Raw genomic sequence first — 57,530 nt, forward strand, 5'->3', positions numbered from 1 at the left:
AGAGATCTAAGAACCAACCCAACCGACGACAGAACAACTGGATATGAAAGGAAATTTTCGCAGGGGGGATCCCCCCTGACCCTTGAAAACCATTCCTATCCATTGTCCCAATGGATATCCTACAACCCTTAAAGATAATTACACAAACTTCTTGACGCTACCGAGCGGGCCTCCATTAGGTGTACAAAATCCCACTAAAGCCCGTTAAAGCCAGAATTCCAGCCCATTAGTGTTACTTTTTACACTTCGCTTCAGGCCCCTATGAATCTCTTCCTTGCTTTTCATCAGCTTGTTCAGGCTCTCCGGTTCCATTCATCCTGAATTCCGAAAGTGAATGGAACCAATGTAGAGCTTTTTAGATGATTTGTGGATACTTACTTTCGAAATTCAGGTTTATATGTTTTACGCTATCAATTATCCTTCTATTTTTGGAGAAACGAGTGCCGCCTCTTTCAGAGGACGGCGTAGCCGTTTCTGCTTGGTGTTGACAGCACTGTTCAACTGTATTAATAATAGTAGTACAGTTAATACACTTGGCTGCCGTCTGAATACAGCTCAGGAAAGGAGGACTGTCATGTTCGAATTGGATGTCCGCAGCCGCAAGCCGATTTACGAGCAGCTGACCGGTAAGGTCAAGGAGCTGATCATGCACGGAATTCTGCGCGCGGATGAACAGCTTCCATCGGTAAGAGCCTTATCCTCCCAGCTTACAGTGAACCCCAATACGATTCAGAAGGCCTACCGGGAGCTGGAACGGGAAGGCTACATCTATTCCTTGCAGGGCAAGGGGAGCTTTGTTGCATCTGTGCAGCAGGGGCAGAACGAGAGCAAAAAAGCCGAACTTCGGGATGAACTGCTGCGCTTGATGGCGGAAGCCGTATATCTTGGATTTACTGAAAGCGAGATAGGGGCGCTGTACCGCGAGGTGCTGGAGCATAAAGAGAGAGGGGAGAAATCATGATTGAGATTCGCGGAGTCAGCAAGAGCTTTCAAGGTGAAAAGGCTGTGGATAGCCTGTCGCTGACTGTACATAAAGGAGCCATTTATGGCCTGCTGGGCTCCAACGGTGCGGGGAAAACCACACTGATGAAGACACTCGCCGGCATTTACCGGCCGGAGGCGGGGACGGTCAGGATCGGCGGCCAGCCTGTATATGAGAGCCCGCAGGTGAAGCAGCGCGTTATCTTTATGCCGGACAGCCCATACTTCTTCCCGCAGGCATCGCTCAAAAGCATGGCAGCCTACTACCGTTCGATCTATCCGGGCTGGAGCGACAAGCGCTATACGGAGCTGGGCTCGGCGTTTCGCCTGGCTGCGGGCCGGAAGCTCAGCCGCTTCTCGAAGGGGATGCAGCGCCAGGCGGCATTTTGGCTTGCGCTCAGCTGTACGCCGGATGTGCTTATTATGGATGAGCCGATTGACGGGCTGGACCCGGTGATGCGCCGCCAGATCAAAAACCTGCTGTTCCAGGAGGTGGCGGAGCGGGAGCTGACCGTGCTGATTTCCTCGCATAATCTGCGGGAGATTGAGGATCTGTGCGATCATGTGGGCATTATGCACGCCGGCCGGATGCTGGTGGAGAAGGACCTGGATGATCTCAAGGCGGACACGCACAAGGTTCAGGTCGCTTTCCGGGATGAGCGTCATGCGTCGGCACTGGCGGCCAAGCTGCAGATTCTCCATCAGGAGCGGCGGGGCAGCGTGGATCTGTATATCGTAAAAGGCGACCGGGAGCGGATTAAGCAAGCTTTTCATGTCTATGAGCCGTATGTGTTCGATCTGCTTCCCTTGACGCTGGAGGAAATCTTTATTTATGAAATGGGGGATGCCGGTTATGACGCGCAGCCGATACTTCTTTAACCGCAGTGTTATCCGCCAGAATGTGCGCCAGCACGGGTGGATCGGAATCATCTATACACTGGGCTTGCTGTTCTCGCTTCCGCTGCAGCTGTTCATGAGCAATTATCCGGATGCCGAGCCGCAGAAGATTGATTCGCTGTTCCGTGTCGGCGGAAATATGCAGATGCTGTTCATCCTCTCGCTGCCGGTAGCTGCCGGGCTGTTCCTGTTCCGCTATCTGCAGTCCAAAATGGCCTCCGATTTGTGGCACAGCCTCCCGCTGCGCCGGGAGCATCTGCTTGCCGCCCATCTGGCGAGCGGACTCGGTCTGCTGATGCTTCCGGTCTGGGTGACGGCTGCGGTTACCGCGCTGGTCACTCCCTTACAAGGCAATATGTACATTTATCAGGGAGCGGATATCTGGAATTGGTGCCTGATTGTCAGCATTGTCACGCTGTTCCTTTTTATCTTCAGCGTGTTTGTCGGCATATGCACGGGACAAACGGTGCTCCAGGGAATTATCATTTATATTCTGCTGATTCTTCCCGCGGCGCTGATACAGTTTATCAATCACCATTTAAGCAACTATCTCTATGGTTATCCGGAATGGTTTGGCCTCAGCAGCGACAGCTTGATCTGGTCGCCCTTTATGCATCTTATTGTTCTGGAGCAAGAGCCCTTCAGCACGGGTGAGCTATGGGTTTACGGCGGTTTGTCAATCCTGTTCACGGTGTTTTCCTTTGTGCTGTACCGCAAGCGCAGTGTGGAAAAAGCCGGACAGGCCATTGCCTTTACCTACTTCAATCCGCTGTTCAAAGCGGGCGTCATGCTCTGCGCCATGCTGCTCTCGGGAACCTACTTTGCCGCAATTAAGCCTAATCAGCCGGGCTTGGTGATCTGCAGCCATATTGCCGGGGCATTGCTGGGCTATATCGCAGCAGAGATGGTAATCCGCAAAACCTGGCAGATTATGACCCGCAAAGTGCCGCTTGAATTTGCGGTGTATGGTATATTGCTGGGTCTGCTGCTCTATATTCCGGTCTCGGGCTTCACCGGGTATGAGAACCGGGTTCCGCCCGGGGAACGTATTGCCGGAGTATATGCGGGAAGCAATTACGAGGTATATGCCAATTCCTATCCGCAAGTCAACAGCTTTAGTTCTAATGCGGATCTTTCCTCTGCGGAACAGGCTGCGCCCCCGGCCCAGCCGGATATCTATACGGCCGATAAGCAGTACGCCGAAGCCGTCCGCAGATTACACCAAGCCCTGATTACCGTGCGGCCGGAGAGTTCGGACCCGGCGCTGAGATATGCAGATGGAGCCAGAAGGTTTACTTTTGCCTATCAACTGGACAACGGGCGCAAGCTGGTACGGGAATATTGGATACCGGGTGAGGGATTTGAGCCTGAAATGAAGGCTGTAATGGAAAGCCGGGGCTTCAAACAGAATGAATTTATGCTTTACCGGCTGGACGAAGAAACGGAGAGCATATGGCTCAGCAGCTTTAATAAGAATGTCAGTATCTACGACCCGCAGGAGATTAAGGAATTTTCAGACCTTTTGCGGCAGGAGATTCTGAATATGGGCTATGAAGACCAGATGGGCGACCAGAAATCCATTGCTGCTATACAGATGAACAGCAAACCCGGAAAATATGGCTTCAATTATGCCTACAACTGGAAACCATCCTTTCATGAACTGGAGCGCTGGCTCGTTCAAAAGGGATATGCAGATAGGGTCCGGCCTGCCGCACAAGATGTCATTTCCGCCGAGCTGATCCAAGATGATTATGCCGGCAAGCTTCCCGCCTCATCGAGGTTCAATGTTGAGCAGCATATGCAGCTGGCCCGCAACGAGAACCGCGCGGCCATCGTCAAGGATGCGGAGCTGATTAGCGCCATTCTAAGCCGCCAGCGCAGCTTTACAGCCAGGAATGGCGATTACCTGGTGAAGCTGACCTATAAAGGCGGAGCGACAGATTATGCTGCGCTGCATGAAGAAGACATAACACCGGGTCTTAAGGCGCTGCTCCCATAGCAGGCTCCGGAAGGCTCGGAAAACGGTTTTCTCAGCGCCCCGGCTTCCGGCAGCAAATTAATTTCCGGCGGGGCGTTTTTTGTACTTACTCATTTAACTTTTGGCTGATGCTGCAAAAAGCGGGCTTTGCTTCACATAAACTTTTAGGAGGTCAGGACAGATGGACCCAATTGAAAACAATTCGTACTTCCAGCATATCCTTTTGCTTTCCACTCATCTGTCCGCCTCGTTCGGCAGGCCAGCTTAGCAGCGGCTGAATTATTTCCGGCTTCAGCAAGCGATCTTGTCCGCAGGCAATAATATGCCTGACTTTGCATAAAGCTGCAGCCTGGCTATGGACGATGGAGTCCATGGCCTTTTTTTATTTTCTAGGGTCCGGAAGGGAGATTTGCATAATGTCAGAAATTCATGAATCCGTTACCCGCCAGCTCCGTGCCATTGAATCGGAGGAAAACGTCCGCATTCTCTATGCCTGTGAATCCGGCAGCAGAGCCTGGGGGTTCCCCTCCAAAGACAGAGTCAATCGGCTGCTGGTCCGCAAAATGTCTGGCGATGAGCTGAATCTGGAGCCGCGTTTGGAGGTAATTAACAAGTATCTGGAGTCGCAAATCAGCCATTACGAAGAGATTGCGGTCCAGTTTGGGCACGGGAACGGGGTTGCTGACACCGTGCTGGATGAATTATTCCGCTCCGCACTGCCTGAGGTGTGGGGCGGGAAAAGCCGCTGGGCCCCGTAGAGTAGAGAGAAAATTAAGCGACGCCGAAGGAGATGGACTCTATGCATTTAATCATTAGAGTGACTGGAGCGGGTGCGGGCATGCTCTCCCGCCTGCTGGCCAAGAATCCCGATAACCTGTACGACCGGATGGAAAAAGAAGCCCGCGTGCGCATCGCCTTCACCGCTTCCTCAGAACAAGAGGCCGAAGCGGTCATTTATGTCACACCGGACCCGGTTGAGCTGGTAAAAGGCGCATCTTCCGCGCACAATGATATTACGCAGTATATCAATGACCGTGAATTTGTGGTGAGCAGCCTGTTCTGCACTTATATCCGTTCCGCGCTGGGTACTGCACTGAACGGCAAAACGAAGGAGGCGTATTTGCCCTGGGTGAACCGGAAGCTGGCCCTGGAGCTGACCTTTGGGCCTGTAGCATCCAATTTGCCGGACCATGCGCTTGAAGACCTGTTCATCCCTCTAGGCTATGAGGTGGTGCTGGAACGGGGCGATGCCGCATATGCCTTTGAGCTGAAGAGCCGCAGCTCTGTGCGGTATATCAAGCTGAAGGGCATACAGACGCTGCAGACCGCGCTTCGGCAGCTGTTCGTGCTGATTCCTGCGCTCGACGACTACAAGCATTACTATATCAGCGACGATGAGGTGGACAAGATCAGGCGCTATGGCGATGGCTGGCTGGAGAATCATCCGCAGCGGGCCCTGATCCTGAAGCGCACCTTGCGTTTTGCCGGTGCGATCAAGCACTATGAGGATCAGATGGCCGGAGACGGCCAACAGGCGGAGAATGGCGCCTCGGGCGAAGCGCCGGGCATTGCGGAGCCGTTTGCGGCTCCGGCAGAAGCCTCCGCCGGAACCGGAGCGGCTGAAGCGCCCAAGGCAAGGCTGAATGATCTGCGCTATGCCGCTATTGCAGACACTGTGGAGAGGCTTGCGGCCCGGCGCAGCATCGTCGATTTTGGCTCCGGCGGGGGGAAGCTGTCAGCCAGGCTGAGCAGTGTGCCGGGGGTGCAGGAGATCAAGGCGGTGGAGCCTTCTGCGGCGGCACAGCTGCGGGCTATGGACCGCTTTGCCAAACTGGAGGGAAGGCCGGGCGCTATCGTGCCTGAGCCGGTCACGGGATCGCTGTTCTATTATGATGAAGCGTTGCGGGGCAAGGATGTGATGATTCTTTGCGAGGTCATCGAGCATATCGATGAGCGCCGGCTTAATCGGGTGATGGAGACAATTTTTCACGAATATGCCCCAGGCACGCTGATTATCACTACGCCGAACAAGGAATACAATGCGCTGTATCAAATGGAGCACGAGAAATTGCGCCATCGGGATCACCGTTTTGAATGGGACCGGGAGGCTTTTGGAGCATGGTGTTCCTGCTGGACTTCGGCCTATAATTATTCTGTCCGGCTGAGTGGTATCGGCGAGTTCGCGCAGGAATATGGATACCCGACGCAGATGGCTATTTTTACGAAGGAGGATTCGTTGTAATGACTGACAGACAAGAAGGGCAGCGGGTAATTCCTTTTCCGCATGGAGGCATTGTTGTGCTCGTCGGGCCCTCTAACAGCGGCAAAACCGCTCTGCTCCGCAGACTCGTGCAGGAAGGCATACTTCTGCAGACGGAGATCGTTTCTTCGGATGATTACCGGACGCTGGTGGGTGATACGGAATACCCCGACTGGAAGGGACGCCCGCGGGAAGAAGCGGACATTCTGTACAGCGATTACCAGCTAATGTCCAAATTGGCTTTTGAGGCGATGAATACCGTAGTGTCCATGCGGTGCCGGCTGGGCAGGCTGACCGTGGTGGATGCCACGCATCTGCAGCCGGAGCACCGCAGAAAATATATCGAGCTGGCCGCCAGGAATGATCTCCCCTGCGCCGCCTGGATTCTGGATCTGCCGGAGCAGACACTGCTTGAGCGGGACAAAAGCCGGGACCAGCCGCGCGGCAGGCAGCGGGTGAAACAGCAGTTTGTCCAGTTCAAGCGCTCGCTGCGCGGACTTCGTGATGAAGGCTTCGACTTCACTTATATGCTCAAAGAAACGGAAACCGTTCAGTTTGAACGTAAAAAAAATCCCCTGCTGGCCGAAATCGGCAACGGGGTGGATGTGATCGGAGATATTCACGGCTGCTATGACGAAATGCTGGAGCTGCTGGGACGGCTGGGTTACGCACCGGATGAAGCCGGGCTGTACAGGCATCCCGAAGGCAGGGTTCTGATCTCCGTAGGCGATGTGATGAGCCGTGGCCCGAAATCGCTCGAGACCTTGGGCTTCTGGAAAAAGCACTGCGGCGCCGGGATTGCCCGCATGATCGACAGCAACCACGGCTGGAAGATTGCCCGCTACCTCAGCGGCCGCAACATAAGCCTGAGCCATGGCGATGAGAATATCGCTGCAGAGCTTGCCGAATATGCCCGGGAAGCGGGTGAAGAGGCGGCGGCACAACTTAAGGAGGAGCTGAAGCAATTTCTGCTGTCTGCGCCCAGCCATCTGGTCCTGTGCCGCGGGGGGGTGCGGCATGTGGTTGTTGCCCATGCCGGAATCAGGGATGAATACATCGGCAAGCAGTCCGGACGGGTGCAGGATTTCTGCCGTTATGGAGATACGGACGGCGCGGATGCTGCAGGAGCCCCAATCCGCAAGGAATGGTATGTAGAGCATGAATCGGGGGAGCTTATCGTCTGGGGGCATGATCCCAGACCTTACCCGACCGTGGTGAAAAATACGGTCAATATTGATCAGGGTGCGGTATTTGGCGGCTCCTTGACGGCCTACCGCTACCCTGAACGGCAGTTTGTCAGCGTCAAGGCGTATAAGGATTATGCCCGGGACCCGGACAGCCCGCTGATCCGCTGGGAGCGCAGGAGATTCTCTCCGCCTAATCTGCGCAAGCTTGTGGACGGGTACTCCGTCATGACTGGCGTTTACGGTGAAATCTCTGTGCGCGGCGAATTTGTAAAAGCGGCGATAGACACGGTATCGCATTTCACGGTCCCTATGGAGGAGCTTGTCTATATTCCGCCGACTATGAGTCCGGCACCGGGGGTGTCCGCCGATGAGGCCTATCTGGAGCACCCCCGTGAAGCGATTGCCTACTACCGTTCGCAGGGTGTGAAGAGCATGGTCGCTGAGAAAAAACACATGGGCAGCCGTGCAGTTCTGCTGTTGTTCCGTGATGAGGCCGCCGCTGTGCCTTACGTGGGCCGCAAGGCGCTCGGCACGATCTACACCCGGACCGGCCGGGCCTTCTTTGACAAGGAGGGCGGGTCGGCTGTGCTCTCCCGGCTGAACGAGGATTTGCACAAAGCGGAATATTGGGCACGCCATGATACGGATGTGCTGCTGCTCGACGCCGAAATCCTCCCTTGGAACCTGAAGGCGCGCGAGCTGATTGCGGCCCAGTATACCCATGTCGCGGAAGCCGCTGTGCTGGACCGTGAGCATCTCCTGGTGAAGCTGCGCGAAGCCGAAAATGCCGGCCGGGATGTGGCGGGCTGGGTACAGGAGATGGAGGGCAGGCTGCGGAGCGCACGTATATTCCGTGAAGCCTTTCAGCAGTACTGCTGGGACACAAGCGGACTTGACGGCGTGCGGATTGCTCCGTTTCATGTTTTGGCGCACAGCGGGCAGACCTTCTTCGACCGCTCCCGCCTCTGGCATATGGAGCATGGGCGGGAGCTGGCCGGGCTGTCACCGCTCTTTATGGAGACGGAATACCGGACGATCACCAGTGAAGCCGACGAAGCGGAAGTGATCCGCTGGTGGGAGGAGCTGACTGAGGATGGACATGAAGGCATCGTGATCAAACCGGAAGCCTTCATTGTCCGCAGCGGTAAAGGTCTGGTACAGCCTGCAATCAAGGTCAGGGGACGCAAGTACCTGCATATTATTTATGGCATTGATTATCTGCAGCCGGATAATCTGGAACGGCTCAAGCAGCGCAAAACCGGCAAAAAAGAGCGCCATGCCCTGATGGAATACGCACTTAGCGTAGAGTCTGTGGAACGCTTCATCCGCAAGGAGCCGCTGGAGCGGGTGCATGAATGCGTGCTTGCCGCCTTGTCGCTGGAATCCGATCCGGCGGACCCGCGGCTGTAGCAGAGAGCCGGGTGACCTGTAACTGAACTTGCCTGAACTTGAGATTGAAGGGATAAATGAAGTGTAAGAAAGACTGAAATGAAGTGTAAAAATACGGAAGGGAACATAAATGAGGTGTGAGCAATGTTGAATCAGGCGGCTGAGGCCTCGCTCAGCAAATTCATGACCAAGCTGCTCCGGCATACTCCGGCAGAGTATGGGCTGCCCCTTGATCCTGAGGACGGCTCCTGTCTGCTGAAGGATCTGCTGAGTATCGTCACCGCAGACCCGAAGTGGACAGGGATTACCCAAGCTGACATCCGCCAGGTCGTCGGGAACAGCGGGAAGCAGCGCTTTGCCATCCAGGAAGAACGCATTAGAGCCCGCTATGGCCATAGCCATGCGAAGCTTACATACGAGCCGGGAACACCGCCGCCTGTGCTGTATCATGGCACTCATCAAGCAGCTTTGCCGGCGATTCTGAAGGAAGGGCTGCAGCCGACGGGACGGCAGTATGTACATTTATCTGCAGGGCTTCATTTTGCCGGCCTGGCGGGCAGCCGCAGAGGGAAGCTGGTTCTGCTGACCGTGGATACGGTTAAGGCGGCTCAAATGGGCGTAACCTGCTATTATGCGGGTAATGAAGTGTGGCTGGCGGAGCCGCTTCCGCCTGCTTGTATTGCCTTGCGGGAGGAACAGTAGCTTGTCAGCGCCAGCTATAGGAGGGATGCATCATGGATGAAGTGCCGGATCACCTCGACCACGGCTTGCAGATTATCTTCATCGGCTTCAACCCGAGTCTCCGCTCCGGAGAGCTTGGACATCACTATGCGAATCCGCGCAACAATTTCTGGCGCATTCTCGAACGCTCAGGCCTGACGCCGCGCCTCTACGATGCCTCGGAGGATGGCGACCTGCTCCGGCTCGGCCTGGGCTTCACCAATATCGTCGCCCGCCCCACACGTGGGGCAGAGGATATTACCCGTGACGAATATGCCGAGGGCCGGCAGATTCTCCGGGACAAGCTTGCCTGCTACCGGCCGGAGATCGCCTGCTTTGTAGGCAAGGGCGTTTATACCGAATTCAGCCGCCGGACGAAGGCGGACTGGGGCTTTCAGGATGAACAGCCTCCCATCGTGGACGGCGTGCGGGAGTTCGTTGCCCCCTCGTCCAGCGGCCTGGTCCGAATGCCGATGCCGGAGATCGTGAATATCTACCGCAGGCTGTATGAGTATATTCAGGAGAACTCCTGAGGTGAAAATACCCCTGAATCCGGCAGGAGGGGGCCAGGGGATGGAATGAGAGGTAAAAATACCTCTGATTGGAAAATTTGTCCTTATACACGGTCAGTGTAACACTTCCACTAGTCTTGCGGACATGCGGAGCAAACAAACAATTGTAGTTCACTGCATTTAAATGAGTGCCATTTGCCGTGTTTTTAGCGATAAATTGTATTGCTGCAATTAAAAATGGCGGAAGGGCTATTACTACTGAAATGACAACTGTATAAGTGTTCGGAGTGCAAATTAACGCCGTTTTACCTCCTGATGCTTCTTTTTACTTGTATAAAATACAGTTGCGGTTTGGATGCGGAAGCTGGATCAGACTCGGCAGGTTTTGAATTCAAGCGCAGGGAAACACCCTTGAGTCCAAAACTCAAGGGTGTTTCCCTGCTGTCGCTTCCGGCAGCCAGGCCCGCGTCAGGTCTGGATCAGCAGCAGAATTATGGAGGACAGCGACAGGCAGACGCTGACCAGATAGAGAACAGCCACGACCTGCTTCTGGTTCAGACCGGCCTTGAGCAGGCGGTAATGGACCTGGGTGGCATCGGCCTGATATATCGACTTGCCCTGCACGAACCGTTTGATGACAACAAACAGATTATCGAAGATCGGCACGCCGAGTGCGAGAATCGGGATGAACAGCGACAGCACTGTCGCCTGCTTGAACGCACCGTCCAGCGCGATCACGGCAAGGATGTAGCCGAGAAAGGTGGCGCCTGCATCGCCCATGAAAATTTTGGCCGGAGCCTTGTTGTAGCGCAGGTAGGCGATGGTGACACCCACCAGTATCATAGCCATCATAGCCGAGGCGGACTGGCCCTTGGCCAAAGCGACTACGAACAGCGTCACTGCTGAGATGGCTGTCAGCCCTCCAGCCAGGCCGTCCATGCCATCCGAGAAATTAATCACGGTTGTCACGCCGAAGATCCAGAGAATGGTAAGCACAAATTGCAGGATCAGCGGCAGCGAGATATAATCGCCGGAGAAGGGATTGAAGAACCCGGTGAACGCATTGCCGGATGCAAAGACGAGAATGGCGGCCGCGATCTGTACAATGAACTTCGGCAGCGCCGGGAAGTCCTTGCCTTTGGTTTTGTACCAGTCATCGACTGTACCTATAGTCAACAGAAGCACACCGCCAATGAACAGGGCCAGGGTCTCCAGCGAGAAATCACGGGTGAACAGCAGGTATGTAATGAAAAACCCAATGAATATGGCATAGCTGGCTGTCAGCGGGATGGGCTCCCTATGTATTTTGCGCTCCACATCCTGCCTTGGCTTGTCCACAAAATCGAGCCGGAAGGCGAGTCTGCCAAGCGGGGGAATCAGCAGGTAGACGATGCAGAAGGACATCAGAAACGCTAGAACGTAAAAAATGAGAATCACCGCCGTTAAATTTTTTGAAAGCGCCTGTCTGAATTATATCGCAAATGGACAGTGCTTGTCGACGGGACGCGAAATTGGAGGGAATATGGGAACATGAAGTACGAGGTCATTTTATTTGATGCCGATGATACCCTGTTTGATTACGGATTGGCGGAGAGCAGAGCGCTGTACAATGCCTTTGCCCATTTTGGGCTGCCGGCAGGTGCGGAGGATTATGCGGACAGCTATCAGGAAATTAACCGCGCATTGTGGGAGGATCTGGAGCAAGGGCGGGTCACCTCTGCCGTGCTGCGGGTCGAGCGGTTCAACCGGCTGTTTGCCGAGCACAAGCTGGAGCTGAGTCCGGAGGCGTTCAGTGAAGCTTATTTAAGATTTTTGGGTGAAGGGACGTTTCTTATTCAAGGGGCGGCGGAGCTGTGCCGGGAGCTGTCCGGCTGCAGACTTGCGGTTATCACCAATGGAATTAAGGATGTGCAGCTGTCCCGCATCCAGGGGTCGCCGCTGTGTGACGCCTTTGAGCAGATCATTATTTCCGAGGAGACGGGCTATCGGAAGCCGGAGACGGGGATTTTTGAATATGCCTTTGACAAGCTGGGGATCTCTGACCGAAGCCGGGTGCTGATCGTCGGCGATTCGCTGACCTCCGATATTCAGGGCGGAATCAGCTATGGCATCGACACCTGCTGGTTCAACCCGCTGGGCCGAGCAAGCCATCCGGGCATCCGCCCAACCTATGAGATCCGCGAGCTGTCCGAGCTGCTGGAAATTACCCGGTAGTCCGGATTTCATAACCTTTTAGGTTGAAAACTCCCCCCTGTGTTAAATATATTAGAACACCCTGTTCATTCTACTATTAATCTAAAGGGAGAGGATCAAAATGAACAAAAAGTGGATGATTGCCGCCATTGCGGCCGGCATGACGATAACCGGTTCGGCAGGCGTCTATGCGGGAGCCAAACTGGAGCAGATCAAAGCCTACCTGAATCACAGCATCGGTGTCGTAGTGGATGGCACCCCTTATTGGCTGAAGGACGGCAACGGTAAAACCTTAACGCCCATCACCTACGAAGGCTTGACGTATTTGCCGATCCGTTCGATTGCCGGTGCGCTGAAAGTGCCGATTACCTATGATGCCGCGAGCTATAAAGTGAGAATCGGCAGCGGCGCCGAAACCGGAGGAGCCCCGGGGACGGGCGGCGGTTCAGCCGCCACACCAGTGGAGAGCACGGTACGCCCGGTAAATCTGCCGCAGGATTTTCCGATTCCGGAGGACGCTGTAATTGCCACTACCTTGGATACGGCTGCGGACGGGGTGAAAAAGGCGGCTTTTACCTACTCCACACAGGAATCCCTTGAAACGATGGGCTTCGTGTACAGTGAATATGTGCGGATCAAACGGCTCGACAACGCTTCCCAGACGGTAAGCGCCACTACGGTCAAGATCACCGGCAGACTTGGAGGGACAAGCCCGGTGTCCATCACCGGCAAAGCTTCAACGGCACGTCCAGGCTTCAATATTTTCACTATCACCTTCTCGGAGAGCTGAGATTTGGCGCCGTATTTTGACAAGGCTTGAAATCTGCTTCAACTAAGTCCTTATAGGATCGGTCAAAAAAACAAGCTGCGTACCTTAAGGAACGCAGCTGTTTCAGGCAGAACTCTTGGTTAGCCGCTCTTCTGAACCGCAGCTAAATGCCGGCTGTTGTTGGAAGCTGCGCAAGCTCCTGCTTCTGCACCAGACCATACGGATTGCTGAATTAGACCTGCTGCCGTGTATCCAGCGGCTTCAGATGCGCTTCAATCTGCGCGCGCTTTTCTTCGAGGAACGGCGGCAGGGCCAGCGATTCGCCCAGATGCCCGATAGGCTCGTCGGTGGCGAAGCCCGGGCCGTCCGTTGCCAGCTCGAACAGAATTCCGTTCGGCTCGCGGAAATACAGGGAGCGGAAGTAGAAGCGGTCCACGAATCCCGAGTTCGGCAGCTGATAGCTGCCGATTCGCTCAATCCACTGCTTCAGCTCTTCCTCGTTGTCTACGCGGAAGGCGGCATGATGCACACCGCCGCGTCCGAGCCGTTCCTGCGGCAGGTCCTTGCGTTCCTCCAGGTGGATCTCCGAGCCGGAGCCTCCTTCGCCGGTTTCGAACACAATGACATCCGGCTGTCCGGCAGCCGGGGATGGATAGCTGCCTTTGCGGCGGAAGCCGAGCAGCTCCACGAGAACCTGCCCGGTAGGCGCTGCGTTCCCGACGGTCAAATGAACCGGTCCAAGGCCGAGAATGCCGTAAGCCCCCGGAACCGGACTTTTGTCCCAAGGCTTGCCGCCGGCCACACCCTGATTATGCTCATCCGATACGAGAATCAGGCGCTGGCCTTCATGATCGCGGAAGGCCAGCGTCTTGCGGCCGCCGCGGTCCGTAATTCCGTCATGCTCCACCTGGAATTCTGTCAGCCGCTTCTCCCAGTACTCCAGCGCATTGTCATCCGGGACGCGGAGCGACAGCGCAGATATACTGTTATTGCCGTCACGGTTGCGGCCTGCGTTCGGAATCTCAAAGAATGTGACCTCGGTGCCGGGATTTCCGGCCTCGTCACCGTAGAACAGGTGATAGACGGAGACATCATCCTGGTTCACTGTCTTTTTAATCAGGCGAAGACCCAGTACACCGGTATAGAATTTGAAATTTTCCGGGGCTTTTGCCGTGAGGGAAGATACATGGTGGAGTCCTTTTAATGTTAAACTCATAGTAATTCCTCCTGAATGTTTTATTGGTTTATATAAAGTATATATTTATTATTAAGTTACTTACATTTTAATAGTAAAACATGCAATTGGCAAGCATGAATTTTCATTGTCTGCAAAGGAGATTGATATGATACATACTCAAGCCAGCCTGCTGGGGCAGCTTAAGGACATGGACATTGATCCGCAGGGAGCACTGCTCGTCCATTCGTCGCTCAAGAGTATCGGTGAAGTGCAGGGAGGGGGAGATACGGTGCTGGATGCTCTGTCCGGGTACATGGAACATGGGCTGTTGGTCTTGCCCACCCATACCTGGTCCTACATCAACGCGGACAATCCGCGGTTCTCTGTTCTGGAATCGCCATCCTGTGTAGGCATCCTGCCGGAGCTCTTCCGGAAGCGGCCGGGCGTTGTCCGCTCGTGGCATCCCACCCATTCGGTTGCCGCGCTGGGCAAGGATGCGGCTGAATTTGCCGGAGGGGACCAGCGCTGGGACACGCCTTGTGCGCGGGGTTCAGTCTACGGCAAATTGCTGGACCGCCAGGCGGACATTATGCTGCTTGGGGTGGATTTGCGGCGGAACACATTTATCCACGGGATTGAGGAATGGCTCGATATTCCCGGCCGGATGACGGACAGCCCTGAACTGCTGTACACGGTGGCACCCGGCGGGGAAGAACTTCCGGTTCCTTCACGCAGGCATTGCGGACTCTCATGGTCACAGCATTTCTGGAAGGTGGAGAGGGTGCTTGAGGAAGGCGGAGCCCTGCGCAGAGGACGCTTCGGAGATGCGGAGGTGATGCTCTGCGGGACTGCCCGGACAACGGATATCCTGAGCCGGATGCTGAGGGCTGATCCTGAGTTGTTTTCGAATAATGAACCGCTGGACGGCTCAGAGTTGCCCAAGCCGCTGCCCAAGATGAAGCGGGAAATTTCGGAGCGGATTCCAGAATAAGGATTGGCATCCGCTGGAAAGCCGTGATAAGCTGACAGCAAATTCACGGGCCGCAAGGCGATGGAGGTGCAGGAGCAATGATGACTCCGCCGGAATGCCCGCGGCCAGCCTGGGACGCTGGGAAGCGGCAACCACTTCTGCGAAATTCAGTATCTGGAGATTGCGGAAGAGAGGCAAGAGCTGGCAGCCCGCTGGGGATTGTCCGATGGCGGCTATCACAGGAATTAAGCTTTACAAGCGCGGACTTCAGATGATCCCGCACTCATTCTGAAGAATGTGCTGTGCTAGCCCCGGAAAGATAAGATAGCTCTGTCTTGCTTCCTCCGGGGCTATTTGGCGCGTCCCCGGCTTCTTGCCTGGCGCTACAGGCGCACTTCCCTTCCGGATGCAGCCGATTCGTACAAAGCGGACAAAATCCGGATCATGTCCACTCCTTGTTCAGGAGTGTTGATTGGCTTTGCCCGATGCTGCAGGCAGTCAATGAAATGGTACAGATGCTTGCCGTGATTGCTCAAAAGACCGGTTTCCTTCAATACAGGTGTCAAATCCGCCAGCTGCCCAGCTGTTTCTGTGGAAATCTGCAATTCCCCATTCCTGATGCTGGCTCCGGCCTTGGTGCCCCGCAGTTCCACAAAATTCAGCTCCTCGTTAATGTTGGAGGCCCAACTGAATTCCAGTTGAAGGGATGCGCCGTTGTCGAAGCGAATAAAGCCCGCAGCCAGGTCTTCCACGTCAAAGATGCCCTTTTCCTGCTTCTCGCCAAAGTCGGAATGAATCGAATCAGACAGCGCATTGTCCGCAAACTTCGTGTACGTAGCTCCCGTCACCGCAACCGGCTTGGGATTGCCCATGAGCCAAAGGGACAAATCAATGAAATGTACGCCCAAATCAATCAGTGGACCACCGCCCGATAATTCCTTGGTAGTAAACCAGCCACCCTTGCCCGGAATTCCCCGGCGGCGGAGCCAACCGCAGCGGCCGGTATACAGTTCTCCGGCGTGGCCTTCTTCAATATAGCGTTTTAGGTATTGGGAGGCGGCGGCAAATCGATTATTGCGCATCACCATCAGCAATTTCCCTGCTTGTGCGGCCGCAGCGGCCATTTGCTGCGCCTCCGTGTGGCTCACCGCATCCGGCTTCTCGCAGAAAACATGGAAGCCTGCTTCCAGGGCGGCAATAGAAATCGGCGAATGCAGATAATTGGGCGTGCAAATATCAATGGCATCCAGCCCAGGATGGTTTTTAAGCATTTCTTCATAATCTCTGTAGACATGCTTAATACCATGGGCAACGGCAATATTCTCTGCCTTCGACAGGTTAATGTCGCATATGGCTGTAATCTCCACTTCTTCATGCCTGAGTAAAGGCTCCAGATGCGCTTTTGCGAATATGTTTCCCGTTCCGATGATGCCGAATTTCAGCTTCTTATCCACAAATGGCTCCTCCCGTCTCCGCAACCATTCCGTACAAATTAGTGATGCTGGTCTGTATGCAATCCAAGGGGGAGCGGCTGCAGCGGTCCTGCTCCACTACGTACCATTCGATGCCATTGCTTTCGCCCCACTTCAGGATGGGTATGAAATCGAGCCTGCCTTCGCCAATTTCAGCAAAGGTTTCCTCTTCGTCCTTGGTCATATCCTTTAGGTGAATGATCGGTATGCGTCCGCTATAGCGGGAGATAAAGGATGCGGGATCATAGCCGGCCTTCTTGATCCAATATACATCAGGCTCTGTGAGAAAAAGGTTGTCAGTTCCGGGAGAAAGCAGGAGCTCCGCCCCGGAACGGCCGTTTGCCATAGCCTCAAACTCAAAGGCATGGTTGTGGTAGCTCAGGCGTATGCCAACCTCCGCCAGCCGGCCGGCTGACGTATTCAGACCTTTTCTAACCTGAAGGTATCCCTCCGGATTGCGCAGGTCCGGAGGGGTGGAGGAGCAGATCAGATCCCGGGTGCGGAACAAGCGTGCTTCTTCGATCAATTGCTCCAGGTCTTCTTCAATCCTCTGGTAGGTTACATGCAGTCCCGCTGTTTGCAGCCCGGTTTCCTCCATAATGCCGGCAAGCTCCGCCGGATCATAGCCATGGAATCCGGCGAATTGCACGCCGCTCCACCCCATATGTTTTAATTGCCGCAGGAGGGCTGGAAAGTCCGCCTGGCATTCCTCTCGAAGTGTATAGAGCTGAACCGCAAATTTTTGCTTCATTAACTTAGCTGCCTCCTTCTATATGGGATTCCTGCCTGCCGATACGGTCGGCGCTCAGAATCGCTTGCTCGATCTGCGCTGCTGCTACAGGGAAGGGAAGCAGCTCGGCTACAGCCCTGCCGATATTGACGTTCCGGGCAATCTCCCTTGCGAACGGGCCGGGGGCGCCGCCTGTCAGACCCAGCTGCTCCAAGGTGAGAGGCTGCTCCAGTTCGTGGAGCAGCTCAACCAGAGGGCGGATTTCGGCCTCGCTTTTACCCTCCAGGAACAACTGTGTGACAAGTCCGAAGGCAACCTTCTCTCCATGGAGGCAGCCGTGGGTCTGTTCCCAACGGGTCAGGCTGTTGTGAATGGCATGGGAAATGTTGGCCTTCACCACATCGCCTACAATGCTGCCGGCTTGGCCGGCGAGAAATATCACCGCATCTGCAGTCTCCTTGAACGCAGGTGAAGCAATGCCCTGTCCGGCGATCCGGTATGCCTCGCGGGCATGCATCTCCAGAATCTCCAGAGCCAGCCTGGCAGTGGCCAGATTGGCCCGGTAATGGAGCTGCTGTTGCCCTATTGTGATCAGCGGGGCGATTTCATACCATTTGACCAAAGTGTCCGAAATGCCTGAAGCCAGGTAACGGCGGGGGGCTGCGGCCAGAATATCCGTATCCGCCAGCACCAGAACCGGAGCCTCCGGAAGCTCAAGACCCCTTGTGAAGACACCCTGTTCATCATAGAGAACGGTAAGTGCAGACCAGGCCGCACAGGTGGCGGCAACGGTGGGAACCGTCACAACCTGAAGAGCCAGCTTGTCCCCTACTGCCTTGGTCAGATCGAGGACCCGGCCTCCCCCCACGCCAAGGATCAGTGTCGGAGCCTCTGAAGGCCTCCTTTCAATGGCATCGGCCGTCTCCTGAATCGCCCGGGCCGTCACATAACCGTCGAACTCATGTATGCTGTAGCCAATTCCGGCTTGCTCCAGGCTGGCAAACAGCTCCGGCCCGGCTGCCGCCAGTGCTTTCTTGCCGCCTATGATGGCAGCATGCTTACCGATGGAAGCAATCAGCTCCCCGCTTCGCCGGATTACGCCCGGCCCGCTTACATATTGTTTCGGTGCTTTTACTGTAAACATGGATGAGTCTCTCCTTTTTAAATTAACCGGTTCTCATTTAACCGCTCCTACAACGAGGCCTTTCACGATCTTTTCCTGTGCTGCAATGTAAATCAGGAGCATAGGCAAACTGGACAGGGTCAAAGCGGCCATCAGCGCGGGCACATTCACCGTAAAATCGCCAAAAAATTTCTGCATCCCGAGTGGCAGGGTCATATGCTCGGGGCTGGTGATCAGTACAAGGGAAAAGATGAACTCGTTCCAGATGTGAACAAAATTGTAGATCACAATGGTCGACAGCGCAGGCAATATCAACGGGAAGGTGATCCTGAAGAAGATCGCGGCATGGGAGCAGCCGTCGATTTCCGCAGCTTCGTCCAGCTCACGTGGCAGCTCGGACATGAAGCCCGTCAGAATGAAGATGGACACCGGCAGGCTGAAGGCTACATAAGGACCGAGCAAGCCCCATAGTGAATCATAGAGTCCCATGTCCCTGGTCAGCCTGAAGACCGGGATCAGCGTAGAATGGATGGGCAGCATCATTCCGGAAACGAAGAGCAGGAGCAAAAGCCTGCCGTAACGGAGCCTCATCCGGCTGAGCGGGTAGCTGGCAAGAGCGGACAGCAGCACGATGACCACCAGAGACGCGGAGGTAATCAGCAGCGTGTTCAGGAAATAGCGGCCGATGCCTGTACGGAGAGCCAGTCCGTAATTGTCCAGACGCATATCGGATAGAAGAGAGAAGGGGGAGGCAAAAAACTGCTGCTGGGTCTTAAGCGACGTTGCCGCCATAAAAACGAAAGGATAGCCGCTGAATACCAGCAGCGCTGCGGCCAAAAGATAGCCGGCCCATTCGGGTAACCGGATTGTCATCGCTCATCCCCCTCCCGTTTTCTGCGCCGGTGCTCCATGTATTGAACGATGGCCGCGGCTGTAAAGCACAGGACGAACATCACGAACGCCACGGCGCTGCCATACCCCATCCTGAAGGTGACAAAGGCGTTGCGGTACATATACGACCCCATTAAATCCATCTCCTGGTTAAGCCCTCCGCCGGACATGATATAGAAAAGGTCAAAGGCTTTCAGAGAGCCGACGATCGCCAGGATGGAGGAGATGGTGACCGTCGGAAGGATCAGCGGCAGCGTAATGCTGCGGAACCGGTTCAAAGCGCCCGCGCCGTCGATGGCTGCCGCTTCGTAGAGCTCATCCGGGATGCCGACGATGGCGGCCTTCAGCAGCACCATATAGAAAGGGACATGCTGCCATACTACAACCAGCAGCACCGCAGGCAGCGCTGTCCTGGGATCGCTCAGCCACGCGACGGTTTCCATTCCGAACAGCTGCAATATTCGATTCACTGGACCGTTAAGCGGATCGAATATATAGGAGAAAAGCAGGCCGACGGCTACAGTGGGCATCAGGTAAGGCAAAAAGAAAACGGTCTGCATCAGACGTCTTCCTTTAAGGCGGGAAAGCAGCAGCAGGGCCATGGCCAGTCCGAGCGGAATCTGGATAAACACCGAGACAAGCAGCACCTTGCCATTGTTTTGCAAGGCGTTCCAGAATATGGGGTCGGACAGAAGCCCGGCATAATTGCGCAAGCCGACAAAAATTTTGTCCGGACCGCCTTTCCAGTCATAAAAGCTGTATTCCAATGTCCCCCAGACGGGGTAGACGATATAGATCAGATAGACCAGCAGAGCCGGAGCAAGGAACATGGCGGCGGTGAGCCGTTTTTTTCTGATTCTGCCTGTGCGGGTTGCCGTATGAGTCACCTCAACTGTTCCTCCCTCATCTTTCGCTGTGTATAATGCGGCTGTTATTTGCCGAACACTTCCTTGGCCTTCGCTTCAACCTTTGCCGCGGCTTCCTCCGGCGTTTCTGTCTTGGAAAACAGCGCCTGAGTTGTGTCCTTGTGAACTTCCGCCAGCTCAGGCGGCAATACCTGGTCGTAAGGCCAGTGGATGGACTTGGCCTTGCTCACGTATTCGGCCAGGCGCTTAGCGATAGGATCGTTGTAATCGACTCCCTTCACGCCCACCAGTCCGCTGATCCGGTCCGAATAAGCTTGTGCGGTCTCCGTGCTGGAAAGCTCCTTCAGCAGCTCCACAGCCAAATCCGGATGCTCGGAGGTTGCCGACACGGACCAGACGGGAGAGGCTGCCGCATTCAGATTGGAGGCGTCGCCTGCGCCGCCGTCGACTGTAGGGAACGGGAAGAAATCCAGCTTGTCCAGAAAGTCCGGCGACTCATTCTTAACATAATCTACGAAGTTGGTGTTATACAGCATCATGCCTGCCTGGCCGCTGTAGAGCAGCTGGCGGCCTTGACCGGAGGTGGTGTTGATGCTGTTAAAGCCTTTATTGAAGGCGTCATGGTCGACCAGCTCCTGAATCAGCTGCCCTGCTTTTACATAAGCGGGATCATCAAAGCCTTGGCCGGTACGTTTGGACGCGCTTTGGAACAGCTCAGGACCGGCGATCCGGTCGGCCAGATACATAAGGTAATAGGCGCCCGGCCATTTGGCTTGATTCTCCAGAGCAATCGGGATGATCTTGTTTTTTCTCAGCACGTCAACCGTATTCAGGAATTCTTCCCAGGTGGCCGGAGCTGTCAGGCCGTATTGGTTGAACAGGTCTTTGTTATAGAAGAACAGGGTGATCGTCAGGCCAAGCGGTACCCCATATGTCTTATCGCTGATTACAGTATTATTAAGGACGGTGGGCTCGTACGCGTTTGTATCGATTTTGGCGCTCAGGTCCAAAACCTTGCCTTGATTGACGAATTCCTCCAGCCAGCCGCCTCCCCAGGATTGGAACACATCCGGCGGATTGCCGGCGGACATGGCTACAGCGAACTTCTGTTTGTAAGCATCATTAGCCGCCTGTACAGCCTTGACCTCCACGTCCGTATGCTTTTGCTCAAAGCGTGCTATAGCCTCGTTGAAAATTTTCTCCTTCTCTCCCGTATAGGTATGCCAGAATTCCAGCGTTTTCTTCTCTTCCGGCTTCGCGGTTACCTCAGGACTTGCTGCCGGGGCTTGAGAGGTGGTGGAGGAAGCCTCTGTTGGCTTGGAATTGCTGCAGGCACTCAGCAAGAGAAGTGCTCCAATTAAGATTAACGATAATGACTTTCTCATAATTTATACCCATTCCTTTCGTTGTACAGTTGGCTATTCTCCGGAGAGTGCCTTCAGCTGCTGTCGATTTCAGACTTATTCTTTTGCCGGCTTTGGCGTCTTGCCTTGGATCATCCTCTCTTTGCATCCGAACTAATCTATTTAATTCCTAGTGGAATAGTTGTAGAATTAAGTATAAGCTGCCGATTCCGGAAAAGAAATTACTGATCTGGCCTTTCTTGTATCCAATATAGCTATTTGGGAGGACCCAACTATGAAAATCGAAACCGTACAGTATGGGCTGCCGCTAATGTCGATGAGGGTTTTTCAGCGCAGGCGTTATGATGACCGGATAACCGATTGGCATTATCATAAGGAGCTGGAATTTATTTATCTGCTGGACGGGGTGCTGGAATCCTACATTCAAGACGAGTTCACGGTCATGAAGCCGGGCGATGTCATTGTTATTGGCGCCAACCAGCTGCACCGCGATCGTATATACAGCGACCCGGGGATGGAATACATAGTGCTGCAATTCGATATCCGGCAATACTTTGAGAGCAGCGTGATGCCGTATTACCGGATTTTTGCCAATCCCATGTTTCCGCTGAGCAGCCTGAACTACATCTTCGCAGAGAATCCGGAGACTCGGCGGATCGTAGGGGAGTGCATCCGGGAGATATATGCCGAATCCGTTACGCGCAGCGATGGATACGAATTGGCTATCAGCCTGTTGATTAAGAAGATGTTCCTGGCTATCTTGCGCAGCGATGTTAGACAGATCATCAATTTCCAGCGCAATGTGGAGATGATCCGCATGCAGCCGGTCTTGGAATACATCGAGAGCAACCTATTCGGTAAAATTCTGCTGGAGGAAGCCAGCCGCATAGCCAACCTCAGCTATTATTATTTCGTCAAATATTTCCGCAAGGTATTTGGCATGTCCTTTCTTGCGTATGTCAATCTCCAGCGGATTCGGCATGCGGAGCGAATGCTATTGACGAGCGAGGCCAGCATTCTTCAGATAGCCGCAGAGGTAGGAATTCCTAATATGGCCCATTTTTACAGGATGTTCCGCAGGTATAATCATTGCTCTCCCAGTGAATTCCGCAAGAAGCGGCTGGAGTGGGGGACGGGGGCCATGACCAAGCAGCCTAAGGCCTAAGCCTGGACAAGAGATTCCTTTATTATCAAGCGGTTAATGAAATACAGGTTCTTGCAGCCAATTCTAGCGGGTTCCTATCAATCTATGGTATATTATTCTCACAAAAAACAAAGTAAGGAGATTGGAAATGGAAAAAACTTTGATCTTTGGACACAAAAATCCGGACACGGATACCATCTGCTCGGCCATCGCTTATGCAGCGCTTAAGAAGGAACTGGGCTGGGATGCCGAGCCGGTTCGTCTGGGTGAAGTCAGCGGCGAAACACAGTATGCGCTCGATCATTTCGGGGTGCAGGCGCCGCGCCTGGTGGAGAACGTGGCTGGTGAAGCCGGGCAGGTGATTCTGGTTGACCATAATGAACGCCAGCAAAGCGCGAATGATATCGGTCAGGTTCGTGTTGTCGAGGTTATTGACCACCACCGGATCGCCAATTTTGAAACAGCCCATCCACTCTACTACCGTGCCGAACCGGTAGGCTGCACAGCGACTATCCTCAACAAGCTGTACAAAGAAAACGGAATAGCCATTCCGAAGGAAATCGCCGGTCTGATGCTGTCTGCAATCATTTCCGACTCCCTGCTGTTCAAATCGCCTACCTGCACCGAGCAGGATGTGGCGGCTGCACGCGAGCTGGCTGAAATCGCCGGTGTGGACGCTGAGAGCTACGGTCTTGCCATGCTCAAGGCGGGCGCCGATCTTAGCGACAAGAGTATCGCCCAGCTGATTACCCTGGATGCCAAGGAATTCAAAATGGGTGAATACAAGGTTGAGATTGCCCAGGTTAACGCTGTGGATGTTAACGATGTGCTCTCCAAGCAAGCCGAGCTGGAAACAGCCCTTACGGCCGTCATTGATGACAAAGGCCTGGATCTCTTCCTGTTCGTCGTTACGGATATCCTGAACAATGATTCTGTGGGCTTGGCCCTGGGCCGCGTGGCAGGTGCGGTTGAGCAGGCCTACAATGTGAAGCTGGACGACAACAAAGCGCTTCTGAAGGGTGTCGTTTCCCGCAAATCGCAAATTGTGCCTGTGCTGACCGAAACGATTGCCAAGCTGTAACAGCAGCCGCGGCAGCGGCAGCCATTATGTTCCAGGTTGAATAGGTATGACGCAACCGGCTGTGCGCCTCCCGTTAAGGGCGGCGCACAGCCGGTTGCGGTATTTATGGGAGCACTAGAACCCTTTTGCCAAAAGAGGGCGGACACTCTATACTTAAAATTACATACATGCTGCAGAAGGAGCGGGAGAACATGACTAAAACACGAAACAGCGGTGCGCTTCAATATAAATCGTTCGGTCTGGTTTTGCAAGCGCTTGTAATTATTGCCCGCAAAGAGGGCATCACCTGTTCCAGCTGTGAAATTGCCGGTTACTTGTCTTCAGAGCCGACAGTTCTGAGAAAAGCACTGGCCAAGCTGACCAAAGAAGGCATTTTGGCGACCCGTGAAGGGCGGGATGGCGGCTTCATGCTGAACCGCTCTCCGGAAGAGCTGACGCTGGCGGAAATATACCACGCCATGGAGGTTGGCGGGCTGCGCAGCAATGGGGTGAAGGAGACGATGTGTGAGAATGTTTTTGGGCAGCAGATGAAGAATGCATGCGGAGACATTTTGGAAGAAATGGACCAAAGTGCGGTAGGTGTTCTGCGGAAGTATACCCTGGCTGAACTTGTGCGCCGGACGGAATGTTGACAGGGTGCTTTTTGATGGAATATACTGTGCTTATTATAACACAGTTAACTATATCAGCTGCAAAATAATGGACAGGGAAGAGGAGGAATAAGTTATGGCGTCAGAATTAAAGGTAGAACAGGAATTCAGCAAGGTGATCCGGGAACGGCGGTCGGTGCGGAAATATGATTCATCCTGGAAAATATCCGACGAGGAAATCAAGGAGCTTCTTGTAGAAGCGACCCTGGCACCTTCGTCCTCCAATCTACAGCCCTGGCGGTTCATTGTCATTACGGATCAGGAGATTAAGGCGAAGCTGCTCCCAATCGCATACAATCAGGCGCAAATTACTGAGTCCTCCGCGGTGATAGCTGTGCTTGGAGATACCGAAGCCTACAGCAATGCAGAGACCATCTACGGACATGCCGGCGCTACGGGGCTGATGCCGGAGGATGTCGCCGCAGCTATGGCGAAACGCAGCCGCGAAGGCTATTCCAGCATGCCTGTGGAAAGATTGAAGGATATTGCCCTGATTGACGGCGGACTGGTGTCCATGCAGCTGATGCTTGCAGCCAAAGCCAGAGGCTATGACACAGTCCCGATGGGCGGATTTGATCCTGCGGGTCTCAAAGAGCTGTTCCAAATCTCCCCGCGTTATGTGCCGGTTATGCTGATTGCGCTCGGCAAAGCAGCAGTGGAAGGACGGCCAACCGGCCGCTTGCCGCTGGAAGCAGTTGCCCACTGGAACGGATTTCGGGCTTAAGCCGGACTCGCTCTCTTATTCATATCTGCTGTACAAAGGCCGACCCGGCTCCGCTGCTCCGAAGAGAACGGCGAAGCCGGGTTTTCTGTGAAACAGGTACCAGCCTTGATTAGGGCTGGGGCCTGTTTCTGCTGGCCGGGAGCTGGCGGCCTGTGCTGCATATTTCTGGTTTCCGGCGCTTTCTGCTAAACTAAGTTCAAAGCGTTGACCCAAGAAGGCGCACAGGAGGGATCACATGATACAAGTATACCCGGCGGAATCCGCCCATCACTTTGACCATGGCTGGCTGAGAGGAACGCACAGTTTTTCGTTCGGTGATTATTATGATCCCGCCAATACGGCTTTTGGACCGATGCGTGTCTGCAATGACGATATCATCGCTCCGGGAAGAGGCTTCGGTGCCCATCCGCATAGCGATATGGAGATTGTTTCCATTGTGCTCCGCGGCAGACTCAGGCATGAAGACAACCTGGGCAATGTGGCGGAAACCGCTTTTGGCGGGATTCAGCGGATGTCGGCAGGCACGGGGGCCATTCATACGGAGCATAATCCCTCAGACTCGGAGCCGGTGCGGCTGCTGCAGCTATGGTTCATGCCGCGTACCCGCGGCACGGCGCCCTCTTACGGCACAAGCCGTTTTGATCCGGCGAAGCTTTACGGGAGGCTGCTGCCCGTAGTATCGGCTGAAGGGTCGGCAGAGATTGTTGATATTGCTCAGGATATGACGATATATCTCGGCAGGGTAAAAGCGGGAGAGCAGCTGGACTATCAGCAGCAGCCCGGCCGGCGGATGTATATCTACTTGATAGAGGGGCAGCTTGCGCTGAATGGAACCGAGCCGCTGCACCCCGGCGATTCCGCACGGATCGAAGAGGTCAGCAGGCTGAAGCTTGCCGCCGGCGAAGATGCTTTTGTAATGCTGATTGATCTGCCCTAGAATCCGCTGATTGGCACAAGGAGGGAGAAGATACATGGCACACGAGAGAGTTCTGGTTAAGCATTCCGTAACAGGCCGCATGCTCGTCAGCAGCACGGAAGGGGTGTCCTACACCTTTGACCGGCAAGGCGGTCTGACCCTGATCACCCTATGCGGTGTACCTGCGGTCAAAGGGCAGGCGGTAGTGGAGCTGAAGTCCGAGCTGAATGTTTTCCGTTTCGAGGAACCGCAGGATGGTCCCGCTATCAAGCATTGGTATTATGTCGGCGACAATCCCGTGAGCTATGACAGCTCTTCCGGATGCCTGAAGATAGCGGTGCAGTCGGAAATTGAATACCGGCCGGATCAGTACTGGGAATAAAGCTTAAAATATATTGACAATATTCCCTGAAAGTACTAGCTTTGTTATGAAACATAACACGAAGAAAAGTGGAGACAGGAGAAATGAGACCAATGGAATTGTTTGCGGCAATGGAGCGGGACGATTATGAAGAACTGTTGTTTTGTCAGGATAAGGCTTCGGGGCTGAAAGCCATCATCGCCATTCATGACACAACACTGGGCCCCGCACTGGGTGGGACAAGAATGTGGACCTATGCTTCGGAGGAAGACGCAATTGTAGATGCGCTCCGGCTGTCCAAAGGCATGACCTACAAAAATGCTGTAGCCGGGCTCAACCTGGGCGGAGGCAAAACAGTGATCATCGGTGATCCCCATAAAGACAAGAACGAGGCGATGTTCCGGGCCTTCGGCAGATACATACAAGGTTTGAACGGCCGCTACATTACAGCCGAGGATGTGGGCACTACGGAGGCGGACATGGATATCATTCATCAGGAAACGGATTATGTGACCGGAATCTCGGCCACTTACGGCTCTTCGGGCAATCCGTCGCCGGCCACAGCCTTTGGAGTATACCAAGGCATGAAAGCGGCGGCCAAGGCGGCCTTTGGCAGCGACTCGCTGGAAGGCAAGACCGTTGCCGTTCAAGGGGTCGGCAATGTCTCCTTCACCCTGTGCCAGTATCTTCATGAGGAAGGTGCGCGGCTGATCGTAACCGATATCAGCAAGGAAGCGGTGCACCGGGCGGTAGAGGCTTACGGGGCCGCAGCGGTTGATCCGGCGGACATTATCTCTGTGAAAAGTGATATTTATGCCCCCTGCGCGCTCGGAGCAACGATCAATGATGCTTCGCTGCCGCTCCTTAAGGCGAAGGTTGTCGCCGGTGCAGCCAACAACCAGCTGAAAGAACCGCGCCATGGCGATGCCCTGCATGAAATGGGCATTGTGTATGCTCCGGATTATGTGATCAATGCCGGCGGCGTTATCAACATTGCCGATGAATTGAACGGTTACAACAAGGATCGCGCCTATAAGCAGATTGCCAAAATCTATGACAGCATCACCCGCATATTGGAAATTTCCCGCACAAGCGGAATTCCTGCCTACGCGGCGGCGGATCATCTGGCACAGGAACGCATTTCCCTGCTGAAGAACAGCCGCAGCACCTTTCTGCGTGACGGACACCATGTCCTCAGCAGAAGATAGCATCAGGAGCGGAAGGCCGGGCTGGACGCGGTTTCAATAATCAGTGAAGCAGTAAGAAGCTGCGGATGCAGCAAAAAGCCTCTTTCCCGGTAACGGCCAAGAGGCTTTTTGCATGTGCTGCTGCGGATTGAGCGCCGCTGCAGCTTAGAAACGTCTATTGTGCCTTCTCCGGTTCCGGGTAAGCAACTCCCAGAGTATCCACGGTAACCTTCTCCATCACCGGCGGCTGTTCGGGCCGGTCTGAACTGTCGCGGGGAAGACTGACGATGCTGTCCACCACATCCTGACCTTCGGTAACCTTGCCGAAAGCGGCATATTGGCCGTCCAGGCTTGGATAAGCATCGGCCATTATGAAGAACTGCGAGCCGCCGGAGTTCATATCCTGGCTTCTCGCCATGGACAATACGCCCTGCGTATGCTGCAGGTTGTTGGTGAAGCCGTTCCCGGTGAATTCACCGGCGATGCTGTAGCCCGGTCCGCCCATGCCTGTGCCATCGGGATCTCCGCCCTGGATCATGAAGCCGGGAATGACGCGGTGGAAGATTGTTCCGTCATAGAAGCCTTTTTGGATTAATGAAATGAAATTATTGACGGTATTGGGAGCAACCTCAGGGTACAGTTCGGCTTTAATGACGCCGCCGCCGGCTATCTCTATGGTCACAACAGGATGGCTGGCCGTTGCCGAAGGCACGCCTTCAGTGGCTGCCGCTGCGCTCTCCTGTGGAGCCGGACTCGCCGCATTGCTGCTGCTTCCATTATCTCCCGCATTGTTATTGTTCGCGGGTTTGTTGCCGCAGCCTGCCGGTATTACAAGCAGGAGGGCCATCATCATCATCAGGATGAAGGTTTTTTTTCCTGTACGCTTCACGTTCTCAATCGCTCCTTTGATCTGGGAATATCGGTGGTGCATCCCCCCTATCATACCTCCTTTGTCCTGCTCCTTGCAAAATACGGAAGACTGCCGGGGATTGGCACAGTTCGGAAAGAGGGGTAGAATGGAGGGATGATGCTTCCAGGAATACACAGAAGGGACGTGTGCAGCATGCGTTTTTCATGGAAGCGGAACCTGATCGTGCTTTGGGTAGGAGTGTTTTTTTGCAGTACGGCATATTCGATCTCGATTCCGTTCCTCTCGATTTTTTTGAGCGACCAGCTTGGTGTTACGAATCATTTGGAAATCTGGTCGGGCGTCAGCTTTGGCATTACCTTTCTCGCCAGTGCGCTGATTTCGCCTTACTGGGGGTCGCTCGCCGACAAATATGGGCGCAAGCCGATGCTGATCCGGTCGGGCTTCAGCCTGGCGGCGCTGTACTTGATTAACTTTTTCGTGCATGATCCCTATGTTTTCATTATTGTGCGTATTTTTCAGGGCCTTCTGGCGGGCTTTGTTCCGGCAGCCATTGCCATGGTCGCCACCAACACGCCTGAGGACAAGACCGGTTATGCGCTCAGCATCATGTCTACCGCCGGGGCCACCGGGAGCATCATCGGCCCGCTGATCGGCGGGGTGGTCAGCTATTATTCCAGCAACCGCAGCGCGTTTTTGTTCTCGGCGGTGATTGTGCTGATATCGGCTCTGATCGCCACCTTTTTTGCCAAGGAAGAGAATTATGACCGGTCGGCGCCAAGATCGCGCGTGCGCGACGATATCCGGGAAGCGAGGGCGAACCCTGCATTTATGACGCTGCTGCTGCTGGCGGGGCTGGCTGCCTTTTCCGTGATGATATTGGAGCCGCTGCTGCCGATTTACCTGCTCGACATGGGGATATCGAAGAACAGCGCTTCGCTAAGCTCAGGCATTGTCTTCTCCGCTGTAGGCATCGCCACGGTAATTATGGCTCCGCAGTGGGGCAGAATCGGCAGCCGCAAGGGCTTTGGCTTCATTCTGTTCATCGGCCTGGTCGGCGGGGGGATCGGTAATATTCTGCAGTATTTTGTATCGGGTTATGTAGAATTTGCTATCCTGCGTTTTGCTTACGGCTTGTTCTATGCCGGTGTGCTGCCTTCGGTGAATGCCATGATTGTTCAGGTCATTGACCCGGGCTTCCGGGGGCGTGCCTTCGGCCTGAATCAGGCGGCAACCCAGCTGGCAACCATGGCCGGACCGATTATCGGCGGATTGCTGGGGGCTTTCCTTCCGATCCGCTGGGTGTTCGTCATTAACGGCGTGATACTCCTTATGGCCGCAGTGCTTGTAAAAGTCCGCAAGCTGGAGGCAAAGGTCGAAGCGACCCACGCCTCGGGACAAACGGCAGTACTGGACAACTAACGAATACAAGCTATGGAAGACTGTCCTGCCGAATGCAATTTTCAGCGGACAGTCTTTGTTTTGGTTTCTGCTTTGCGCAGCTCATTGACGGTGGACAGTCTGGCGCCTTCGGGAATGGCGATCCACTCACTTTTGGAGATGCCGATCTGCTGGGAAGTATAGATGCCCGAATGCCCGGAGAACAGGAAGCTCACGAGGCAAGCGATGAACATGTAGACCGCCCCGCCGGAGCCGAACAGTTCAATGCCCATAAGAAAACAGGCAATCGGCGTATTGGTCGCTCCGCAGAAGACCGCGATGAAGCCCAGTGAAGCCAGGAAAGGCGCATATAGATGAAGAATCCCGGCCAGACTGTTCCCGAGAGTGGCCCCAATGGCAAAGAGCGGTGTCACTTCGCCCCCTTGAAATCCGGTTCCCAGAGTGAATGAGGTGAAAATCAGCTTCCATAAGAAAGCGAAGGGAGCAACATCGGTCTGAAAGGAATCCCTAATCAAGGGGAGGCCCAGGCCCAGATAGTCTCTGGAGCCGGCGATATAGACCAGGGCGATGATAATGAAGCCGCCGAGCGCGCTTTTGAGCACCGGATTCTTCACCAGCAGGGTGAAGGATCTTTTCAAATAATGGGTAAGCTCACTGAACAGGATGCTCGCAAGCCCGAACAGGATGGAAGCCAGGATGACCTTCAGCAGAACGATAATCGTCAGCGCAGGGAACATATCCACCTGATAGTGAATGTGCTGGACTTTCCACAGGCGGGTAGCCGCTATATCGCCCACGAAGCTGGCTGTGAAGCAGGGCAGCAGCGCCTTGTGGCTGATCAGCCCGATGGCGACAACCTCCAGACCGAATAAAGTTCCGGCCAAAGGGGTTCCGAAGATCGAACCGAAGCCGCCGCTGATCCCGCACATAAGCAGAATTTGCCGGTCGCGGGAATTGATCCGCAGCAGCCTGCCGAGCCCTTCCGCGAGGCTCCCGCCCATTTGCACAGCGGTTCCTTCCCGCCCTGCGGAGCCGCCGAATAAATGGGTAACCAATGTTCCGAACAGCACCAGCGGAGCCATGCGCAGCGGAATCGTCTCATTTCCCTGCTGGATCTGCTCAAGAATCAGATTATTCCCTTTGGCGCTGTTCTTGCCGTAACGCATATACAGGCAGCTTATCAAGGCTCCGCCCAGCGGCAGCAGATACAGCATCCAGGCATGATTCATGCGGATCCCAGTTACAGCATCCAGGCTTTTCAAAAAAACGGCCGAGGCCGTGCCGGCCAGAAGACCGACTATACCGCCCAGCAGGATCCATTTGATAAAGGTGCTCCAAAGCGCCAGATGATTGCTCCTTTCCGTAAGTTTCAGCCAATGTGCGTACACTTCTTTCATCTTATTAGCCCCCGTTAGAATAATGATGTTCCCACTTCATGATGTCCAGAAATCAAACAGACTCCTACCAGCGAAGTGACCACTGGTAGGAGTCATTAGTCTCTAGAGACGGTTAATGGCGAACTCCATCGCCGTATTGAATTACAACCAATAGTAAGGACATCGTGCGGAAAAGTCAATGAGGAAAATAAAAATGTCTAATCTCCCTCTGTTATTCTTCGTCACCGCGCGAGCCGTTCAGCACATCCGTACCCGGCATGGCATCGATGGGCGGGGCGGCCGGATCTATGGCAGTTCCGGGTTCAAGCTCGTCGGCATCGGGAATATCCTCCAGCGGAAGCTCCTCTTCATCCTCCACAAGCGCTTCATCCCCGGCATAATCAATCGCACTGCCGGCCAGTCCGGCAGCTTCAGCGGCAAACATCGCATCGGATTCCAGCACTTCATCCCGCTCTGCCGGAGGAGGGGCTGTCAGGCCCGCGGCTCTGTCTGCCCTGCGTCCAAGTGCAGGTTCAGGTGCGTTAAGATCGATATCGGCAGCCAGAATAGAGTCGCCGACCAAGGCCGGATCGGCACCGTCGTCTACAACGCCGTCCCAATCGACAGGCTTTGCGTGGGCCGGATCATGGCTGGCAAGTGCGGATTCCAGCGCACGCTCCGGCGTTCCGGAGCTTTTCCCGCTCCGGCTCTGCCCGGTAATGGTTCCAAGCGGCCGCAGCTCCTCCAGCGGAATATCCTGTTCGGGGGATATACCACCCATTTTGGTATAACGCTCATATGCAAAATCGGCTTCAGTTTTGTTGAATTCATTACCCATAGCCGTTCAGCTCCTTTTGGCATGATTACTTATGGCTTCATTAACCGCAGCTTCCTGATCCTCTTCAGGCAGTGCGCCCGGATAGGTTCCTTCCTGAAACAGGCCGGATTCATCATCAATGTCCCGCTCGGTCACCAAATTCTCATCAGCGGGCGATTTGCCGGCGGAGGTTTTTTTCTTGTCGTCCATGGCGGCTCCTCCTCCTTATAGTAATTCTATACCCCATTCTCCGGCGGCGAATCTGTATGTCTCAAGGCAGCCTATGCTTAATATAAGCATTCGGCAGGGGGATTAACCATAAGTTGCATTGTAAGGTCTGATTTCGAGGTTTTTTTGCAGGAATATGCAGGGATGGTGCGAAGGTTGTCGAAAATAAGAATCGTATGTACTATATAAATCCAACTAAAGATTTACTGAGGTGCCACAATGAAGTTGCCATCAACAAAGGCAGCGGCAGCCATCCTCATGCTGCTTCTGCTGATTGCCGTAGTGTCTATCGGGATCGCCGCACAGTGGACCGGCGGGGCAGGGCGTTCTTTACCGGAGTGGGAACTGAAATGGGAAGCTTCAGACGTATGCGATCCCGCTGCAGCGGCGGAAGCCCCTGACAGCAATTGGGTTACAACTGCCGCGCAGTCAGCCAGGCCCCTGACTCCGGCAGGCACTGCTGCCGCCTGGCTGCGTTTTTCGCTCCCGGAGACAGGGGATTACTCGGCCCTCTTGATCGATAAGGTGTATGGGCATAACTTCAAGGCCTACATGGATAATAAGCTCATCTACGATTCACAGGATTTATTTAATCATAATGGCAGCAAGGTGTTGATTCCTTTGCCGGGTGCCGAAAGGCCTTCGCAGCTGTATCTGTGGAGCAGCGGAGGCGCCGATGGCTTCGGGGTAGAAGGAAGAATTACAGCAGGGAGCTACGGCAGGCTGCTGGAATTCTATGTGAAAAAGGATTTGGCGGATATTTTAATTGGCGCAGCATTTCTATTTATGGGTGCGGCACTGATGGTTTGTTTGATATTCCTCAAGCTGGATTTTTTCAAAGGAGGCTTCTTCCTCTGTCTGGTGATTGCTTCCTTTGGCGTTCTGCTCATCACCTATTCGCCGTTTCTCCCGCTCATTGTGCGCTCCCGGGGGCACTGGATTGAAATCAGCTTCGATCTGGCTTTATTTACACTGCTGCCGTCGTTTACGTTTTATTTTGAGCAGATTTTCGGTTCGGGCAAGCATGGGCTGATCACGCGGCTGCGTAAATTTCAGTTGGCCTATTCGTTGTTTTGCTTAGTGTTTCTGATTGCAAACGCTCTGCTGTCCTTCCGTCTGGACGGACTTTACCGAATCGCCACCGTCGATATCCTGGGCGTGCTGATGATGCTGCAGTTTATCTTTTTGCTGTATGCGGCTGTCCGGGCTGCGGTCAATGGCAACCGAGATGCCGTTATCTTCTCAATCGGCTTCTCCGTCTTCGCCCTGCTGTCATTAACCGAGCTGATTGTGTACTATGCGGATGAAAGCTACCATCTGCAATGGTGGAAGTGGGGAGTCATTGTGTTTGTGGTTTCGCTGATCCTCATTCTGGGCCGGAGGTTCGCCAGCAATCATGAGCAGGCGGTGGAATATTCCCGGGAGCTGGAGAAATTCAATGATGATCTGCAGCGCTCGGAGAAAATGGAGATCATCAGCGAGCTGGCTGCTTCGGTCGCCCATGAGGTGCGCAATCCCCTGCAGGTGACCCGCGGTTTTCTGCAGATTCTGGGGGAACGTTCCGGCAAGAAGGAGAAGGAGTACCTGCAGATGGCCATGGAGGAGCTGGACAGAGCTTCCCTCATTATCACGGACTTTCTGACCTTTGCCAAGCCTGGAATGGATACACCGGACCGGTTTGAGGTGGCAGAGGAGCTCCGGCATGTATCCGGCATTCTGGTGCCGCTGGCCAATATGCAAGGGGGAACTATTGAGCTTAAGCTCCAGAGCGGACTCCAGGTGCTGGGCAGCACCTCCAAGTTCAAGCAGGCTTTTATCAATCTGATCAAGAATGCCATTGAATCGCTGGAGGAGGACGGGCTCATTACCGTTGCCGCCTGGAGCTCGGGGCAGCATGTCATCATCAGTGTGCAGGATAACGGGGAGGGCATGAAGATGAGCGAGCTGGCCCATCTGGGAGAACCTTATTATTCGAATAAAAAGAAAGGGACCGGCCTTGGGCTGATGGTCACCTTCCGGATTATTGAGGCGATGAACGGCTCCATTCACTTTCATAGCAGAAAAGGTGAAGGCACCGAGGTTATTGTGAAATTACCATCATCCGTAAATAATTAGGAATTATTTTGGTTAATTCCGTTTTTTTGAAGGGATGAACTGTGGATGAAGCGAAGTACTAACAACAACAGAACGTTGCTTCTGAAATTTTCTTCTGAGGTGCTTGCATGCGCTTGTTCGCTAGAGTTCTACATATAACCGTAGTTCTATTCGTACTTTGTACGGCCTGTGGTGCGCTTCAGGTATCGGCAGCAGGCCCATATGCCTCCCAAGAAATAACAAGCTGGCAACTGAAATGGGGAAGCCCGGACGGAGATACAGGCCAGGAGGTTCCGCTTGCGGAGACCCAAGGCTGGATGGAGGTGCTTGCCCGGCTTGGAACGCCGGAGCTGCCCAAGGGAATTTCCTCCGCCTGGACGCGCATACCGCTGCCGGACAGTCAATATACTTCGCCTGCGGTTTATATCAATACGCTGTATGCGCTGCATGTTAAGGCATATGTGGGGGAGCGTCTCATTTTTGAAGGCGACCGCAGCTACATCCATGACAATTATTCGCTGCTCCTTCCCCTCAGTACCGAAGATAACGGAAAGACCCTATATCTATGGACGGAGACCTTGCGGGACCGGATCGGAATTAAAGACAGCCCGGTCCTTGGCGAGCATAGCGTGTTGATCAAGGATTATACCAAAAACGGGCTTGCGGACGTGGTTCTGGGAGGCGCCTTTCTGTTCGTGGCGCTGGTTCTGTTTGTATGCGCATTTTATTTGAACAAGGAGTATTTCTCTGTAGCAGCCTCGCTGTCCTTGGTGATTGCCTCCACCGGGGTTTTGTCCATAACCTATTCCCCTTTTACATACACCTTCTTCAGTTATTTGGGACCGCTTAGCGTCGTTTTCTTCGATCTCGCACTGCTGTCGCTGTTGCCTTCCTTGACTTTTTTATTTGAGAAAATATTCGGCGGCGGCAAATTCGGCATCATCCGGCGTTTCCGTAAATTCCAGGTGGCCTACTCCATATTTTGCATAGCCTGCCTGGTTCTCAATGCCCTGTCGGGCAACCGGCTGGTGGAATTTTATTATTTGGTTTCCGCTACCATCGTCGGAGTGATCATGATTCTGCAATTTGTCCTGTTGATTGCCTGTGTCATCCTGTTCTCTCTGCGGGGGAACAAGGATGCGATCACCTTTGCCGTCGGTTTCGGCACTGCTGCTGTGACCGGTGCAGCCGAGCTGGTCTGGTATTATATCCGCAAAGGCAACTATGATCTGATCTACTGGAAGTGGGCTTTGGTGGTGTTCATTCTCTCCCTGATTGTTATCCTGGGACGCCGCCTGGCTCTGAACCACCAGCAGGTCGTTAAATATTCCCGGGAGCTGGAGCTGTTCAACAACGAGCTGCAGCGTTCCGAGAAAATGGAGATTATCAGCGAGCTGGCCGCCTCCGTGGCACATGAAGTGCGCAACCCGCTGCAGGTGACAAGAGGGTTTCTGCAGCTTTTAAGCGAGAAATCGAGCGGTGATGAGCGAAGATATTTGTTCATGGCCTTAAGCGAGCTGGACCGCGCGTCCAATATCATTACGGATTTTCTGACGTTTGCCAAACCGGAATTCGAGCAAATCTCCCTGCTGAGCGTCCAGGATGAATGCAAGCATATCGAGAGCATTCTGCTGCCGCTGTGTCATTTGAACGGCGGGAAGATGGTGCTTGAGGTCGCCGACCATCTATGGGTTAAAGGGAATTCCTCCAAGTTCAAGCAGGCATTTATCAATATTATCAAGAACAGTATTGAATCGCTGGGCAATGATGGAAGCATTCATATAACGGCATATGCCAAAGGGGGGGAAGTCTTCATCCATGTCAAGGATAACGGGGCAGGCATGGACCCGTGGGTTCTGAGCCGGCTGGGTGAGCCGTATTTTTCCTCCAATAAGATCAAAGGGACAGGGCTGGGGCTAATGGTGACCTTCCGGATCATTGAGTCGATGGGGGGCGAGGTCCGGTTTCTGAGCAGAAAAGGAGCCGGAACCGAATCCATTATCACTCTGCCTTTGGCAGAAGCTCCGGATGGTCCTGGCTCCCTATGAGATGATCTTATTGGTTCTATTATTGGTTCTACCAGGTGCTGAGGGGGGTTAAATCTGTTTTCATTACGCCTGATGCCGGGCTGGGAGGGATAACCAGATAGAACTCATTGGACGCTTCTTCGACGGCTTTGAGTGTAATATCATCGGGAAGTTGGATGCCTAGCGCTTCTTGGAGGGCTGCCTTCGGATCTGTGAGTAATCTTTGCTTGAACCCCGGATCTTCCCATGCCTTCTGAATCACTTGATTTCGGAGAATTGCTTCTGACAAAATAATCACCCTTCCCAAAATGGTTATATTTTCCTGATCAGTATAGCATAGCCCATTCTATTAATCTATATCCTATTTCCTATTTACAGCTTCAAATGTTTAGATAACCAGTAATTGAGACCTCCGTTCTGCAAAAGCTGCTTTTCTGCTTCAACCGCTGCTGCCATATGCTGCAGATTCTTGACCATAAACTGGTGGAAAGAGATAAGATGGGGGGCGTCCAGCTGATGGTCTGCAAGCTTCATATGATTGGCAAGCGCTGTTCCGGCATAGGCAGCCAGTCCGCCTGCCGTGAAGATAAAATCCTTGACCTGAGTTTGGGTAAGCGTTTCCTGACTTGCGTTCGCATGATTGCATGCCATTGACAGCAGGCAGTTATAGCTTCCCTCAGCAAGATCCTCCTCCCAATCCTCATAGTCATCCAGCATTTGCAGGGTCAGCAGCACCGTATGCAGCAAATCCTCCGCTTCCGGAATCAGGGCGGCATTGCCGGAATACAGCAGAATGGCTGTGCTGGTAAGCTTCAGCGGACTGGCTTTGTGGGAGAGCTTCAGGCGGTCATTCAGAAAATAATCTCCATACGCTTCACCGGCCACACTCTCCGCCCATTCCAGAATATAGCGGTTGAAGCAGAGCCAGAAAAGTGAATCTGACGGAAACAGCGGCCTGTACCTGTTGAGGAATTCAACATACAGCAGATTGGCAAGCGGCAGCTTGCGGGCGGCACTGTCTTTGCTGCTGTCCATCAGATCATCCTGAATGAAGAAATAGAGCATGAAAAAGACGTTGCCTGCCGAGAGTCCGCGGACTTCGGCGTCCGTAAGGCCATATCCGTCCCGAAGCCAGAACGGCAGCAGGTAACAGATATAATTTTTGTGGCTTCCTGCGCTGAATACGTTAAACTGATCCAGATAGGATAATCCTTGGGCACGAAGCGGTTCAGGGAATCCGGAAATAATGCCGCTGCAGTCCTGAAACACCAAACGGAGCTCATCGTCGTAATCATGCAGCCAATCCATAGACCTGTCTCCTGTCATCGTCATTTTATTTAACTATGTATAGCTTCCAGGCAATAAATGGTTTATTTGTGATGATTATATGCTTCCCGTCAGGTGATTTCAATCTAAATTCAATCGGGGAATTCTGTACGGAATAGAGGATCTGAAAATAATGATGGAAGGGAGCTCAGGTATGGATAAGATCATATTTGGACTATTGGGCGGCGGGTGGCGTGCGGAATTTTATCTGCGGATCGCCAGAGAGCTGCCGGAGCAATTCGCCGTTGGCGCTGTGTTCGTCCGCAATAAGGATAAAGCCGAAGCCTTGAGCAGAGCCTGGGGAGTCCGGGTATACACTGCAATCGGGGAATTTATCTCCGCAGCCGGAGCTTGTTCATTCACCGTGGTAAGCCTGAAAAAGGATATCAGTACGGCATATTTGATCGGACTGGCGGAGGCCGGAATTCCGGTGCTGGCTGAAACGCCTCCTGCGCCGGACCTGGCACAGCTGAAGGAGCTGTGGAGGCGTGCGGGCCGCTCCGCAACGGTTCAGATTGCCGAGCAGTATTTGTTCCAGCCGATGCATGCGGCAAGAATGGCGTTCGCTGCATCAGGCAGGCTGGGAACCGTCAGCCAGGCCCAGGTATCAGCGGCGCACGGTTATCACGGAATCAGTCTGATCCGCCGGCTGCTCGGCATCGGCTTCGGGAACGCCGGCATCCGTGCTCAGAATTTCCGCTCCCCGATTATCCGGGGGCCGCAGCGGAGCGGACCTCCATCCGGCGAAGCGGTGGCGCAAAGTGTCCAGACGCTGGCTACGCTGGATTTTGGCGGCCAGCTGGGCGTGTTCGACTTCACCGGCGACCAGTACTTCTCCTGGATTCGCGGCAGCCGGGTGCTCGTCCGCGGAGAACGGGGAGAAATATTGAATGATGACATATCCTGGCTGCAAGATTATGACACGCCGCTGTTCAGCAGGCTGCGCCGGATCGATGCCGGCCATGGCGGCAATCTGGAGGGCTTTTACCTTAAGGGAATTATGGCCGGGGGGGAATGGCTGTACAGGAATCCCTTTGCACCGGCGAGGCTCTCCGAGGATGAGATTGCCATTGCGGAGAGCCTGGTCCGGATGCAGCGGCATGTCCAGGGCGGTCCGTCTTTCTACAGCCTGGCGGAAGGCTGCCAGGACCAATATTTGGCGCTGCTGCTGGAGCAGGCCGCCGTGAGCGGCGAAACGGTAGTTTCGCAGCGCCAGCCCTGGGCGGCTGAATGAGCCTGGGCCGCCGGGGGGAGGGGAACAACGGCAAAACTGCCGTTGAAATAGAAGGCCGCCTGATCCGCGTATTTCTCCGGAGCAGGCGGCCTTTTGAACTTCAAAGCGGCAGAACGGATGATCTGCCGTACTATAACGCCGCGGGAACGGCCAGCTCAGCCGCAAGCCCGGTATATTCGGCGCGGAGCCGCACCAGCTTCGAGACACTCTGCTCCAAGCCGCCGGGACGGTTGCGCTGAAGCCACAGCTGGCGGTAGTGATGCAGGAGCAGATCCAGGTCTTTGATCTGCCGCCTGATCAGCGCCGCGTCAAGGCTGCCGGACCCGCCCGCGAGCTGTTTTTTAATCCGGGCCAGCTTTACCGCATGCTTCACGAAATGAATACCGTTCGAGATTTCCTCCATGACAAGGCCGGCATCGCTGCATTCCAGCTCAAGCTGTTCCAAGCGGACTTCGATCTCTTCCATATACTGCTCTATATGCTCGAAATGCTCGCCCGTTAGCTTGCCGACCAGCTGCACCTGGTGCAGCGGGGTTCGCAGCAGCATGGACATTTCCGTATCATTCGGCCGATTGATGCCGGATTCAAGCTTGTAATAGTTGCCGAGGTCCAGCAGCAATTGGCCAATGAGGCCCGAACGGTCCCTGAAGACGGAGGTGTTCAGATACGATGCAACATCGGCCTCCAGGCTGTTCTCCACATTCCAGGCGACTGCCGCGCCGTAGGCGAAGCCGGCATAGCTGGCAGGCAGGTGCTGCCAATGTCCGAAATCGCCCCAGTCGGTGATCAGGTAGCCGATGGCACCGTTATTCTTGCCATGCACGGCGGCGCTGCGCAGATTGGCCAGCATATTATCGCTGCGCCCCGTAAGCGAATTCCAGGAGCTGGTTCCCGGGCAAACATAGAAAGGTATGCCCGCTTCACGGAATTTCAGCGTATCCGCCTCGAACGGGTGTGCTGCGCTGTAGCCCCATTCCATGGCAATGATATCTTTGGGCAGCTGGGGAATGAGCTCGGGGTGCTGGATGATGATATCCCCCCAGAACTGCATGGTTTTGCCGCGCTCCAGGACAAGCCCATGTATTTTCTGCAGAAAAGACAAATACAGCTGGCCCTTGCCCACGGCTTCGGCGGCTGTTTTGCTTTTGCCAAGACCCAGCTCATACGTCTCATCGCAGCCGACATTGAAATGCTTCGATGTGAAGTAAGGAAGGAGGTCATCGTACATGGTGCCAAGCAGCTCCAGGACCTCCGGGTTCCCGGTATGAAAGGTTCCCGGATGCATGAACAGCCCCTCGGGATACATTTCATGGTCGTACATATGTTCAGGGAGCATGAAGCCCTCCGGAATTTCGGCCAGGGCATTGAACTCCGGACGGGTCAGCCAGCCTTCCATGTGGCCGAAGCTGTTCTGATTCGGAACAAGCTCAATATAACGCTCCCGGCAGTAAGCATCGAGCAGAAGAATTTCCTCGCCGGTTACAGGAGTTTCCAGCTCCCAGACCTGGGGAAATGATTCATAGGCGAATGGAGAACCTTCTATATATAGCTGCAGTTGATTCAGCTTCAGATCTGCCATGAAATCAATAAGCCGGTAAAGAGTCTCGAGCTTGGGGATTTTATTGCGGCTGATGTCGATCATCAGCCCTCTCGCAGCGAAGTCCGGCTGGTCGCTGATGTGCAGAAATGGCAGGTCCCGGCCGTAATGCTGCAGAATTTGCTTCAGTGTGGCAGTGGCATAATAGGCTCCCTCGGGAGAACTGTAGGTTACGGCAATTCCGCGCTTATCCACGAGGATCTCATAGCCCTGCGCCGGCAGCATGGGACTATAACTAAAGTGATGGACAGAACGGATGGAAGGACGGGTGCCTATGGACAGGGTGTGATTCAGCTGAAGAACCTGGGACAGGGTAAGCTGGAGCCTGCGCGCAGCAGGAAGAACGGCACGGCCGGCCTCGCCCGCAAGAACTATACTTCCTCTGGCAGGAAGATGGAACCGGCCTTCAGACCGGACCAAGACCTTCGGTCCGGGAAACAGCTGCAAAGGATGCTTTTCAGACATAGCGTGGACACCTCTTATTCATGTAGAATATGATCATCTTCAGATTAACCATATCACTCCTAAACAAAGGGAGGAATGCACATCATGTCCGAGCTAATGGATTATATGATCAGTCCGTATCCGATTCGGGTGGTTGACCCCAAGGTGGAGTCCTCCAGGCTCAGGCTGAAGGCGGTCCGGATAGGTCAGGCGGGTCATTTGCCGGGAAGAATATTGTTCCGTTCAAACGTTGTGTTCGAGCATTGGGCAGTTATCTATATATTATCCGGGAGCGGCACCTATATTGAGAACGGAGGCAAGGCTCAGCAGGTACGCGCCGGCAGCCTGTTTTTCTTCCGGCCGGGCTGCAGCTACAGCTTCGGGCCTCCGCCGGGTGGAAGCTGGGATGAATACTATATTAACTTCAATGGGGCACGCGTGGCCGAATGGCTGGAGGCGGGATTTGTAGAGGGGGGAACGGTCTTTGAGGCGCATGGGGTGCAGGGACTGGCCTCTTTATTTGAAAAGGTGCTGGAGCTGATGGAAGGCGGTGTTCCGGCAGATGCCGACAGGGCTGCGGTTACGCTGGAAGGTCTGCTGCTGGAGTGTTCGCTGATTACCCGGGACCATTACCGCACACGGGAGGCCGACATTATGCCGCAGATCCGTGAAGATTTGACCTCCTGCATCTACGGGACGCCCGATCTGGCGGAGATTGCGGCCAAACACCATATTTCGATGTCCACGCTGCGCCGGCTTGTACGGCGCAGCAGCGGATACCCTCTGCATGAATATATCCACCGCCTCAAAATGGCGGAAGCGAAGCATCTGCTGCTCAACACTTCCCTGCAGGTCAAAGTGATAGCCGGAATGCTGCATTACGGTGATTGCTTTTATTTTTCACGGTTATTTAAGAAATATATGGGATTATCTCCATTAACCTGCCGCAATAGCCTATAATTACCGACAAATTTCTACTTCATCTGAGAATAAAATGTCGGAATTTGTGGTTTTTTATTGACATGCTCAAAAATGAAATGTTATTATTTAGGTAATATTTGCAGAACTGCGTTAGTTCTTATTGACTATGCCGGAGATGAAGCCATGAGAGAATTTTACTGCATCAGTTGCCGCAGTCTCCATAAGGTGGATGCACGAAACCATACTGTACGTATTTTGTCCACCGGGTATCATATCGTTGGCGAACAACGCTATCAGATTTGTATTTGTAATTCATCCAAGTTGCCAAAACCTTTGCCAGCGGTGACCGAAATTGACTGTGAACGACTGGAAAGATTATGACAGCCATAGATTTAGCTGCCGAAGCAGCCTGCCCGGATATTAAAGGCAGGCTGCTTCGCTTGCGGCTGTAATATATTGTTTGTTTCTGAATCCGCTATCTTTTGAAAATATGGATATATTTAAATAAACCTTCGAAAAAAAAGCCGTATTTTAAGCGGAATTCATTAATTGTAACCGTTATCAGCAAAAACGGGAACTTGTTATTGTGATTTTTCTCATGTATGATGCTTTTAAACAAAGCTTAAAATATACTCGCATTTTCCACAAACTGGAGAATAGGGTGGTGGGATGAAAATTAAAGCAACTGCGGAAGACAGAATGATTGCCCTATACAGAACAATTTCTTTGTCCCTCACATCACTAATGTACCTCTTGGACCATACGGGGCCTTCCGTCTTTTATAAATCCCTATTAATCATCGCGTTATTCTTATTTGCCCAAGTATTTACAATTTATTACCGAAGGCTGCGGAAATGGCCGCGTGTTCTTATGCTTGCTGTGAGCATTGAGATGGCGGGAATCATTGCACTGACGTTGTTTACCGGCGGGTATGACAGTTCTTTTAAATTGTATGTCCTTAATCCTGCCCTCATCGCGGCGGGATCATTATCATTTGTTTTCAGCTGGAGTCTGATCTTCAGTTATTTTGCTATAGTTGCCGTGTGCTCTTACTTTTTCATGAACTCTTCCGGCAAAATTTTCTCCGAAGCCGTACTTGATAACGGCAACCTGTTTCTAGTCCTGGTACTTACGGTTATAGTTATGCAAATGGTTAATCGGATCAAGCGGCAGCGGGAAGCGGCAAACGCACGGACCAACGAAACCATGGAACATATCAAATCGCTCTATCATATTGTTGAAACCTCAAGCCAGCATGACTTCATGAATATTGGCCAGGTGATTACAGATTATGTGGTGAAGCTTACTAAGCTGGACAAAGCGTTGTTCTGGTTCGCCAAAAAAAGCGGTGAGCCTGCGCCGCAGAGCCGGCAGACCGGCTGGCAGCAAGAGGAGGAGCGTTTCCTCTTCGCAGAGCTGGAGAAGCACGAGCATGAATGGAGATTGCAGCGTGAACCGGTATTTAAGAGCCTGCCCGGACTCGGAGACTTTCTGCTCATGCCTGTAAGAATGAGTACACGATTTGTCGGCATGATTGGTGTGAAGCTGGAAGCGTCGGAAGGCCTGGAAGGCCGCAGATGGTACATCCAGCAGCTGATGTTTCTCTCGGAGCTGAGCGCGATTATCCTTGAGCGCCATGAGCTGGGTGTTATTGAGAACCGGCTGATCATCACGAACGAGCAGAACCGGATTGCCGATGAAATGCATGACAGTGTATCGCAAAGCCTTTTCGGCATTGTATATGCGACACATTCGTTGAAGCAGACATGGCGGAAGATAACTGAATCCGAGCTGGAGGAGCAAATTGAGCTGATTCATGATTCGGCCACCAAGGTGGCTAAGGAGCTGCGCATTACCATTTACAGTCTCAGCTCCAAAAAAAGCGGCGGTCCCACCTGGCTGGGTATGGTCAGATCGCATTTGAAAAGCCTGTCCAGGCTAAATGATGTGGAAATCGATCTAAAAATAACGGGGGATGATTTCAGTCTCCCTTATCCTTACCACAAGGCGCTCTTCCGGATTATATCCGAAGCCACAGGCAATGCCATTCGTCATGGCGCTGCCAGCCGGGTGGATGTCGAACTGTCGCTTAAGCCAAAATGGATCAGACTTTCGATAAGCGACGATGGCGTCGGCTTCGATACTGATCTGCTCTGGACCGAATCCGAGGACAATACCGGCGGACTTGGCATGAAGAATATGCAATATCTGGCACAGTCTCTAGGCGGTGACTTCCAGTTGTCCAGCAGTGAGAACACAGGCACCAGAATTTTAATTTCGATACCTGTCGGCGTGGCTGAACTAAAAAATGCATAAACTTTAGGCAGGAGGTCGTTCTAGTGAAAATCGTCATTGTTGATGATCACCCATTGGTTAGAAGAGGACTCGCGGCGGTCATTTCCATGCAGTCCAATCTGCAATTTGCCGGAGAAGCAACGAATGGCCAAGAAGCGCTCTCGGTGATAGAAGAGACGCAGCCTGATCTTGTGCTTATTGATCTCAAGCTGGCCGATGAATCAGGTCTGGATGTCATCAAAGCAGCGCGTTCACGCGGTCTGATCAGCAAGTTTATCCTGCTCACCTCTTCGGCGAGCCGGGAGGATTTCCTGAAGGCGGAAGAAGTTTTGGTAGATGGCTATGTGCTGAAAGAGGCACTGCCTGAGGAATTGCTTTTTGCCATTCAACTGGTACATAAGGGCAGAAAGTATTATGACCCCGGCCTGATGGAGGATAAAATGCGGATGGGCGGCAACAGTCCTACCGACGAATTGACCCCGAAAGAGAAAGAAGTGCTGATTGAGCTTGGCCAGGGGGCATGCAACCGCGAAATCGCCTCACGGCTGTTCATCAGTGAATTCACAGTGAAGAAGCATGTCAGCCAGATTCTGGCGAAGCTTCAGGTAGCGGACCGTACGCAGGCAGCGCTGTACGCCAACGCCGTGGGGTTGACCAAATATGAAATGTCATACGAATGACTTCCATTAAATTCAAAATATGTAATAACACGGATGAAATTATCCGTGTTTTTTTGTAAAGATAAGAATTTATAGGTTTTGGGGGAAGCGAAGCTTATCCGTTAATTTACGGCTGAGCTGTAGTATGAAAGAATGGATCGGGACTTCGGCCAAGCAAACTGCGCGATTGCGTTGGCCGCAGCAGGCAGGTAGAGGGAATCAAAGGCAGAAGTACCTTTGAATTCGCCCGAAGCCGGCAGGACGAGGGAATCAGCGCGAAATGATTCTTCTCCTCCCCACTGAAATTATAGGACGCCGATAGCCGTCTTTCTTAAAAGATAAGAATTTAACCTGAATTGAACCGGAGAACCTGAACAAGCTGATGAAACGTAAGGAGGTTCATAGGGAACGGAAGCGAAGTGTAAAAAGTAACACTAATGGGCTGGAATTCTGGATTTACCGGGCTTTAGTGGGATTTTGTACACTTAATAGAGGCCCGCTCCCTCCATACGGCTGATTTTAGCCGAATTAGTTGTACTTTTTCCCACTAGGGATGATCCATGATCCGAATGAGCTACTTTAGTTATCCTTTTTACCACTAAAATGGCTGCCCTTTGAATGAATGGTTCAAGTTCATTTTATTTAGGGCGTATTCCCCATAAGGGAGAGAAACGGAACGATTAGGGTTCCTTTTTCCCACTAACGCTTGCGAAAAAGGGGATGCGGTGAGGTTAAGTTCACTTTTTCCACTTGAGCTTACCGCCTTGTCTCAGCAGGAAGGTCTGGATGGACTGGGGAAGGGAGCACAGCTTCAACCGGCTATGGCGAACAGGATAGCTCCAGTCGCCTTATATTCAGAAATCCCAAACGGCTACGCTGTCCAGTGAAGGGCGGCATAGCCGTTTTTTCTCTGTCATTATCTCTTCCATTGGAGAAGGCCTGGCTCTATGTATTCCGCCGCCAAAATGCTATCAGATCCATCTGTGAACATGACTGAACAAGGTGAAGCCTGCCACAAGCCGGCGGGCGAAGCCATTGATTCCACAGCTTGTCAGGCTTTTCCAAGCCTATGGCACTAAAGTATACCATGACCCCCCTCCACAGAGGTAATCCGCCTCACACGAAAGTGAAGATTAAAGTGATGGTATGACCCATGTGGCGATCCTCAGGGATTGATAGAATAAAAGCAAGATATCTGAAACTTTCATGATTGCTTTCAGAATGCAATAAATGCGGAAGGAGGGTTACTGTGGAAAAGACGATTTTGGATTACATTAACCTGATTAAGAAGAGGTTATGGTTAATCACGTTGTTTGTATTAATCTCCTGCACCACCACCTTCTATGTCAGCAAGAACTTCGTCGTGCCTGTCTACTCAGCCTCCGGACAGCTGCTCGTCAACAACGCCGTGAACGTCCCCGAGAGCAACAATCTTAATAATCTGAACTTCAGCCTCAACCTCATCGAGAGCTATAAGGAAATCTTGAAGTCCCCCACGATTATGAAGAGTGTAGTAGCAGAGCACCCCGAGTTCAATCTGACAGAACAGCAATTGGCTGGCAAGCTGCAGATCAAATCTTCGGAGAAAAGCCAGGTAATCAACCTGAGCGTGCAGGACGAGAGCTACACGAAAGCGGCCACGATCGTAAATGCGGTTTCGCAGACGTTCATCCGCAGCTTGCCGGCGCTGATGAATCTGGACAATGTGACTTTTCTGACCCCTGCTGATCCTGCAGCTGCCTCTGGTCCGGTAAACAGCGGTTCCATGATGAACATTATCATCAGCTTTGTGGTTTCACTGATGGCGGCCATCGGAATTATTCTGCTGATGGAAACCTTGAACGGTACACTCCGGTCAGAGAAGGAGGCAGAGTTCGATCTCGGGCTTCCGGTTATCGCCAGCATTCCTACGATCCGCAAGAAGGACTTGGGCAGGCCGGCAAATGCCAATGCAAGAGTAGGGGAGGGTGCTTATGCTACGGCTGAATAAAAGTCTGATTGCGGATATGAATCCATCCTCGCACATCTCAGAATCCTTCCGCTCGCTGCGCACCTATATCCGGCAGCTGGAGCTGCTGAAGGGCAGTGGAGGACAGGTTCTCCTGTTCACCTCCGCAGAAGGCGGGGAAGGCAAGACGACCATTCTGTCGAACCTTGCGGTTTCCTTTGTGCAGGACGGCAAGAAGGTCGCGGTTGTGGACTGTAACCTGAGACACCCGGGGCTGCACACTGTGTTTGAGGTGGAAGGCAGCCAAGGCTTGGCCGCATACCTCGCAGGTATGGAAGAGGCCAAGGATATCGCGGTATACGGCAATCTGGCCAATCTCGCTGTAATCCCGGCCGGAATTACCGGTGTGAGTCCGCCGGATCTGCTGGGGAGCGACAAAATGCCTGCTCTGCTGGAGGAGCTGAAGACAAGCTTCGATTTGATTCTGCTGGATTCGCCGCAGGCGGTAGAGTACAGTGATGCACGTATCCTGGCCCCGCTGTCGGACGGAGTGATCATCGTCGCCAGGCATGGCAAAACCAAGCGCGAATCGCTTAAAAAGCTCAAAGGTGTCATGGAGCAGACAGGTGTGAAGATCCTCGGGATTGCTATGAATCAGACCAGATAGTGCTTCCAAGAGGGTTTTGTTCTAGAGAAAAATGAGTGGAGCCAATACTTACAAAACCGGGGTGTATGCTTCCGAAGCAAGTTTTGTACGAAGAATAATCGGATGAGGCATATGCTTACAAAACTCTTTAGGAGGTAAGTGCGATGAAAAAAGTAAAGAAGGTAATTATCCCTGCGGCAGGTCTAGGAACGCGCTTCCTTCCTGCGACGAAGGCAATGCCTAAGGAAATGCTGCCGATCATCAACAAACCCACTATCCAGTACATCGTGGAGGAAGCAATCGCTTCCGGCATTGAAGATATCATCATCGTTACAGGTAAAGGGAAACGCGCCATCGAAGATCATTTCGACAACGCTTTTGAACTGGAATCCAGACTGCTGGAGGACGGCAAGCTGGAGCTGCTGAGAGAGGTACAGCGTTCCTCGAAAGTTGAAATTCACTATATCCGTCAAAAAGAACCCAAAGGTCTCGGCCATGCGGTATGGTGCGCCAGACGGTTCATCGGAGACGAGCCCTTCGGCGTAATGCTCGGTGATGATATCGTAACCGGCCAGGTTCCCTGCCTGAAGCAGCTGATTGATCAATACGAGGAAACCCAGAATTCAGTAATCGGTGTACAGGAAATTCCCGATGAATTCACCAACCGCTACGGGATCATTGAACCCGACCTGCAGGACGGACGGCTGTACCGGGTTAATAATTTTGTCGAAAAACCGGCGATTGGCACCGCTCCTTCCAATCTGGCGATCATGGGACGTTATGTCTTTACGCCAAAAATCTTCAAGTACCTGGATCTGCAGGAAAAAGGCGCAGGCGGCGAAATTCAGCTCACCGATGCCATTCAGAAGCTGAATCAAAGCGAGCGAGTGTATGCTTATAACTTTGACGGTACGAGATACGATGTCGGCGAACGGCTTGGCTATATTTTGACTACACTCGAATTTGCGCTGCAAAGTGAGGATCTGCGGTATCCGGTGATGGATGCTATGGCAGAATGGCTCAGCAAAGCGGGACAAACTCTGAACAGCTGAAAACCAAGCATATGCTTTCGAAGCTGGCAGTGGTTGAGGCTTAGTCAGGAAGTGTAGGCTAACAAAACTTTTAGGAGGAATGAGGAGAGATGAGCATGCAAAAACTGCCGGAAGACTATGAGGCCGTCCTGCCGAAACTTTACATGCTGCATGCCAAAGAAGGAAGCAAAGAAATGGATTCCTATCTGGTGATGAAGCGGATTATCGACATTTTTTTCTCCGCTCTTGGCCTTCTTGTGCTGCTGCCGCTGTTCATAGTGGTGGCGATCCTGATCAAGCTGGAAGATCCGAAAGGAAAGGTGTTCTTCCGTCAAAACCGGGTTGGCAAGGATGAGAAGCTGTTCCCGATGTATAAATTCAGATCCATGGTATCGAATGCCGAGGAGCTGAAGGCGAATCTGATGGCCTACAACGAGGTCAGCGGCGCGATGTTCAAGATCAAAAACGATCCCCGTATCACACGTACAGGAAGATTCCTGCGCAAAACCAGCATTGATGAACTGCCTCAGCTCTGGAATGTGCTGCTGGGCCATATGAGCCTGGTTGGCCCCCGTCCGCCGCTCGTGGAAGAGGTGGCGCAGTACACGGAATATGATAAGCAACGGCTTATGGTTACACCGGGCTGCACCGGCTACTGGCAGGTCAATGCGAGAAACAGCGTCGGCTTCGACGAGATGGTACAGCTGGATTTGACCTACATTCATATCCGCAGCACCATGCTGGATCTCAAAATCATCGCCAAAACCGGCCTGATGCTGCTTGGCTCCAAAGATGCATATTAAAAAAATGGAAATTGGGTGAATGCCGATGCTTGTAAACGGAGACGTTCCTAAGATTTCCATAATCATCTGCACCTACAACAGATCAGCATTGCTGCTTAAGACGCTCCAGTCGCTCTTGCCGCTCGAGAATCTGGATCAGGCTGAGGTCATAGTAGTCGATAACAGCTCCAAGGATGATACGGCGGCGGTAGCCGGGCGGTTTATAGAGAGTGAAGGCGCAGATATGGATATCCGTTACCTTCTGGAGCCGGTGCAAGGATTATCGGCGGCCCGGAACACAGGGATTCTGGCTTCCAAATCGCCGCTCATCGCGTTCCTTGATGATGATGCGGTTCCCTGCCGGAATTGGATAACAACGATTGTAGGCACCTTTGAGGAGAAGCCCGGGGTTATGGCCATGGGCGGCAAGATCGCCCCGATCTTCGAGAGCAAGCGTCCCGAATGGCTGATCAAGCCTTTCGAGCTGCCTTACACCATCGTAGATTTGGGCAACCGGATCAAGGAATATCCTAAGCGGCTTCATCCCTGCGGCGCCAATATGGCGATGCGCAAGGCGGCCTTCGATATCAGCCTGTTTCCGCTGGAGCTGGGAAGAAAAGGGGATTCGCTTCTCTCCGGTGAAGAAACCTGGCTGTTCGACCAGCTGCAGGGGGAAGGACATTCGATCCTCTATCATCCGCAGATGGCCGTAGACCATTTTGTTCCGGCCAGCCGTTTGACTGAAGATTGGATTATGAAAAGATATTACAGCCAAGGCATATCCAACGCGATGAAAAGCGAAGGCATGAAGGAAAATCTGCTCCTGCTGGGAAAGACGGCCGCCAAAGTCATATATATATTGGCTGACTCGATCCTCTCCAGAAGCCAGGGGAGAAAACTCCTGAACAAATGCAGGCTGGAGAGTATTCGCGGAACTCTTCATATGATCTGGAACCGGAAGAGGGAATCCGCAGCGGGGTGAGGGAGACAATGACGAATTTTGAGTGGGGCTCAAAAATGAACGCTTTGCCATACGGAATGCTCTATCTCATGTCCGCTCTGTTTCTTGGAGCAGCGGTCATTTATCAGCCGGCAATAGCGGTAGCAGCCGTACTCCTGATTATTTTGCTGGTTGTCTCTATCTCGCGTCCTGAGCTTATCAGCTATTTCGTCCTGCTGACGACGGCGGTCTCCATCAACTTTTTGTATCCCGGCAGCATGTTCGGCATTGAAATTCTGTCGTTATACAAGCTGGTGATCCTGATGCTGCTGGTGCCCTGCATTCTGGTGAACGGCTTGAAATTCCGCCTCAGCCAGCCCCTGTGGGCCATGGTGGCGCTGCTGTTCATCACCTTCGGTTCCTCAATTTGGCTGCCGGAGATGAGCGGGTCCATTGCCGTCAAGGCATTTATCGGATTGTCCCTTCCTTTTGTCTTTCTCTTGATCAACTGGAAAAAGGAGGTGGCTGAGCGGCAGATCCGTATTATCACGACGCTTCCACTGGTAAGCGTGCTGGCCGGAGTCCTGCTGCAGGTCGCGCACCTCCACTCTTTGCTGGATGTGGAGTTCACCGGCGCTGTACGGGTTCAGGGAGCGAATATCCCGGCGCATCTGGCGATGCTGGCCTTCATGGGCGTGGGGATTGCATTTATTGAGATCAAGCGGAGTACACAGCATGTCCGTTTTTTCTATACGATGCTGGCGCTGAACTTCCTGATTCTCATTGGAACAGGGACACGGGGGCCGATATTGGCACTGGTATTGATGGTCCTGTACTACTTTTACGATATTTCACGGCAGTATCTGAAGGGCAGAACACAATTTCTGATTCCGCTCCTGTGCTCGGTTATTCTGATCTTCGCGGCGGTATATCTGCAGCTCGACAACATCAAGAAGCGTTCCTTCGAACGCACAACGGAGACAACGGTTGACTTATCGGGGCGTGCAGAAGCCTGGGAGTACTTCCTGAACAAGGCGGCAGATTCTCCGTGGTCGGGCAGAGGACTTGGAGCAGTTACAGTGGCGAACGACGGGACCCTTTACAAAGGGTTTGTGGTTCCGCACAACGAGTATATCCGCTTTTACTTTGATGGAGGGTATATCGGGGCCATACTGCTTCTGCTTTCATTATTGGCTGTGTTTATACTGGTGTACAGAGCTTTGGCGCCGCCAGTCAAACCTTATTATCTGCTCTTTATAGCAGCGTTTATGATTTATTCTTTTTCCGACAACACGCTGTCGACGGTCCAATCGATTATTCCGTTCTGTTGGTACCTGAACTGCCTGTACCGATCATCACAGATGGCCGATTCCCCACAAAAAGAAGTGATACGATGAACCAAGTGAACATGTTCGATGTCAATTTCGATAACTATGATTTCATGGACCTGCTTGATTACATTGATAAGACCATTCAGGAACGCTCGCAATCCTACATTCTGACCTGCAACGTCGATCATGTCATCAAGCTTCGCAAGGACAAAGAGTTCCAGACGGTCTATTCCGAAGCGGGAGCCGTAGTGGCAGACGGAATGCCGCTGATCTGGGCCTCGAAAATGCTGGGCAAGCCGCTGAAGCAAAAGGTATCGGGAGCTGATCTGTTCAGCCGCCTCGGCAATGCCTTTGAGCAAAGGAAGTACCGGCTGTTCTTCCTCGGTTCTGCGCAAGGCGTGCCGGAGCAGGCGACCAAGAACCTTAAAGCGGCCTATCCGGATATGAATATTGTCGGCTGCTATTCTCCTTCCTACGGCTTTGAGCACAACGATGAAGAGAACCAGCGCATTATCGAAATGCTGACCGAGAGTCAGCCGGATATTGTGTTCGTAGGCGTGGGAGCGCCGAAGCAGGAGAAGTGGATTTACCGGCATTACACCTCTTACCGGGCGCCGATCTCGATCGGCGTGGGAGCCACCTTTGATTTTCTGTCAGGCTCAGTGAAACGGGCGCCTGATTTCATGCAAAAGACAGGGCTTGAGTGGTTCTGGCGGCTCAGCCAGGAGCCGGGGCGCCTGTGGAAAAGATATCTTGTCGATGACGCCCAATTCCTGGTTCTGCTGCTCAAGGAGCTGCGCAAACGGGATAAAGTTAAGGGGGGCAGGCTGGAATGAACGTGAGTCTTCCGTCCATAAAGTCAGCAGGAATGCTGCTGCTGATCTGCGGCATATGTCTTGGCCTTCCGCTGATGATCGGTTTTGCCAGCGCGAAGCTTAGCTCTTCGGGCAGTCTTCAGGGAATTATTCTGGCGGGGATCCTGTTTCCGGCTTTCCTGCTGGCATTGCTGAAGCCGAAGGCGCTGATCGCCTACACCTTGCTGGTCTGGGCGGTTGCCCCGGAGCTGCGGCGTATCGCGGACTGGTCCGAAGGGGTCTACCATTCCGTATCGCTGCTCAGTCTGGCGCCGCTGCTTACCGGTGCAACCCTGGCGATTCCGGTGCTGAAGGAGATTCACCGGATCCGCAAATCTTCCACCCGGATTATCCTGCTGTTCTCGGTAGCCCTGGCTTACGGGGCACTGATTGGACTGGCGAAGAACGGCGTTGGCTCGGTGTATGACCTGGCGAATTATATCGTGCCTTTGCTGCTGATTCCATTTTTCGCGGTAACGCGCTTTAAGCCGAAGGATATTGACAGGCTGCTCTATGCTTTTGCCAACATCGCAGTGCTTGTAGCCATTTATGGGATCATCCAGTATTTGACCGTTCCTCCTTGGGATGCCTTCTGGATGAGGAATGCCGATATGATCTCCATTGGTACACCGTATCCCTTGGAAATCCGGGTCTTCTCTACTCTGAATTCTCCCGGGCCGGCGGCGACCTTCCTGGTATTTGCCCTGGTGCCGATGATTCTGGAGAAAAGATGGCAGGGAACGCTGCGCTGGATCGGCGTCCTGCTCGTTGTCATCTGCCTTCTGACCACACTGGTCCGTTCCGCCTGGCTCGTGATGCTGGTGATGCTGCTCGTATACATCGCCTCATCCCCCTCCAAAGGCAAATGGAAGGCGCTGCTCCAGCTCATGGTCGTCGCTGCCGCACTGTTCTGGATCGTCCCTAAGCTGCCGGGTGCGGAAGGGCTGGTCGCCCGCATGGAGACACTGACCTCGGTGCAGGAGGACCACTCCTATAATGAACGCCTGAGCCTTTGGCAGAACATGCTGCCGATGGTGGCGTCCAATCCGGTCGGCCAGGGGATAGGGAGTGTCGGCCAAGGGACCAAGCTCGGCAACGGCGGGGAGCTTGGCGAATACGGGAACATGGACAACGGCTTGATCGCCTTGCTGCTTACCTTCGGTGTCCTGGGCGCTTTATTCTTCTTCGGCGCACTGGGCGCTGTGATTAAGCAAATTGTAATCAGAGTGACCAGCAGAGACAGCCTTCAGCCATATGCCCGCCTGTCGCTGGCGGCATGGATGGGGGCAGTCATCAGCCTGGTATCGGATAACGGGTTTCCCGGACTCAAGGGTTATCTGATCTGGATGCTGATCGGCCTGGGCCTTGGTGCCAAAGAGATTATTGAGAGCAGAAAGAAGGGAATGCCGCATGCAGCCATCGAACGCGAAATCACTTCCCACTAGTACAGTCTGGTCTTCACTTCGGCGGTTTACCAAGAGTAAGGATAACAGCTCCGCCGCAGTGAAGACCATGTTCGTCAGCGTGCTGATCCTGCTGGTCAATATGCTGACCGGTGTGCTGACCGCCCGCTATCTGGGTCCGACAGGCCGCGGGGAGCAGACAGCTATGGTGAACTGGTCGCAGTTTCTGGCGTTCAGCATGAGCTTCGGCATCCCTTCGGCGCTGATCTACAACGCCAAAAAGAATCCGGATGAGGCCGGGGTGCTCTACCGGGTGGCCCTGCTGATTGCACTGGTATTCGGGACCGCAGCCATGATCGTCGGGATTGTGATTCTTCCCTACTGGCTGAAATCCTTCAGCCCGAGTGTCGTACTGTTTGCGCAATGGTCGATGATCCTGTGTCCGCTGATCGTGGTTTCACAGGTCAACAACGCTGCTTTTCAGTTCAGAGGCGATTACAAGACCTTCAACCTGCTGCGGTATCTGGTTCCGCTGCTGACGCTGGCGGCCATCGGAATTCTGATCCTCACGCATTCGATGAATCCTTTCACGACTGCCTTGGCGTATCTGGTTCCGTCAGTGCCGATCTTCATCTGGATGACGATTACACTGCTCCGTACCTATAAGGTGAAGCTGAAAGACGCTTATCTCAATTTCAAAAGACTGTTCACCTACGGACTCGGTTCGTACGGAAATGACTTGCTGGGACAGTTCTCCTTCTATATCGACCAGATCATTATCGCCGGCCTGCTGCGGCCGGCCGATCTGGGGCTGTATGCAGTAGCGGTGAGTCTCTCGCGGATGGTTAACTTCTTCTCGAACTCAATCACCGTGGTGCTTTTCCCGAAAGCCTCCGAGCTGTCGAAGGATCAGGCCGTTGCCCTTACCTTCAAGGCCTTCCGCATCAGCACAACATGTACCCTGCTGGGCTCACTGTTCCTGATGCTGGTCGCGCCGTTCGTGATCCCGCTGCTGTACGGCAAGGATTTCAACACCGCTCTGACGGTGTTCCGCCTGCTGCTGCTGGAAGTTACAATCAGCGGCGGCACCTTGATCCTGGCCCAGGTGTTCATGGCGCTGGGCAAGCCGAAGTTTGTGTCGATCCTTCAGGGGGTGGGGCTGATCCTGGTAATTCCGCTGCTGTTCCTGCTGGTGCCGAAGTTCGGATTGTTCGGAGCGGGGGTGGCAATGCTCTCCTCGGCGGTGCTGCGCTTCCTGTTCATTATTCTTAATATCAGATACAACCTGAAGGTCAAGCTGCCCCGCCTGCTGATTAACGCGGATGACATTCAGTGGATGAAGACGACGATGAATTCCTATATTCGCAAGAAACCTATGGATACCTAAGTGTTAGCGGGCAGAGGAACGAAGCGAGCTGCTTCTCTGCTTAACAAACAAATGTACGGTGCCAGAGGAATGGAAAGGAAGTTTGGAGCTGTAGAAGCGATAGCGTTCGCCTTTGTTTTCTAATTTCAACTGCTATTCAGCGGCCTAATGACACCGCACATAACCCGCAAAGGAGGATACCTTCATGGATTCAGTGAAAAGCGTGCTTGGCGGCCCGGGCAGTTACCCGATTTCGGCTGTCATCATTGCCCAGGATGACGAAGTTCGGATATCCAAAGCAATTCAGTCCTGCCGACTGTTCGCCGATGAGGTGGTCGTGATCGACGGAGGAAGCAAAGACGGGACGGTGCAGCTGGCCGAAAGCTTGGACTGCCGGGTGTTCGTCAACCCATGGCCCGGATACGCGAAGCAAAGAGAATTCGGAGTGGAACGCGCCGTCCATGATTGGGTCTTCCTTATTGATACCGACGAGGTGGTCAGCGATGAGCTGGCGCAGGACATTCTGAAACGCAAGCCGGGCCTGACAGACAGGGCAGTAGCCTTCTCGCTGTACCGGATCGGTGATTTCCTGGGAAGATGGCTGGACAAGGGCGAGTACCTGGTGCGCCTTTACAACCGCAAGGAATATGGCATCCGCAACAGTCTGGTGCATGAAATGCCTGAGGTATCGGAGGAGAAGACGGTCCGCTTGAACGGAATCCTCTGGCATCAGGGCTTCCGCAGCATCAATGACCATGTCGCCCGCTTCAACAAGTACACCGATCTCGAAGCCCAAACGGCATATGCCAGCGGCAAGCCCTTTAAGATCAGCCATTTGCTGCTCCGCCCGCCGGCCCGTTTCTTGCAGAAATACTTCCTGCATGGCCTGTTCAAGAAAGGTATTTCAGGCTTTGCGGTATCCATATTCTGGGTGATGTATGAATTCATGGTCGGCTTCAAGCATTACGAATTGAACAGCTCCGGCAGGCTGGCCCGGCATAATGCCCTGGGCCAGGCGGAAAAAGAGAAGAAAGGGGAGAGAAGCTATGCCGTACAGTGACGGATTGAACATTATGACGACCGGCCTTAGCTGGCCCTCTTTACAGCCAGGCGGACTCAATACGTATTTCAAATCCGTTTGTGAGCAGCTCTCTTCACGCAACAAGGTGCATGCCCTGATCTGCAGCCAGGAGACGCCTCCCACCGCCAAGGAGCTGATTATCCACAACGCCGGCGACCCCAAGGAGACGATCTGGAAGCGCAAGGATGCGTTTCAGCGCAAGGCGGCGGATTTGATGGGAAACGGCAGCGGGCGGATAGATATTCTCTATTCCCACTTCGCACCCTACGGAATCGGACCGGCGATTGAAGCCAAGAAACGCGGAATTCCCGTGGTAATGACCTTCCATGGCCCATGGAATGAAGAGATGAAGATCGAAGGCCAGGGCATCAAGCACCGGGTCAAAACAACGATTGCCAAATCTATTGAACATAAAGCCTACAAGCTCGCGGACAAATTTATCGTGCTCAGCGAATATTTCCGCGACATGCTGCACAGCCTGCACGGAGTTCCGCTGCACAAGATCATTGTCATCCCGGGAGCGGCGAATGTGGAGCGGTTCGTGCCCGCCGCCAACCGGCTGGCCATCCGGCGGACCCTGAACCTCCCGGAGGGAGCAACCACCGTATTGACGGTGAGGCGCCTGATGAACCGGATGGGGCTGCTGCAGCTGCTGGAGGCCTGGAAGCAGGTATCCGAGCGCTTCCCGAATGCGATTCTGCTGATCGGCGGCAAAGGCCCGCTGCGCGGAGAGCTGGAGGAAAGAATCGCCGACTATGGACTCGGCAACAAGGTAAGGCTGCTGGGCTACATTCCCGATCACGAGCTGGCCTCCTATTATCAGGCAGCGGACATGTTTGTGGTTCCATCCCAGGCGCTGGAGGGCTTTGGACTGATTACCGTTGAGGCGCTGTCTTCGGGACTTCCGGTCATGGCGACCCCGGTTGGCGGCAACAAGGAAATTCTGCAGGGCTTCCGGCCGGAGCTGCTGTTCAAAGGCTCATCCAGCGACGATATGGCAGAGGGCATGATTCATATGCTGGGCAACCGCAAGCTGCTGCCGGGCCGGGATGAATGCAGAAATCACGTGCTGGAGAGATACACCTGGCAGCATGTAGGCGATCAAGTGGAATCCGTATTCCTACAAACTTTGGGAAAGGGTGTGGCTGCAGGATGCTAAAAGTCGCTTATATTGATCATACCGCCAAGTGGAGCGGCGGAGAGGTAGCCCTGTTCAACATCCTCACCAATATCGGCGAACAGATTGAACCGCTCGTTATCCTTGCCGAAGAAGGCACGCTTGCCGAACGCCTGCGGGAAAAAGGCATTGATGTCCGCGT

51 protein-coding genes, 2 pseudogenes and 1 riboswitch (1 of these 54 running past the window's edge) are annotated in these 57,530 nt (G+C 53.5%); of the genes and pseudogenes, 38 read left to right on the top strand and 15 right to left on the bottom strand.

What is annotated here, in order from left to right:
- Positions 1-574 precede the first annotated feature (574 nt).
- The 8 genes and pseudogenes from HYD27_RS23970 (at position 575) to HYD27_RS24005 (ending at position 9,945) form a co-directional block, all read left to right on the top strand.
- On the top strand, positions 575-961 hold the full coding sequence (locus tag HYD27_RS23970; RefSeq protein WP_219219329.1) for a GntR family transcriptional regulator: 387 nt from the start codon (positions 575-577) through the stop codon (positions 959-961).
- Positions 958-1,860 (top strand): ABC transporter ATP-binding protein, encoded by a 903-nt coding sequence (locus tag HYD27_RS23975; RefSeq protein WP_219219331.1) that lies wholly within the window; start codon positions 958-960, stop codon positions 1,858-1,860. The genes HYD27_RS23970 and HYD27_RS23975 overlap by 4 nt, the downstream gene beginning before the upstream one ends.
- A complete protein-coding gene (locus HYD27_RS23980; RefSeq protein WP_219219333.1) occupies positions 1,835-3,877 on the top strand; it encodes a hypothetical protein in 2,043 nt (680 codons plus the stop codon). The genes HYD27_RS23975 and HYD27_RS23980 overlap by 26 nt, the downstream gene beginning before the upstream one ends.
- 395 nt (positions 3,878-4,272) lie before the next feature.
- Positions 4,273-4,392: pseudogene (locus HYD27_RS32985) on the top strand (DNA polymerase beta superfamily protein); the annotation flags it as partial.
- A gap of 263 nt (positions 4,393-4,655) precedes the next feature.
- Positions 4,656-6,098: a 3' terminal RNA ribose 2'-O-methyltransferase Hen1 gene (locus tag HYD27_RS23990; RefSeq protein WP_219219337.1), complete on the top strand. Its 1,443-nt coding sequence runs from the start codon at positions 4,656-4,658 to the stop codon at positions 6,096-6,098.
- Positions 6,098-8,713, top strand: a complete 2,616-nt coding sequence (locus tag HYD27_RS23995; RefSeq protein ID WP_219219339.1) for a polynucleotide kinase-phosphatase — start codon at positions 6,098-6,100, stop codon at positions 8,711-8,713. Before HYD27_RS23990 ends, HYD27_RS23995 begins: the two co-directional genes overlap by 1 nt.
- 123 nt (positions 8,714-8,836) lie before the next feature.
- Positions 8,837-9,394, top strand: a complete 558-nt coding sequence (locus HYD27_RS24000; RefSeq protein ID WP_219219341.1) for an RNA 2'-phosphotransferase — start codon at positions 8,837-8,839, stop codon at positions 9,392-9,394.
- 32 nt (positions 9,395-9,426) lie between these two features.
- Complete coding sequence (locus HYD27_RS24005) at positions 9,427-9,945, top strand: mismatch-specific DNA-glycosylase (protein ID WP_219219344.1); 519 nt, start codon at positions 9,427-9,429, stop codon at positions 9,943-9,945.
- 447 nt (positions 9,946-10,392) lie between these two features.
- On the opposite strand, the gene HYD27_RS24010 is transcribed toward HYD27_RS24005, so the two are convergent.
- Positions 10,393-11,328: an MraY family glycosyltransferase gene (locus HYD27_RS24010; RefSeq protein ID WP_219219430.1), complete on the bottom strand. Its 936-nt coding sequence runs from the start codon at positions 11,326-11,328 to the stop codon at positions 10,393-10,395.
- Positions 11,329-11,454: 126 nt separating this feature from the next.
- Here HYD27_RS24010 and HYD27_RS24015 point away from each other — a divergent pair, with 126 nt between their 5' ends.
- Complete coding sequence (locus HYD27_RS24015; RefSeq protein WP_219219346.1) at positions 11,455-12,138, top strand: YjjG family noncanonical pyrimidine nucleotidase; 684 nt, start codon at positions 11,455-11,457, stop codon at positions 12,136-12,138.
- A 100-nt stretch (positions 12,139-12,238) separates the two neighbouring features.
- Positions 12,239-12,907 (top strand): stalk domain-containing protein, encoded by a 669-nt coding sequence (locus HYD27_RS24020; RefSeq protein WP_219219347.1) that lies wholly within the window; start codon positions 12,239-12,241, stop codon positions 12,905-12,907.
- Between the two features lie 211 nt (positions 12,908-13,118).
- Here HYD27_RS24020 and HYD27_RS24025 read toward each other — a convergent pair whose 3' ends face one another.
- Positions 13,119-14,102 (bottom strand): ring-cleaving dioxygenase, encoded by a 984-nt coding sequence (locus tag HYD27_RS24025; protein WP_219219349.1) that lies wholly within the window; start codon positions 14,100-14,102, stop codon positions 13,119-13,121.
- A 127-nt stretch (positions 14,103-14,229) separates the two neighbouring features.
- On the opposite strand from HYD27_RS24025, the gene HYD27_RS24030 reads away from it, so the two are divergent.
- Together HYD27_RS24030 and HYD27_RS24035 are read left to right on the top strand one after the other, a co-directional pair.
- Positions 14,230-15,054: an AAC(3) family N-acetyltransferase gene (locus HYD27_RS24030; RefSeq protein WP_219219351.1), complete on the top strand. Its 825-nt coding sequence runs from the start codon at positions 14,230-14,232 to the stop codon at positions 15,052-15,054.
- A gap of 102 nt (positions 15,055-15,156) precedes the next feature.
- Positions 15,157-15,282, top strand: a pseudogene (locus HYD27_RS24035) (RtcB family protein); the annotation flags it as partial.
- A gap of 134 nt (positions 15,283-15,416) precedes the next feature.
- Here HYD27_RS24035 and HYD27_RS24040 read toward each other — a convergent pair.
- From HYD27_RS24040 to HYD27_RS24065, 6 genes are read right to left on the bottom strand one after another with little or no spacing between them, the layout of a single operon-like run.
- Entirely contained in the window at positions 15,417-16,487 is a 1,071-nt protein-coding gene (locus HYD27_RS24040; protein WP_219219353.1) for a Gfo/Idh/MocA family protein, read from the bottom strand.
- Positions 16,480-17,256, bottom strand: a complete 777-nt coding sequence (locus HYD27_RS24045; protein WP_219219355.1) for a sugar phosphate isomerase/epimerase family protein — start codon at positions 17,254-17,256, stop codon at positions 16,480-16,482. The genes HYD27_RS24040 and HYD27_RS24045 overlap by 8 nt, the downstream gene beginning before the upstream one ends.
- A gap of 4 nt (positions 17,257-17,260) precedes the next feature.
- Positions 17,261-18,379, bottom strand: coding sequence for an iron-containing alcohol dehydrogenase family protein (locus HYD27_RS24050; protein ID WP_219219356.1), 1,119 nt, complete (start codon positions 18,377-18,379; stop codon positions 17,261-17,263).
- A 33-nt stretch (positions 18,380-18,412) separates the two neighbouring features.
- Positions 18,413-19,231, bottom strand: coding sequence for a carbohydrate ABC transporter permease (locus tag HYD27_RS24055; protein WP_219219358.1), 819 nt, complete (start codon positions 19,229-19,231; stop codon positions 18,413-18,415).
- Positions 19,228-20,136 carry a carbohydrate ABC transporter permease gene (locus tag HYD27_RS24060; RefSeq protein ID WP_309242123.1) on the bottom strand — a complete coding sequence of 303 codons (909 nt, stop codon included), beginning with the start codon at positions 20,134-20,136 and terminating at the stop codon, positions 19,228-19,230. Before HYD27_RS24060 ends, HYD27_RS24055 begins: the two co-directional genes overlap by 4 nt.
- 44 nt (positions 20,137-20,180) lie before the next feature.
- The gene (locus HYD27_RS24065) at positions 20,181-21,458 is read right to left on the bottom strand and encodes an ABC transporter substrate-binding protein (RefSeq protein ID WP_228745286.1); all 1,278 of its coding nucleotides are present in this window, start codon (positions 21,456-21,458) and stop codon (positions 20,181-20,183) included.
- A 295-nt stretch (positions 21,459-21,753) separates the two neighbouring features.
- Here HYD27_RS24065 and HYD27_RS24070 point away from each other — a divergent pair, with 295 nt between their 5' ends.
- The 7 genes from HYD27_RS24070 (at position 21,754) to HYD27_RS24100 (ending at position 27,563) form a co-directional block, all read left to right on the top strand.
- Complete coding sequence (locus HYD27_RS24070; protein WP_219219361.1) at positions 21,754-22,644, top strand: AraC family transcriptional regulator; 891 nt, start codon at positions 21,754-21,756, stop codon at positions 22,642-22,644.
- Between the two features lie 127 nt (positions 22,645-22,771).
- Positions 22,772-23,704 (top strand): manganese-dependent inorganic pyrophosphatase, encoded by a 933-nt coding sequence (locus HYD27_RS24075; protein WP_219219363.1) that lies wholly within the window; start codon positions 22,772-22,774, stop codon positions 23,702-23,704.
- A 191-nt stretch (positions 23,705-23,895) separates the two neighbouring features.
- Entirely contained in the window at positions 23,896-24,336 is a 441-nt protein-coding gene (locus tag HYD27_RS24080; RefSeq protein WP_219219365.1) for an RrF2 family transcriptional regulator, read from the top strand.
- A gap of 94 nt (positions 24,337-24,430) precedes the next feature.
- Complete coding sequence (locus tag HYD27_RS24085) at positions 24,431-25,078, top strand: nitroreductase family protein (RefSeq protein WP_219219367.1); 648 nt, start codon at positions 24,431-24,433, stop codon at positions 25,076-25,078.
- 235 nt (positions 25,079-25,313) lie between these two features.
- Complete coding sequence (locus tag HYD27_RS24090) at positions 25,314-26,015, top strand: pirin family protein (protein WP_219219369.1); 702 nt, start codon at positions 25,314-25,316, stop codon at positions 26,013-26,015.
- Between the two features lie 34 nt (positions 26,016-26,049).
- Positions 26,050-26,376, top strand: a complete 327-nt coding sequence (locus tag HYD27_RS24095; RefSeq protein ID WP_219219371.1) for a hypothetical protein — start codon at positions 26,050-26,052, stop codon at positions 26,374-26,376.
- 92 nt (positions 26,377-26,468) lie between these two features.
- Positions 26,469-27,563 carry a Glu/Leu/Phe/Val family dehydrogenase gene (locus tag HYD27_RS24100; protein WP_219219434.1) on the top strand — a complete coding sequence of 365 codons (1,095 nt, stop codon included), beginning with the start codon at positions 26,469-26,471 and terminating at the stop codon, positions 27,561-27,563.
- A 154-nt stretch (positions 27,564-27,717) separates the two neighbouring features.
- Here HYD27_RS24100 and HYD27_RS24105 read toward each other — a convergent pair whose 3' ends face one another.
- On the bottom strand, positions 27,718-28,473 hold the full coding sequence (locus HYD27_RS24105) for a peptidylprolyl isomerase (protein ID WP_375373939.1): 756 nt from the start codon (positions 28,471-28,473) through the stop codon (positions 27,718-27,720).
- Between the two features lie 132 nt (positions 28,474-28,605).
- Here HYD27_RS24105 and HYD27_RS24110 point away from each other — a divergent pair, with 132 nt between their 5' ends.
- Positions 28,606-29,832, top strand: coding sequence for an MFS transporter (locus tag HYD27_RS24110; protein WP_219219375.1), 1,227 nt, complete (start codon positions 28,606-28,608; stop codon positions 29,830-29,832).
- A 41-nt stretch (positions 29,833-29,873) separates the two neighbouring features.
- On the opposite strand, the gene HYD27_RS24115 is transcribed toward HYD27_RS24110, so the two are convergent.
- The 3 genes from HYD27_RS24115 to HYD27_RS24125 all read right to left on the bottom strand — a co-directional run bounded on the left by HYD27_RS24115 (position 29,874) and on the right by HYD27_RS24125 (position 32,214).
- Complete coding sequence (locus tag HYD27_RS24115; RefSeq protein WP_219219377.1) at positions 29,874-31,208, bottom strand: voltage-gated chloride channel family protein; 1,335 nt, start codon at positions 31,206-31,208, stop codon at positions 29,874-29,876.
- Between the two features lie 79 nt (positions 31,209-31,287).
- Positions 31,288-31,350, bottom strand: a riboswitch (Fluoride riboswitch).
- Between the two features lie 69 nt (positions 31,351-31,419).
- Positions 31,420-32,025, bottom strand: coding sequence for a hypothetical protein (locus tag HYD27_RS24120; RefSeq protein ID WP_219219379.1), 606 nt, complete (start codon positions 32,023-32,025; stop codon positions 31,420-31,422).
- Between the two features lie 6 nt (positions 32,026-32,031).
- A complete protein-coding gene (locus tag HYD27_RS24125; RefSeq protein WP_219219381.1) occupies positions 32,032-32,214 on the bottom strand; it encodes a hypothetical protein in 183 nt (60 codons plus the stop codon).
- A gap of 237 nt (positions 32,215-32,451) precedes the next feature.
- Between HYD27_RS24125 and HYD27_RS24130 the strand changes: the two genes are divergently transcribed.
- Both HYD27_RS24130 and HYD27_RS24135 read left to right on the top strand, forming a co-directional pair.
- Entirely contained in the window at positions 32,452-34,347 is a 1,896-nt protein-coding gene (locus tag HYD27_RS24130) for a sensor histidine kinase (protein WP_219219383.1), read from the top strand.
- A gap of 107 nt (positions 34,348-34,454) precedes the next feature.
- Positions 34,455-36,374 (top strand): sensor histidine kinase, encoded by a 1,920-nt coding sequence (locus tag HYD27_RS24135; RefSeq protein ID WP_219219385.1) that lies wholly within the window; start codon positions 34,455-34,457, stop codon positions 36,372-36,374.
- Between the two features lie 28 nt (positions 36,375-36,402).
- Here HYD27_RS24135 and HYD27_RS24140 read toward each other — a convergent pair whose 3' ends face one another.
- Both HYD27_RS24140 and HYD27_RS24145 read right to left on the bottom strand, forming a co-directional pair.
- Positions 36,403-36,642 carry an NHLP leader peptide family RiPP precursor gene (locus tag HYD27_RS24140; RefSeq protein WP_220101747.1) on the bottom strand — a complete coding sequence of 80 codons (240 nt, stop codon included), beginning with the start codon at positions 36,640-36,642 and terminating at the stop codon, positions 36,403-36,405.
- Positions 36,643-36,725: 83 nt separating this feature from the next.
- Positions 36,726-37,661 carry a hypothetical protein gene (locus HYD27_RS24145; protein ID WP_219219387.1) on the bottom strand — a complete coding sequence of 312 codons (936 nt, stop codon included), beginning with the start codon at positions 37,659-37,661 and terminating at the stop codon, positions 36,726-36,728.
- Between the two features lie 172 nt (positions 37,662-37,833).
- Between HYD27_RS24145 and HYD27_RS24150 the strand changes: the two genes are divergently transcribed.
- Positions 37,834-38,913 (top strand): Gfo/Idh/MocA family protein, encoded by a 1,080-nt coding sequence (locus HYD27_RS24150; protein ID WP_219219389.1) that lies wholly within the window; start codon positions 37,834-37,836, stop codon positions 38,911-38,913.
- 130 nt (positions 38,914-39,043) lie between these two features.
- Here HYD27_RS24150 and HYD27_RS24155 read toward each other — a convergent pair whose 3' ends face one another.
- On the bottom strand, positions 39,044-40,975 hold the full coding sequence (locus HYD27_RS24155; RefSeq protein WP_219219391.1) for a beta-N-acetylhexosaminidase: 1,932 nt from the start codon (positions 40,973-40,975) through the stop codon (positions 39,044-39,046).
- A gap of 84 nt (positions 40,976-41,059) precedes the next feature.
- Between HYD27_RS24155 and HYD27_RS24160 the strand changes: the two genes are divergently transcribed.
- The 15 genes from HYD27_RS24160 to HYD27_RS24230 form a co-directional block, all read left to right on the top strand.
- The gene (locus HYD27_RS24160) at positions 41,060-41,914 is read left to right on the top strand and encodes a helix-turn-helix domain-containing protein (RefSeq protein WP_219219393.1); all 855 of its coding nucleotides are present in this window, start codon (positions 41,060-41,062) and stop codon (positions 41,912-41,914) included.
- Positions 41,915-42,766: 852 nt separating this feature from the next.
- On the top strand, positions 42,767-44,191 hold the full coding sequence (locus HYD27_RS24165; protein ID WP_228745287.1) for a sensor histidine kinase: 1,425 nt from the start codon (positions 42,767-42,769) through the stop codon (positions 44,189-44,191).
- Positions 44,192-44,214: 23 nt separating this feature from the next.
- Entirely contained in the window at positions 44,215-44,850 is a 636-nt protein-coding gene (locus HYD27_RS24170; RefSeq protein WP_219219397.1) for a response regulator, read from the top strand.
- Between the two features lie 1,228 nt (positions 44,851-46,078).
- Positions 46,079-46,819: a YveK family protein gene (locus HYD27_RS24175; RefSeq protein ID WP_219219399.1), complete on the top strand. Its 741-nt coding sequence runs from the start codon at positions 46,079-46,081 to the stop codon at positions 46,817-46,819.
- Positions 46,803-47,444, top strand: a complete 642-nt coding sequence (locus tag HYD27_RS24180) for a CpsD/CapB family tyrosine-protein kinase (RefSeq protein WP_219219401.1) — start codon at positions 46,803-46,805, stop codon at positions 47,442-47,444. Before HYD27_RS24175 ends, HYD27_RS24180 begins: the two co-directional genes overlap by 17 nt.
- 143 nt (positions 47,445-47,587) lie before the next feature.
- The gene (gene galU, locus HYD27_RS24185) at positions 47,588-48,475 is read left to right on the top strand and encodes a UTP--glucose-1-phosphate uridylyltransferase GalU (RefSeq protein ID WP_219219403.1); all 888 of its coding nucleotides are present in this window, start codon (positions 47,588-47,590) and stop codon (positions 48,473-48,475) included.
- An 89-nt stretch (positions 48,476-48,564) separates the two neighbouring features.
- Entirely contained in the window at positions 48,565-49,257 is a 693-nt protein-coding gene (locus HYD27_RS24190) for a sugar transferase (protein ID WP_219219405.1), read from the top strand.
- 19 nt (positions 49,258-49,276) lie between these two features.
- Positions 49,277-50,218 carry a glycosyltransferase gene (locus tag HYD27_RS24195; RefSeq protein ID WP_228745288.1) on the top strand — a complete coding sequence of 314 codons (942 nt, stop codon included), beginning with the start codon at positions 49,277-49,279 and terminating at the stop codon, positions 50,216-50,218.
- An 8-nt stretch (positions 50,219-50,226) separates the two neighbouring features.
- Positions 50,227-51,573 (top strand): O-antigen ligase family protein, encoded by a 1,347-nt coding sequence (locus HYD27_RS24200; RefSeq protein ID WP_219219407.1) that lies wholly within the window; start codon positions 50,227-50,229, stop codon positions 51,571-51,573.
- The gene (locus HYD27_RS24205; protein ID WP_219219409.1) at positions 51,570-52,343 is read left to right on the top strand and encodes a WecB/TagA/CpsF family glycosyltransferase; all 774 of its coding nucleotides are present in this window, start codon (positions 51,570-51,572) and stop codon (positions 52,341-52,343) included. Before HYD27_RS24200 ends, HYD27_RS24205 begins: the two co-directional genes overlap by 4 nt.
- Positions 52,340-53,806, top strand: coding sequence for an O-antigen ligase family protein (locus HYD27_RS24210; RefSeq protein ID WP_219219411.1), 1,467 nt, complete (start codon positions 52,340-52,342; stop codon positions 53,804-53,806). The genes HYD27_RS24205 and HYD27_RS24210 overlap by 4 nt, the downstream gene beginning before the upstream one ends.
- On the top strand, positions 53,772-55,151 hold the full coding sequence (locus HYD27_RS24215) for an oligosaccharide flippase family protein (protein ID WP_219219413.1): 1,380 nt from the start codon (positions 53,772-53,774) through the stop codon (positions 55,149-55,151). The genes HYD27_RS24210 and HYD27_RS24215 overlap by 35 nt, the downstream gene beginning before the upstream one ends.
- A gap of 184 nt (positions 55,152-55,335) precedes the next feature.
- On the top strand, positions 55,336-56,190 hold the full coding sequence (locus HYD27_RS24220; protein WP_219219415.1) for a glycosyltransferase family 2 protein: 855 nt from the start codon (positions 55,336-55,338) through the stop codon (positions 56,188-56,190).
- Positions 56,177-57,370 carry a glycosyltransferase family 4 protein gene (locus HYD27_RS24225; RefSeq protein ID WP_219219417.1) on the top strand — a complete coding sequence of 398 codons (1,194 nt, stop codon included), beginning with the start codon at positions 56,177-56,179 and terminating at the stop codon, positions 57,368-57,370. Before HYD27_RS24220 ends, HYD27_RS24225 begins: the two co-directional genes overlap by 14 nt.
- Positions 57,364-57,530, top strand: the beginning of a protein-coding gene (locus HYD27_RS24230) for a glycosyltransferase family 4 protein (protein WP_219219419.1). Its footprint extends 973 nt past the window's final position; only the first 167 of its 1,140 coding nucleotides appear in the window; it begins with the start codon at positions 57,364-57,366; its stop codon lies off the right edge, out of view. The genes HYD27_RS24225 and HYD27_RS24230 overlap by 7 nt, the downstream gene beginning before the upstream one ends.

It is taken from the genome of Paenibacillus sp. S150 (assembly GCF_019352175.1).
Lineage (GTDB): Bacteria > Bacillota > Bacilli > Paenibacillales > Paenibacillaceae > Paenibacillus_AQ.

What these genes read in the sequence shown, in the direction of transcription:
- HYD27_RS24155 (WP_219219391.1), bottom strand. Translation starts at nt 40,975, where the DNA reads ATGTCTGAAAAGCATCCTTTGCAGCTGTTTCCCGGACCGAAGGTCTTG.
- HYD27_RS24085 (WP_219219367.1), top strand. Translation starts at nt 24,431, where the DNA reads ATGGCGTCAGAATTAAAGGTAGAACAGGAATTCAGCAAGGTGATCCGG.
- HYD27_RS24180 (WP_219219401.1), top strand. Translation starts at nt 46,803, where the DNA reads ATGCTACGGCTGAATAAAAGTCTGATTGCGGATATGAATCCATCCTCG.
- HYD27_RS24075 (WP_219219363.1), top strand. Translation starts at nt 22,772, where the DNA reads ATGGAAAAAACTTTGATCTTTGGACACAAAAATCCGGACACGGATACC.
- HYD27_RS24010 (WP_219219430.1), bottom strand. Translation starts at nt 11,328, where the DNA reads ATGTCCTTCTGCATCGTCTACCTGCTGATTCCCCCGCTTGGCAGACTC.
- HYD27_RS24145 (WP_219219387.1), bottom strand. Translation starts at nt 37,661, where the DNA reads ATGGATTGGCTGCATGATTACGACGATGAGCTCCGTTTGGTGTTTCAG.
- HYD27_RS24225 (WP_219219417.1), top strand. Translation starts at nt 56,177, where the DNA reads ATGCCGTACAGTGACGGATTGAACATTATGACGACCGGCCTTAGCTGG.
- HYD27_RS24195 (WP_228745288.1), top strand. Translation starts at nt 49,277, where the DNA reads ATGCCGATGCTTGTAAACGGAGACGTTCCTAAGATTTCCATAATCATC.
- HYD27_RS24045 (WP_219219355.1), bottom strand. Translation starts at nt 17,256, where the DNA reads ATGAAGCAAAAATTTGCGGTTCAGCTCTATACACTTCGAGAGGAATGC.
- HYD27_RS24125 (WP_219219381.1), bottom strand. Translation starts at nt 32,214, where the DNA reads ATGGACGACAAGAAAAAAACCTCCGCCGGCAAATCGCCCGCTGATGAG.
- HYD27_RS24005 (WP_219219344.1), top strand. Translation starts at nt 9,427, where the DNA reads ATGGATGAAGTGCCGGATCACCTCGACCACGGCTTGCAGATTATCTTC.
- HYD27_RS24210 (WP_219219411.1), top strand. Translation starts at nt 52,340, where the DNA reads ATGAACGTGAGTCTTCCGTCCATAAAGTCAGCAGGAATGCTGCTGCTG.
- HYD27_RS24000 (WP_219219341.1), top strand. Translation starts at nt 8,837, where the DNA reads ATGTTGAATCAGGCGGCTGAGGCCTCGCTCAGCAAATTCATGACCAAG.
- HYD27_RS23995 (WP_219219339.1), top strand. Translation starts at nt 6,098, where the DNA reads ATGACTGACAGACAAGAAGGGCAGCGGGTAATTCCTTTTCCGCATGGA.
- HYD27_RS24030 (WP_219219351.1), top strand. Translation starts at nt 14,230, where the DNA reads ATGATACATACTCAAGCCAGCCTGCTGGGGCAGCTTAAGGACATGGAC.
- HYD27_RS24105 (WP_375373939.1), bottom strand. Translation starts at nt 28,473, where the DNA reads ATGCACCACCGATATTCCCAGATCAAAGGAGCGATTGAGAACGTGAAG.
- HYD27_RS24220 (WP_219219415.1), top strand. Translation starts at nt 55,336, where the DNA reads ATGGATTCAGTGAAAAGCGTGCTTGGCGGCCCGGGCAGTTACCCGATT.
- HYD27_RS24120 (WP_219219379.1), bottom strand. Translation starts at nt 32,025, where the DNA reads ATGGGTAATGAATTCAACAAAACTGAAGCCGATTTTGCATATGAGCGT.
- HYD27_RS24100 (WP_219219434.1), top strand. Translation starts at nt 26,469, where the DNA reads ATGGAATTGTTTGCGGCAATGGAGCGGGACGATTATGAAGAACTGTTG.
- HYD27_RS24130 (WP_219219383.1), top strand. Translation starts at nt 32,452, where the DNA reads ATGAAGTTGCCATCAACAAAGGCAGCGGCAGCCATCCTCATGCTGCTT.
- HYD27_RS24110 (WP_219219375.1), top strand. Translation starts at nt 28,606, where the DNA reads ATGCGTTTTTCATGGAAGCGGAACCTGATCGTGCTTTGGGTAGGAGTG.
- HYD27_RS24050 (WP_219219356.1), bottom strand. Translation starts at nt 18,379, where the DNA reads ATGTTTACAGTAAAAGCACCGAAACAATATGTAAGCGGGCCGGGCGTA.
- HYD27_RS24160 (WP_219219393.1), top strand. Translation starts at nt 41,060, where the DNA reads ATGTCCGAGCTAATGGATTATATGATCAGTCCGTATCCGATTCGGGTG.
- HYD27_RS24070 (WP_219219361.1), top strand. Translation starts at nt 21,754, where the DNA reads ATGAAAATCGAAACCGTACAGTATGGGCTGCCGCTAATGTCGATGAGG.
- HYD27_RS24025 (WP_219219349.1), bottom strand. Translation starts at nt 14,102, where the DNA reads ATGAGTTTAACATTAAAAGGACTCCACCATGTATCTTCCCTCACGGCA.
- HYD27_RS24115 (WP_219219377.1), bottom strand. Translation starts at nt 31,208, where the DNA reads ATGAAAGAAGTGTACGCACATTGGCTGAAACTTACGGAAAGGAGCAAT.
- HYD27_RS24020 (WP_219219347.1), top strand. Translation starts at nt 12,239, where the DNA reads ATGAACAAAAAGTGGATGATTGCCGCCATTGCGGCCGGCATGACGATA.
- HYD27_RS24090 (WP_219219369.1), top strand. Translation starts at nt 25,314, where the DNA reads ATGATACAAGTATACCCGGCGGAATCCGCCCATCACTTTGACCATGGC.
- HYD27_RS24200 (WP_219219407.1), top strand. Translation starts at nt 50,227, where the DNA reads ATGACGAATTTTGAGTGGGGCTCAAAAATGAACGCTTTGCCATACGGA.
- HYD27_RS23970 (WP_219219329.1), top strand. Translation starts at nt 575, where the DNA reads ATGTTCGAATTGGATGTCCGCAGCCGCAAGCCGATTTACGAGCAGCTG.
- HYD27_RS24095 (WP_219219371.1), top strand. Translation starts at nt 26,050, where the DNA reads ATGGCACACGAGAGAGTTCTGGTTAAGCATTCCGTAACAGGCCGCATG.
- HYD27_RS24190 (WP_219219405.1), top strand. Translation starts at nt 48,565, where the DNA reads ATGAGCATGCAAAAACTGCCGGAAGACTATGAGGCCGTCCTGCCGAAA.
- HYD27_RS24165 (WP_228745287.1), top strand. Translation starts at nt 42,767, where the DNA reads ATGGCGGGAATCATTGCACTGACGTTGTTTACCGGCGGGTATGACAGT.
- HYD27_RS24055 (WP_219219358.1), bottom strand. Translation starts at nt 19,231, where the DNA reads ATGACAATCCGGTTACCCGAATGGGCCGGCTATCTTTTGGCCGCAGCG.
- HYD27_RS23980 (WP_219219333.1), top strand. Translation starts at nt 1,835, where the DNA reads ATGACGCGCAGCCGATACTTCTTTAACCGCAGTGTTATCCGCCAGAAT.
- HYD27_RS23990 (WP_219219337.1), top strand. Translation starts at nt 4,656, where the DNA reads ATGCATTTAATCATTAGAGTGACTGGAGCGGGTGCGGGCATGCTCTCC.
- HYD27_RS24015 (WP_219219346.1), top strand. Translation starts at nt 11,455, where the DNA reads ATGAAGTACGAGGTCATTTTATTTGATGCCGATGATACCCTGTTTGAT.
- HYD27_RS24205 (WP_219219409.1), top strand. Translation starts at nt 51,570, where the DNA reads ATGAACCAAGTGAACATGTTCGATGTCAATTTCGATAACTATGATTTC.
- HYD27_RS24135 (WP_219219385.1), top strand. Translation starts at nt 34,455, where the DNA reads ATGCGCTTGTTCGCTAGAGTTCTACATATAACCGTAGTTCTATTCGTA.
- HYD27_RS24080 (WP_219219365.1), top strand. Translation starts at nt 23,896, where the DNA reads ATGACTAAAACACGAAACAGCGGTGCGCTTCAATATAAATCGTTCGGT.
- HYD27_RS24215 (WP_219219413.1), top strand. Translation starts at nt 53,772, where the DNA reads ATGCAGCCATCGAACGCGAAATCACTTCCCACTAGTACAGTCTGGTCT.
- HYD27_RS23975 (WP_219219331.1), top strand. Translation starts at nt 958, where the DNA reads ATGATTGAGATTCGCGGAGTCAGCAAGAGCTTTCAAGGTGAAAAGGCT.
- HYD27_RS24150 (WP_219219389.1), top strand. Translation starts at nt 37,834, where the DNA reads ATGGATAAGATCATATTTGGACTATTGGGCGGCGGGTGGCGTGCGGAA.
- galU (WP_219219403.1), top strand. Translation starts at nt 47,588, where the DNA reads ATGAAAAAAGTAAAGAAGGTAATTATCCCTGCGGCAGGTCTAGGAACG.